Here is a 43,818-nt window from a genome sequence, read left to right on the forward strand (position 1 = left end):
AAATATTAAAGGAATGATTCTATATTCAATTATACCTATCCTGTAGTTTTCATAACTAAAATATCCTTTATCAAAGAGTAATATATCTAATAGATGTATTATTCTAGATTGTTTTATATTTTCCTGTACTTTTGTATACTTTTGTGTTATGTGGTACTTCGTTATGGATTAAAATAAGAGTAGGAGTTAATGAGTTTTTCCATGACTATTGTAACTTTATAATCAATGTAATGACCTTTGGATGAAGAATATGACTATTTTAGATTCATTTTTGAGAGATATTTTTTGGTATAATGTTTTCTCATAATTATTATAATGAAATTAAATCAAAGAAGCATATAATATTTATTCAGTAAAAACATGATTTATAAAAAAATAAAATATTTAAAATAATAGTATAATAATGTTAAATACTGTATATTTTTAATCTATTTTCAAAACAAAACAATAAATATTTAAAAACATATGATAAACATACTATTATAAACTAAAAATATGTTTTAAAAATAATTACTAGAGGAGGTTGTAAAGGAAATGTTAGATTTATTATATGAAAAAACCATAACAAAAAAAAAGCATGTGAAGCATTTTTTCAAGGATATTAAAAGTAACATAGATTATAAGCAAGTAGAAAAATCATTTACAAAATATGAATTTAGTAAAGAAAAACAAGATAAAATTCTAGCTGCTGTAGATGGTAGTTTTAATAAGAAAAAATACATGGCCTGTTTTGTGTATGCAATTAGTAGTCAGACCATAATTTCAAAACCTGGAGAAAAAATTATCAAAGAATCAAGTGCTGGTGATATAACTACAAAGACACATAGTAATGTAAAATCTATTGATAGTATTTTATCAATGTATATGAACATTCTTGAATTAAAAAGTACTCTTGATACACTTGAGAGATATCCTGAAATTGATTATATGCTAATGGATGGTAGTATTAGAGGAACCTTGATGCATTTTCCAACATATACTATTGATTCATACATAACTAACAAATTAAAACCTGTGGCTAAAAAGATTGAAAGTAAATTAAAAGAGGGTAATTTTCCATTAGAGGTGTATGCTGTTTCTAATAGAGATGAAATTTTATCTTATTTAAAAAAGGATATGAATAAATATAACTTAGAAATAGAATATGATGAGGATACAACACTTCGCTATATTGAAAGTTTAGAGCAATTAACATGTATTAAAGTTCTACTTGAGAATTTTAAAGAGAAATTGGTATGTGTTTCTAAAACAAGTGGTACAAATTCCCTTTATAAAAATAACATACCTGATGCTGCAGTAATAGAATATACTATTAATGAATCTGGTTATACTAATCCAGATACATCTGAACATAACAGCCTACTTAGAAAAATAAATGGTGAAATTAAGAAAATCAACTATCCCTTATATAATGATGAATTAAAATCATATAATTACACGTTGTTTTTTACTAAATTAACTAAAGAGGGTAATGTTTTAAAAATAGAGTTACCTCAACCTAACTTAGATAGAAAAAAAATAGAAGGAATTCTTGAGGATTTATATAGTGCTAGTATTAATGGATATCCCTATATTCTTAAAAAAGCCCATGATGAAGTTGTAATCAAAGAAAAAAACATGAAACATATCATAGAATACATGGATATCTTTGAAAAAACAGGACGTGACATGTTATAAGTAATAACTTTTAACTAATAGGAAGATGATGAATATGGAAAATAATGAAAAAAATAATATAATTGGATATTGTACTGGTGAAACAAGCATGATGAAGGTATCTTTTGTATCTAAAAAACCAATAACAGTTGGTGAATATGTATACTTAGAATATAACAATCAAATAATTATTGGAATGATAGAATCACTATTTAGAGGAACTAAATCATTAGATGAAGAAATTCTAAATCCAGATGCAATAGAAAAAATACTTACAATAAATGGAGATATTGATGAATACATACGTGGAAATATAACAATACTTGGTGATGAAGATAATCTTGAAATACCAAAAACACCAGCAAAACCAGGAACAGAAGTTAAAAAAGCAGGTAAAGAAATACTAAAAAAAGTATTTGAAAAGGAAAATGCTATTAGAATTGGAACACTTGTATCAGAACCAGAAGTTCCTCTAAAACTTGATGTTAATAAAATGGTATCAAGACACCTTGCAATTCTTGCAATGACTGGAGCAGGTAAATCCAATGCAACATCAATTATTATTGACAGATTACTTGAAGTAAATGGTTCCATACTTATATTTGATATGCATGGAGAATATGAAAAAACAAAGTTTACAAATGGAGAAAGTCATATTATAGAACCTCTTATCAACCCAAGGGACTTATCAATTCATGAATATAAAAAATTATCAAAAATTGGTGAAAATGCAACAAATCAAGAAAGATATCTAAGAGAAGCATATGATTTCGCTGATGAAAAGATAAAAGAGGGCGAATGTACAGATTTTATTACAACTATGAGACATGAGATAAAAAACTTAATTGAGGATGCTGAATCTGATGATAGTAACATGAAAAAATATATTGATGCAATGTATCAGGTGGATTTTAAATTAGATGATCTTAGAAAAAAATATGGAAAAATATTAGAATCTACAGATGTATGTGATATAGTATCGAATATTGAACCTGGAAAGGTAAATATCATTAATTTAAGTAGTGTGGATGAAATTGGAACAGACATCATAGTACATCATACCCTAAAAAATGTATTAAATAGACGAAAACTGGTTTTAAATGGAAAAGAAGAAAAAAAATCCAAAAGATTAGATTTTCCCCTATTTTGTATAATAGAAGAAGCACACATGCTAGTTTCACAAAAACTACCTACTAAATCAAAGAGTATTATTGGACAAATTGCAAGGGAAGGTCGTAAATTTGGTGTAGGATTATGTCTTATAAGTCAAAGTCCAAAATCATTAGATGTTGATGCTCTCTCACAAATAAATAACAGGATAATTCTAAGACTTGTGGAACCTGGAGACCAAAAGCATGTGCAAAAAAGTAGTGAAAATTTAAGTGAAGATCTACTAAAACAACTTCCTTCATTAAATATTGGGGAAGCTATTGTTTTAGGACAAATGACTAAGATTCCAACAATGGTAAAAATAGATAAATTTGAGGGTAAAACTGTTGGTGAAGACCTAGATATATTATCATTATGGAAGAAAAGTAAAGAAGAAAAAGAAGAAAAAATTAAAAGAGATTTAGCTCAAATGGATGAATTCCTTTAAAAAAATAGATGAATATGACAATTAAAATAGCACACATGGCAGATACACATTTAGGTTACAAACAATACGGCTTAAATGAACGAGAAAATGATTTTTATAAAACATTTGAAAAAATTATTGATGATATAATTAGTAAAGATGTGGATTATGTTCTACATGCAGGAGATTTATTTGAACATCCAAAACCTCCAATTAAAGCATTACTTGTTGCCCAAAAAGGATTTGAGAAGTTATTAGAAAATAATATTCCCATATTTGTTATTGCAGGAAATCATGATTCTATACAAAGAAAAAACACATCCATTCCCCAGGAATTATATAAAAATGAAAACTTCCATATTATTAATCATAAAAATTATAATTTCACATTAGATGAGGATATATTTTTAGTAGGACTTGAATACTTTAATAGAAGTTATGAGGGAGTAGAACCTTTTCTTAAAAATACATTAGATGAAGCTAAAAAACATAGAATAAAGTTATTGATGTTACATGGTTCTGTTAGTAAATATTTTGATTTTGAACCAGAATTTGAATTAAAAACTATTCCTGAAGGATATGATTACTATGCAATGGGACATCTACATGGACGTATAAATGATAAATTTAAGGGTGGAATATTATCATATCCAGGGTCTACTGAAATTAGAACTAAATCTGAGATACCGAATTACCAAAAAAATGGTAAAGGATACAATCTTGTTACAATAGGTGATGATAATAAAATAGATGTTGAATTTATTAACATACCACTTGAGAGGAAATTTATTATTAAAAGTATAGAATATCCTAAGTTAGATGAAACACTCAATAAATTAAGTGAAAAATTAGAAAGTATGGATAGTTCTAAAAAACCAGTAGTTTATTTAACTATTAAAAATGGTAACTTTGAAAGAAGTGAAGTTGCACAACAAATCTATGATAAATTAGAAGAAAAAGTTCTAACTCTCAGAATAAAATATGAACCTACCCAAGTAATAGAAAACCTACCTGAAACTATTGATAAAGAGAATATAACACCAGAAAATATTATAAAAGAAAAAATAGAAGACCAATTTAATGAAGATGTTGCATCACTAGCAGTAGAATTATATAAAAACTTATCTGAAAAAAATATTCCAGAAGCTCAAAATGTTGCTGATAAATATTATAATAAATTCTATAATAACATAGGAGAAGAACATGATAATAAATAACATAGAATTAACAAATTTTAAGTCACATAAATCCACAAAAATAGAATTTAAGAAGGGAATTTCATTAATACTCGGAGAAAATGGTGCTGGAAAATCAAGTATTCTTGAAGCAATAAGTTATGCTTTTTTCAAACAAGTAAATGGTAAACTTGAAGAAAATATTCGTAAACCTCAAAATAGAAAAGATATTGTAGATAAAATGGAGGTGTGTGTTCAATTTCAACATAATGGTCGTCTATATAAGATAGCTCGTGGAAGAAACAAGAGTAAGAGTGTTGCTAAATTAGAATTATTAGATAAAAATGGAATACATCTCCTAAGTAAAGGAGATAGAAATGTTACAAATGATATTGAAAGTATTCTAGAAATGGATTCAAAATCATTCTTAAATGCAATCTATATAAGACAAGGGGAAATAACAAACTTAATTGAAAAAACTGCTGCAGAGAGAAAGGAACTTATTACAAAACTATTGAATATTGATTCATTAGAAGTAGCATGGGATGAAATAAAAAATATTATAAATATTTATGAAACACAAAAAAATGTTAATGAAGGAAAACTTGCTAATATCAATGAAATAAGAGAAAAAAATACTGAATTACTTCAAAATATTAGTGAAAAAGAAAGACAAATCAAAGAATATGAAACTGAAATTAACACAAAAAAATCCCAGTTAATCATTATTGAGGAAGATATTAAAAAAGAGGATATTATCAAGAACAAACATGAAAAATTAACTAATGATTATCAATTTAAGAAAGAAGAATCAAATCATTTGGAAGACCTTGAAAATAAATACACATATGAACTTAATGAAATTAACAAAAACAAAGAAAAAATAAGAATATTAGAAAAAGAAATTAGTCCACTTAATAAATTAAGAGAAATAAAAGATCTTAAAACAAAAATAAATTCTTATAAGAAAGATTCATTGAATAAAGAAAATATTATTCGTGAAATAAATGAAAATAAAGGAATTATTATAGATAATAAAGAAAATTATGAGAAATATATTCAGTTAAAGAAAGAAAAAGAGGATATTTCCAAAGAATTAGAGAAATTAACAGAAAAAAAATTGAAAGAAATGGAAGTTGAAAGTGAAATAAAACACTTAACAGACCAAGTTAATATATTATATTATAAAATCAATCAAATTTCAGAGAAAGCCCGTAAACTATTTAAAAAGAATATTAATAATCCTATAGATATTCAAAAAATTACTATTAGAGAAAAAACAAAAACTGAAGAATTAATAAAAATATTAGAAAAGAAGATTCTTAAGAAAAAAAAAGAAATCAGTGTCTGTGAAACTGAACTTAATAGTACTAAAAAATCCCTCGAAGATCTTGAAAAAACTGAGGATATTTGTCCAATTTGTCAATCAGAAATTAGTCATGATAAACATGCAGAACTTTCTGATAAATATAAAAATACTATTGTGACTTATGAATTAAGAATAGAAGAACTTAGCAAAGCAAATAACAATCAGGAAATAGAACTTCAAGAATTAAAGGAATATGAACAAAATATAAATGATATTAATATTCAAAAATTAAAAGAAGAACATGCTGAATATACACAACTTTGTGATACCATACATGAGAAAAAGAAATTAAAACCTATTATTGAAGAAACAAAAGCTAAGATAGAAGAAATTAAAAATAAAGAAAATGATTGTAATCAGTCAATTGAATCTCTTGAAGAAGATTATAATAAATATAACTTTGCAAAAATTAGATTAAATCAACTGCCACAAGTAGATGAAGCTAATAAAGAAAAAGAGATTATTGATAATAAAATCAGTGAAAATACCCTGAAAATTAAGAAAATTTCACAAACAGTACGTATTGGTGATGATATTGAAAGAAAAATAAAATATCTTGAAAAAAAACAGAATGACTATAATCAATTAATTGGTACTGTTTTAAATGAAGAGAAAATAATTCAGGAAAAAGAAGAAACTACAACTAAAATACATAAAGTTAAATTGGAACTTTCAAATATTAAAAGTCAAATTAATGAATTATCATTTGACTATGAAAAATATGAAAAAATAAATAATAAATACACACTATGTCAAGAAAATATTGAAAGTATTAGTAGAAATTATATTGTCAAAAAAACAGAACTTAAAAAAGACAAACAACAACAAGAAAAATATGTTGAAGAAATAAAAAATCTTAAAGAAATAGAAAAACAACAAGTTCATATTGGAGATTATATTCAACTACTAAATGAGATTAGAAGTACATACAGTAAAGATGGAGTTCAAAAAGATCTAAGAAATATAGTACGTCCAGAAATTGAAAAAAATACCATGGATATATTTAGTGAATTTGGATTTGATTATTCAGCTATAAATCTAGATGAAGACTATAATTTAATAGTACAAACAAGACAAGAACAAATAGATTTAAATATGCTTAGTGGTGGAGAAAAAATAGTTATTGCACTGGCATTAAGACTTGGAATTGCAAAGGCCATATCTAAAAATAAGATGGAATTACTAGTTTTAGATGAACCTACAATTCATCTGGATAGTGAACGTAGAACAGAATTAATTGATATTATTCGTAAAATTAATGTTGTTCCTCAAATGATTGTTGTTAGTCATGATGAAGAAATGGAAGCATTATCTACAAATATTATAAAAATCTCAAAAAATAATGGAATATCAACATGTAACAGTTAAGAAAATATTTTTCTTAATTTAGATATTTCATATAATATCTCTTTTTAAAAATAGAATTTTAATAAAAAAAGTAATAGATTTGTTTCAAAAAAATGAAACAAATATGGTAAAAGTAATAAATACCCTTTATTTATCATTTATCCCTTACCATATTCTCATACCTTACTAAAAAAAGAAGGAGAATACGAAACAACTTACATTATGTCGTATTTTTGAAGTAATAAGAATTCATCTGTGGTTAATTTTTTACCATCTTTGAATTTTTGGAAGATTTCTTCAGCTTCTTCTTTTTCTTTTAAGTCATTATCAGCTTTATCTTCAGATTTTCTTCCTCTAGATTGAGATTTAGCTTGATCCATGAATTTGTTAACTTTTCTAATTTCAGATAATTTTGCTTTAACTTCTTCATGTTTTGCTGTTGCTGCATTTCTAGAGTTAATGAAATCTTGGTGTTTACCATCAGCTTCTTCTCTTATACCATCGATTTTGTTGAAGTATTCTATCATTTCTTCGTGAACTGCTTGTGCTTTATCAGATAATTCTACTACTTTTTGGTGGTATAATTCTGATTTTTCTTTTAGTTGTGTTGCAGTTTTTTCTTCTTCTTCATCACTTTGGATTTTCTTAAGCTGTTTGGTTAGGTCTGATACTCTTTTTACGAGTTCATTTTCTTTTCTAATATCTAATACTTTTGTTTGTATTGTTTTATCGATTTTATTGATTTCAGCTTGTATATTTGAAATTTCTTTTTTACCAGAATTCCATTCTACTTTTTTAAGTTCTTCATTACATTGGTTTCTGAGTTCTTTGTTTTCATGAACTTCTTTGTTGATTTCATCTCTGGTATTTCTTTTATCTAAAGCAATTTTTAAAGTGTCTTTGAGTTTTTGGTTAAGTTCATCTCTTTCTTTTCTGAATGCTTTAGTTTCTTCATTCATTTTATCTCTTACATTTTTAAGATCTGTAAGCTCAGATTCTAATGTTCTTTTACATTGAAGTAATTGTTGGAAGTTGAGTATTGAATAATCAATTGTTTCTTCTTCAGCTTCATCATTTTCTACTACTTCTTCTTTAGTAATTTTTTCTTCATCTGCCATTATATCAAGTACCTTCCTTAGGTCTTTTTCATTAATTTGAACATCAGCGTTTTCTTTTAAAATTGGTTTTGCATTGTATGCTATTCCTATTTTAGCATTTTTTATCATTTCAAGATCATTTGCCCCATCACCAATAGTAGCACATTCATCTAAAGTTATGCCTATTTCATCAACTAATTGTCTTAGAACATCAACTTTATTCTGTGTTATAAGAGGCCCAGATACTTCTCCAGTGAGTTTACCATCGTCAACTTCAAGTGTATTATAAAATGCATAATCTGCATTTATTAATTCTTTAACTTTTAAAGCTATGACATCAAAACTACCAGTGATTATTGCAATTTTATATCCTTGTTTTTTAAGTTCTGTAGCTGTTTCTACAGCTCCAGGATTTAAGGATATTTTATCCATAGCTTCATCAATATCAGATGTGCTTATACCTTCTAGTTTTTTTACTCTTTGCCGTATTGATGTTTCAAAAGGAATTTTTCCTTGCATTGCTTGTAGTGTTATGTCACTTATTTCTTCTTCAATACCTTTTATTTTTGCTATTTCATCTATTGTTTCTGTGTCTATTAAGACATTATCTAGATCAAATACTACCAATTTAATCAAAAGATCACCGATATTTTTAATAAAATAACCAAGAATGATTATGTCGTTCAAGAATTTTTTTATTCTCAGTTAATATATTTATTCTTTATAATAATTCTATTTTGCCCTTTTTTTCATTCTGGAATTTTATTAATGTTAAGGGAGTTTAGGAGTGGTGGTTATTATTTGGAGTATAAATAAATTATCTCATTTAATATTGGATTCATTTATAGTAAATTTACTCTTCAATTAAATATAATTCAATTAAGCGTTCTTTAGTTTTTTGAACACCCAATAATGCTTGATCTGCTGTTTTTGCTCCAGTACATACTACTTTACCTGAACCAAATAATAACAGTACAACTTTTGGATCTGAAAGTCTGTATACTAAACCAGGGAATTGTTCTGGTTCATATTCAGTATTTTCTAAATCTAATGCTACTGCTTCTAGATTTAGAACTTTACCTAAGTTTGCTGATGCAACTATATTTTGAATTTTAATTTCAAATTCTTCAGGTATTTCTGTATCCAATTCTCGAATTTTATCAACTGTCATGTGAATTGCTTTTATTGAATCTTCTATGCACTTTGCCCCAGTACATACTAATTTACCAGAACCAAATATTAAAGCTGCAGTTTTAGGGTCTTTAAGTTTAAATACCAATCCAGGGAATTGTTCTAAGTTGTATTCAACATTTTCTAAAGCTGGTGCAATTTTTGGTAATTCTAATGATTTACCTAATGTTGCTGATGCTACAATGTTTTCAACTTTTATTTCTACATCTGACATTATTTCTCCTCCATTTTATAGTGATAAAAAAAATTTAGCATTAATCTAAATAATTAAATAAAGAAAGATTAGTCTACTTTGACTTACTCCCCAACCTGTAGAAGTCTGAGATTTTCAGGTAATAAACTACTAATGTAGTTTAGATTAATTGAGCTATCTCCCAAAGTCCATGGATTTATTTTTAACAATAATCCACTTTTTCAGGCCTTGATTATTTTTTAAATCACGTTGAGTGTTACAAATGATTTATTCTAAGTAATTATTTCTTTTGTCTAATTCATTCATGACCTATTGGAAACTAGAGTATTCTTAGATTAGAAAGATAAATATGTAATTATCAACAATAACATAAATATTTATATAAAAATTATTTCTTAGAATTATAATCCATTTTTTGGGGTTTAAGAAACTATTCAACAATCACTCTTCTAAATTTTTTTATTAGTACCAATATTTAAAAAAATACTAAATAACATATTATGTATTTATATATGTTTCCTTTTAGTTTATAAATATACCTATTAAAATCTATAAAAAAAATAAAAAAGATAATATCATAAAGTAATAATTATAGTGATAGTATGATTGAAGTAGAAATGAAAGCTAAAATAAATAATAATAAAGAAGCTTTTGAAAAAATTAAAGAAATTGGTGGAGAATACTCCCATACCGAAAAACAACATGACATATATTTTAATGCTCCAAATAAGGATTATAAAGAAACTGATGAAGCTTTACGTATAAGAGAAATCCCTCGTGATGATGACTTTGAACGTATATTAACATATAAAGGACCAAAACTAGATTCAAAAAGTAAAACTAGAAAAGAAGTAGAAGTTAATATAGATGATACTGATAATATGGTTGAAATTCTTAAAAGTCTTGGATTTAAACCATCTGCAGTTGTAAATAAAATAAGAAGAATATTCAACTATGATAAATACACAATCACTATTGATAAATTAAATAGACTTGGATATTATATGGAAATTGAATATGTTGCAAATAAGGATGAAGATATTGAAGAAATTAGAAATAACATTATAAAAGTATTTGAAAAACTAGAAATAACTTCAGGCTTTGAACGTACATCATATCTAGAATTACTTGAACAAAAAGAATAAAAAATATTAATAAAAAAATAAATATAAGACTATATAACTTAGATAAATAAATAAAGTAAATGTTTTTTTTGAATACTAAAATAAATAATCTTTAGTAATAAATACCAAAATCCCAAATTATGGATATTTATAGATAAAAAGGGGGAGATTATATCACCGACAGATTTGTTAGTATATATAATAAAGAAATAGACTATAATTTACCTGATAAAATAAATATATATGATACTACACTAAGAGATGGTGAACAAACACCAGGAGTATGTTTTTCACTTGAAGAAAAACTTGAAATAGCACATAAATTAGATGAACTTGGAATACCACAAATAGAAGCAGGTTTTCCAATAGTTTCAGAAAATGAAAAACAAACAGTAAAAACAATTGCTAATGAAGGACTAGATGCTCAAATAATCTGTTTAACAAGAACTAAAAAGGAAGACATTGATGCGGCATTAGATGCTGATGTAGATGGAATAATAACATTTATGGGATTATCAGACCTACATCTAGAAGTTAAAATAAACAAACCACGAGATGTAGTAAATCAAATATGTATGGATGCAATAGATTATGGTAAGGATCATGGACTATTTGTAGCATTCTCTGCTGAAGATGCAACAAGAACAGAACTTCCAAAACTTCTTGATGTATATAAACAAGCACAAGATCATGGAGCAGACAGAATTCATATAGCAGATACAACAGGTTCAATAAATCCATATGCAACACAGTACTTAGTAAAAAATATTAAAAAAGAAATAGATACAGAAATAGCACTACACTGTCATAATGACTTTGGATTTGCAGTTGCAAATTCCATTGCAGGATTATTTGAAGGCGCAACTGCAATATCTACAACAGTAAATGGTATAGGTGAAAGAGCAGGAAATGCCTCTCTAGAAGAATTAATAATGTCATTAAAACTATTATATAATAAGGATTTAGGATTTAAAACAGAAGTAATCTATGAACTATCACAACTTGTATCAAAATATAGTAAAATTCCAATATCAGATAGTAAAGCTATAGTTGGAAACAATGTATTTAGACATGAATCAGGAATACATGTAGATGCAATAGTAAAAAATCCATTAGCATATGAACCATTCATTCCAGAAATGATTGGAACAAAAAGACAAATAGTTCTAGGAAAACATTCAGGTAAATCAGCAGTAATAGAAAAATTAGATACATTAAATATAAAAGTAGATGACACACAATTATCACAAATAGTTTCCCTAGTAAAACAAGAACGTGAAAGAGGAGAAGAAATAACAAATAATAAATTCGATGAAATACTAGAAAAAGTTAATATTAAAAGATGAGGATTAATAATGAATATAAGTGAAAAAATACTTGCAAAAGCATCAAATAAGGAAGAAGTAAGTCCTGGAGATACAATTACTGCAAATATAGATGTTGCAATGAGTCATGATGGAACAAGTCCTCCTACAATAAAAGTATTTGAAAAAATAGCTGATAAAGTATGGGATCCAGAAAAAATAGTTCTTGTATTCGATCATGTGATTCCTGCAAACACAATCGGATCTGCTGAATTTCAACAGGTAGTAAGAGAATTTGGTAAAAAACAAAAGATTCCAAACATGTATATTCAAGGAGAAGGAGTTTGTCATGAAGTACTTCCAGACTATGGTCATGTAAAACCTTCAACAGTAATAGTTGGAGCAGATTCACATACATGTACATATGGTGCTTTTGGTGCATTCTCAACAGGACTTGGAGCTACAGATCTTGCAATGGTATATGCAACTGGACAAACATGGTTTAATGTTCCAGAATCCTTAAAAATAAATGTTAATGGTACATTAAATGAAAATGTATACTCTAAAGATGTAATTCTAAAAATAATTAAGGAATTAGGTGCCTATGGTGCTACTTATAAAAGTCTTGAATTCCATGGTGATACAATTGATAATATGTCTGTAGCTAGTAGATTAACAATGACAAATATGGCAATTGAATGTGGAGCTAAAAATGGTATAATGGTACCTAATAAACAGACAAAGGAATATCTCTCACAAAGAGGAATAACTGATTATACTATTACTACTGCTAGTAAAGATGCAGAATATGAGAAAATTTATGACTTTGATGTTGATGATCTTCAACCACAAATTGCATGTCCACATAATGTAGATAATGTTGAAGATATAGATAAAGTAGCAGGTACTCATATAGATCAAGCAGTACTTGGTTCATGTACCAATGGACGTTATGAAGATTTACTTCAAGCAGCTGAAGTTATTGAAGGACATAAAATACATGAAGATGTTGAATTACTAGTATTCCCAGCATCAAGACATGTGTATGAAAAAGCAATAGAAACAGGTGTTATTCAAACATTACTTAAATCAAATGCAATTATATGTAATCCTGGATGCGGACCATGTCTTGGAGCACATATGGGTGTAATGACAGACGATATGACTTGTATTTCCACTACTAATAGAAATTTCCTTGGTAGAATGGGTAGTGCTAAGTCATATGTATATCTATCAAATCCAGCAGTTGTTGCAGCTTCAGCAATAAAAGGTGAAATTACAAATCCAAGTGAGATATAATTTCATTTTTTCCAATTCTTTTTTTTGTTATATTAATTAAAAAATAGTATTTTCCAAAAAAAAACTTATTTTATAAAAAAAATAGATGAAAGATTAGTATTGATTAATCTTTTGTTTCATGTGTTGTAACAGTTCTAAACGTACATCTTCATGTGTTAGAGCCATATCTATTGAACTTTTTAACCATTCCATAGTATTTCCTATATCATAGATTGTACCTTCAAATGTTGTTGCATAAACATCATCTTGTTCATTTATTGCATCTGTTAACTGAATTTCTCCACCAACACCAGCTTCAATAGTTCTTAATTTATCAAAAATATCTGATGTTAATATATATCTACCAGTTATACCAAGATTTGATGGAGCTTCTTCTAATTTAGGTTTTTCAACAAGACTATCTACCTTATATATATTATCACTTAAATGATGACCATCAACAATTCCATATCTTTCAATTTTACTCTCTGGTAATTCTTCAATTGCTATTGTAGAACCACCATATTTTTCATATACATCTAATAATTGTTTTGTACATGGAGTTTGAGAGTAGGTTATTGTATCTCCAAGAAGTACTGCAAATGCATCATCACCTATATGTTTTTCTGCACAAGAAATTGCATCACCTAAACCATTCTGTTTTTTCTGTCTAACATAATATATATCAGCCATGTCTGTAATTTCTTGAACTTCCTGTAAATAATCATATTTTCCCTTTTCATTTAAACTATATTCTAATTCAAATGATCTATCAAAATGGTCTTCAATTGTACGTTTCCCTTTACCTGTTATAATTAGAATATCATCAATTCCAGAATTTACTGCTTCTTCTACAACATACTGTATTGTTGGTTTATTAAATACAGGTAACATTTCTTTTGGCTGAGCTTTTGTTGCTGGTAAAAACCTTGTTCCTAAACCTGCTGCTGGTATTATTGCCTTCATTTTATTTACCTCATAATTTTACTATTGAATTTTCCCCTATTACAAAACTACGTCCTTTAGGATATGTTACTTTATCAGAAATTATCTTGGAATTTTGACCTAAAAGACTGTCAGTTATTCTTTTATCTGATTGTATTACTGATTCACCAATAATAATAGATGAATCAATTTCAGATTCTATTATTTTAGTATTGTTACCTATGGAGGTATATGGGCCAACATACCCCTTAATTTCACAATTGTTTCCAATTATTGCAGGTCCTTTAATTACAGATCCAGATTTAACTACTGTATTTTCACCTATAATTACTCTACCCTTGATTTTAACATTTTCTTCAATAGTTGCTCCACTACTAATATCTTTTTCAATTGTTTCAAGTATTAATTGATTAGCATCAAGAACATCCTCTGGTTTTCCAGTGTCTTTCCACCAACCTTCAACTACAAATGAATCTACATCAAAGCCATCATCAATAAGTCTTTGAATAGCATCAGTTATTTCTAATTCATTTCTCCATGAAGGTTCAATTTTATTAATTGCATCGAATATATTATTTTTAAATAGATATATTCCAACCAATGCAAGATTGTTTTTTGGATGTTTTGGTTTTTCAACTAGATGAATTATTTTACCTTCATCATTTAATTCTGCAACACCAAATTGTCTTGGATCTTCTACTTCTTGTAATAATAATCTTGATGAAAATTCAGATTCATCAAATCCTTCTACAAATTCTTCTATACCTGATTTTAATATATTATCTCCAAGATACATTACAAATGAATCTCCATCAACAAAATCTTTTGCTGTTGCTGCTGCATGTGCAAGTCCTTTTGGTTCTCCCTGCATAATATAGGTAATATTTACTCCAAATTTAGTTCCATCACCTAATGCATCTTTTATTTTATTTGGCATATTTGTACCAAGTATTATTCCAATATCTGTTATTCCTGCATCACGTAAATCTTCTATAGCATATTCTATCACAGGTTTATTTGCTATAGGAATTAATTGTTTTGGTCCTGTATGTGTTAATGGTCTTAATCTTGTTCCATGTCCACCAGATAAAATAACTCCTTTCATCTAAAATTTCTCCTAAAATAGTTAATATAAATAACTAAGTTTTATAATTATACAAGTTATATATAAAATACTTTTTTTATTTTATAGTTATTATATCTTTTTAAGAGTTAAATTCCATTTTAGTAAAAAAAATATAATACTATAACTATTAAAAAATAATTTAAATAAAATAAAATCTAATATAATATATACTTACAACTAAGACATGTTGTAAAATAAAAATATAGGAGGTAAAAAATTATATGAAAAAGATATATCTAATGATATTTTGTTTAATAACCATTTTATTATCAGTAACTGCAATATCTGCAACAAATGACACGAAGATACAAACTAATACAGAAAGTACACAAACTCCCCAAATTACAAATGAAAATCCAATCAATAGTATGGAAAATAGTAAAGCAGATAATAATAAATTTAATATTGAATCTGCCACATCACCCACAATAAAAACATCCAATACACAACAATATGAATATACAAATACTAAAAACTTAAAAACAGAAAGTAATTCAAAAAATGTTATTAATTTAACACCAACTACATTCAATCAAAGTAGTATTAACGATGCAAAAAATAATTCTGATATATACTTCTCAAAAGGAAAATATTATCTTAATTCCATGATAATAGATAAGAATATTAGAATTATTGGTGAAAATAAAACTAACACAATACTTATAGCAAATTCTACATCAAGTATTTTTACAATAAATAAAAACATAAAAATTTCATTAATAAACATAACATTACAAGATTATAATACAGACTCTAACAACACAGCAATAATAAACAATGGAATATTAGAAATAGATAATTGTAAATTTCAGAATAATACAGGTTTAAATAAATCATTAAAAGGTGGAAGTATCTATAATACTGGAACATTAACTGTTTCTAATTCCGAATTTATGAATAATTATGCTTCATGGGGTGCATCTATCTATAATAACAATGGAACAGTTGTTCTTAATAAATCAGAATTTAGTAAAGAAAGTACCCTTAATGTTGGTGGAAGTACATATAATATTCATGGAATTATGAATATATATGACTGTTTATATCTTGAAAATAATGGTGTAAGTGGTGCTGCTATATATAATGCATTTGGACTATTGAATGTTAATAATTCAAAATTCATAAAAAACAATGCTATATCATTTTATGGTGGAGCAATATATAATACAGGAATTACTAATGTAAATAATTCCCAATTCTTATATAATCATGCTACTTATGATGGTGGTGCTATAACAAATACTAATAACTTCACAGCAACCAATTGTTCCTTTGAAACAAATACTGCTGGTGGAAGTGGAGGATGTATTGAAAATATTGCATGGACAGAAAATGAAAATGGTAATTTAACACTACTTTATTGTAACTTCACAGAAAATTCTGCAGGAGTTAATGGTGGGGCTATTGTAAATCTTAATACAACACCAGTAGCTGGAAATTATGGTACTGTTACTGCAAGAAATTGTATTTTTGAAGCAAATAGTGCTGGTGAAGTTGGTGGAGCAATATGTAACAATCAATATATTAATCTTGAATATAATGTATTTGTAGACAATGATGCTTCAACATCAAATACTATTTATTCACTAGAATCTACAATAAAATCAGTGGAAAATAATTGGTGGGCATCTAATAATCCTAAATGGGATAGAATTGGAGTTACTCCTAAAACATGGGTTATTATGACATTTACAAACACCACAACATTACTTGAAAGTCTTGATACTAAACTTATTGTTACATTAAATAGTTTAAATAACAATAAAAAATTAGAAGGTACACTTCCACTAAGAAGTGTTGTGTATTTATCTGAAAATTCAACTTTCCAGGAAAACTTCCAGGAAATTAATGCTACAACAACAAATAAATGTAGTCCTGGTATGGGAAATATTAGTGCAAAGATAGATAATCAGAAAATATCACTACAACCAGTATATGCTAACATATCATATATACTAATAAACAATAATCAGACAATAAAAGTAATTTATAATTTACCCAAAACAATAGATGCTAAAAGTATTCTTAAAATCAATGGAAAGACTGCAACAGAGATTTTTAGAATAACAAATGGTAAAAAAGAAGTAATAATGGATATTCCTGGTTATTGGAATAATAAAAATTATATGCTTCGTGTTATTTTAGTAACTAGAACAGGTGAATCACTTATAAAAGATATTAATTTAACAATACCTAAAAGAGATGTAACTACCAATGTATCAATAATAAGTAATAAAACTATTAAAGTTGGAGATACAATTCAAATAGTTGCTCATGTCATGACAGGAAATAAAAATGTTACTGGTGGAAAGGTTGTATTTAAAATAAATGGTAAGACTATTAAAACTAATGTAAAAGTTAAAAATGGTGTAGCTATTATTAATTATACTATTCCCTATTCATTTAATCCTAAAAATTATAATTTAACAGTACAATACTCTGGTAGTGATAATAAAAATGTAGCAAAAACAAGTATTCCACTAGTTGTTTCTAAACAGGATGTTCATCCAGATGTTGTTAAACCTATGCAATTACTAGGTGGCACAACAATTAGTTCAATTATTGGTCTGTTAGATACACATAATAACTATGTGTCTAATGGTAAAGTTTGTTATAAAATAAATAATAAAACAATAAAAACCAATATTTCATTAACTGATGGAGTATTTACATTTGATTATACAACACCAGAAGTACCACCTGGTAAAAAAATACATGAAACTCTTACAATTATAATGGGTGAAAATAAAAAATATAATGCTATGAGAGTAGATATACCTCTTATTATATATTAATCACCCATTTTCTACTCTTTTTTAAAAAAAAATATTAAAAAAGCTATTTTTATACTCAAATATGTGACTCATACAAACTATATTACTATAGATATTTAGAAAATATAAATCAATACTTTCAAAAATTGAGGTAAGTAAATTAAAAAATAAAATAAGTAAACAGGTCTCATTTTTTAGAAGAACATTTACATAGATTTCTTATTGTCTAAGATTATACATTACTAATATAAATGTTATAATTAAATTGAGTAAAAACTTGATTTTAGATAATAAACCATGAAAACGAACTTTTAGAATAAAAAAATAATCATTTTTATGAAATAATACAAGGAAATATCAATAATATGATAAATCACATGTTATTCTTTACAAAAAATCTTAAATATACTTTGAAACTATTATAAAAAAAAGAAAAGACTAGGAATACTTAATTAAAAGTATTCTAGTGTGAAATTTTAGTTTTTGATATGTATGAAGGTTTTGATAAACCTCTTAGTAGGGTACTCCATTTAGGAGTAGATCCACCCCAATAATTTCCATTAATGCTATTGTGTGAATTGGATGTTGCAGTAATTGCATTTCCAATATTTGATGCTTTATTGGATATTAAATTTGTTTTAGTTACTGTTAATTTATTTAAGTTTGCAATAGCTCCTCCACCAACTATTTTACCAGTTGCTTTATTTGATAAAAAGTCAGAATCTTTAACAGTTACATTTGCAGATATATATAATGCTCCACCAATAGATACATTCTTAGATGTTGCTGTGTTTGAAGCTAATTCACATTTATCTAGTGTTAAATTACCACTTTCATAGTAGATTGCTCCACCTGATGCTGATGATTGTGTTGCTTCAACATAGTTTTCTGATATTTTTGTATTTTGAACAGTTGCATATGTATGATATGCTTCTATTGCTCCACCTAATGCTGATTTAGATTTAGCACTATTTGATTTCAATACACTGTTATTTAATATCATAGCAGCATATTGTGAATAGATTGCTCCTGCTCCTGCAAAGAGTGTGTCTGTTGCTTTGTTAGATTGTAATATTGTATTGTTAATATACAAACCAGTTCCTAAACTACTTATTGCTCCACCAAGTGCATAGTTACTACCACTTACATGGTTGTTAGTAAATGAAGAGGATAATATTACAATATTTCCAAATGAAGATTTAATTGCTCCACCAAGAATTGTTTTACCTGTAGCTTTATTTCCATTAAATTTACAGTTTTTAATTACCATTTCTCCATCTTTAAAGTAGATTGCTCCACCACCAGTAGAGTTAGATCCTACAGCTTGGTTATTATTAAATTCAACATTATCCATTGAAGTTGTGTTGTTTATTAAACGTACAGCTCCACCTTCTGCATTGATGTTTTTTACAGTGTTGTTAATGAATTTTACAGTAGTTAAATTCATGATACCATTTGAATAAATAGCACCAGCAGATAATAATCCAGTAGCTTTATTGTTTACAAAGTTAACTCCTTTAATAGTTAATTTTCCAATAGACGATATTGCTCCTGCACTATTTTTCTCAATACTGTAACCATTCTTAATTGTTAAGAATTTAATTGTAACGTGTGTAATTGATGATGTTAATTTAAATATTGGTTTATATGTATCTCCACCAGTTATGATAGTTTTAGAAATACTTGAACCAACAATTGTTATTGAATTATTTAATAATATTCCAGATGCTGAATATGTTCCATCTAATAGAGTTACACATCCAAAGGTACTTACATGACCTACAGCATATGCTAATGTTTTGTATGGATGTGCTTTATCACCTAGGTTGTTATCATTACCTTTTGTACTTACATATACATTTTTTAATGATGATATTGTTAAGTTTTGAACAGTAGATGTTGAGTTATAGTATTGGTTAGCAAGTAAAGTTGCTGAGTATTTTAAGCTTAAACCACTGAAATTATTTGGTGGTCTGTAGCTTAAGGAAGCTACTCCTTTTGTAACATTAGCTCTACCAATAAAAGTACCATTTACTTTATATTCTACAACTCCTTTTTCAACATAGTGATTAGTTTCATCTAAAACATTAACTTTTAAAACAACACTTTCTCCAACTTTAACATTGTATGGATTACCAACTACTCTTACAGATAATTGACTTACATTAAGAGTATTTAAGTTGTAACTTGAATAATAGGAATCACTACCTAAATATGTTGCATTTAATCTGTATACACCTTTAGGTATTAATTTTAAAGTATATGTGAAGTTAGCATCACCATTTTTAACTAATGCTTTACCAACTACTGTGTTATTTACTTTAAATTCCACATATCCACCATTAACTCTTTGTTGGTTTTTATCTCTTACAACTGCAGATAGAACTACAGAACTACCTGTTTTTGTTTCAGCAGCTCTTGTTGTTGTAATTGTTCCAATTTTATCCACATTTATTCTTCCACCACTAAAACTTGAAGCATATTTCCAGTAACCAGTATATAATGCTATAATATCGAATTTTGTAGCAACATTAGTTGTTGGTTTAAAGGAATATAATGCATAACCATTTGATACATTAACTGTTTTTAGAACTTTACCATTTAATTTAAATGTTACTTCTCCTTTCCAAACATTGTTGTTATTTTCATCAATAACAGTTGCACTTAATGAAACAGTGTCATTAATTTTAGTATTCACAACTGGAACAACTACTTTTGTTTTAAGTTGATGTAAATATAATGTAGCATTTTTCTTTGCTCCATAAACTCTTTTATTTTCTGTACTAAATACATTGATTATAAAAGATTTAGAGTTAAGTGTTGATGGTAATGTGTAGTTATATACTGCATAACCTGTAGCATTTGTATAACATCTTCCAAATGTTTCACCATTTAATTTAAATACAACAAGTGAATTGTTAATTGGTCTGTTTAATTCATCAACAGCTTGTGCTTTAAATGATACCTTAGATCCAGCTTTTGACATAACATTACTTGTATATATTCTTGAATTTAATTTTGTTATTGTTAAATATGATCTTACTGTAGCATTGGTATATTTTGCATTACCACTATATACAGCAGTTAATCTATATTTTCCAGGAACAAATGTTTTATTATAGTAAAATGTTGCTACACCATTAACTACTTTTATTTTATCAGAAATTGTGGTTCCTTTTATTTTAAAAACAACATTTCCTGTTGCATCAGATGCTAATTTTACTTTAATTGGTATTACTTTTAAGTATTTACCAGTAACATTATTTAATTGCATGTTAGGATTTTTACCTGATTCAATATCTAATTCCACTATGGTACTTACAGATTTTTTTAGATATTTTGAATCACCTGAATAAACAAAAGTTAAGTTATATGTTTTTGAATGGAATGATGTTGGAACATGATAGTTATATTTAACCATAGAACCATTGATGTTTATTTTGTTTGAAATTGTTTTACCATTTATTTTAAATACACTATTACCTGTTGCATCTGCAGGAACAATTGCTACAAATGTTGTGTTAGTTCCAGGACGTAGAGGTTGGTTATTTAATCTGATATTTGGATTGATTTTGGTTGTATTATTCTTTGTAGTAGATACTTTAGAATTATCTTCTGTTTCTACCGTGTTATTAGAAGTAGTTGTTGTACTTTTAGATTTTATTGTTTTATCTGTAGATTCTATGTTATTTTCACATTTAATGTTGTTGTTTTTAGATGTGTCAGTTTTAACTGATTTACCCTTAGAGGATACTTCTTTTAAGTCATCAGTTACTTTTTTAGTTTCAACATTAGATGATATTTGATCTTGAATATCATGATTTACACTAACAACTGTTGAATTGTCTGTATTACTTGCAGTTACACTGCTTATTGATATTAACATAAATATTACTAATAAAGAAGCTAAAAAAATATGACTTCTTCTAGTACTAATGATTTTACCTCCTTTTAAATTAATAATTTAATTGAAGAATTCAATCTATAATAAATTTAAATATAAAAAAATTAATCATTCTTCATAATAGTTATTTTAGTCAAGCAAATATATATAATATTTGAAATAAAATCTATTAAATTAGAATAATTTATAATATCAATGATATAATTAGATAAAATTAGATAGCTAATAGAAAAATTAAGTTATATTTAATTATTTTAAAAAAAATAGAATAGTATTAATAAGAAGTAATTAATAAATATATCCGTATATAATTTCGAAATAATGTATGAAAAGATTATAATTTACTTGATAAAAATTCATACAATTTTGTTTATATAAATAAAAAAAATAAGGAGGATATAACATGTTAGAACAATTTTGGCAATATGGTATATTGGCTGCTGTTTTAATATTTGGTCTCAAAATTGGACTAGCTTTAGGATTTTCAGGTATTGAAAAGAAAAAAGTTCTTTTAATATTAGTTGGTTATGGCGTAGCTTTAACTATATTTTCATATGTATTAACACCATATACACAACAAGTATATACCTTTGTATACCAATACACATCGGGAATTTTCGCTTGTATTGCAATTGTAATTCTTATTACTGGATTTAAAACAATATATGATTGGAAAGTAACTGGAAAAGATGTTGGTTCAGGTACTTGTATGGCTGTAGTTGCACCATGTCCTTGCTGTTTTGGAGCTATTTTAGCTTCCATCATGTTAGTAGCACCAATAGCTGGAGTTTCATCAATAACATTAGGTGTATTCTCTTCAGTAGCATTAGTGCTTGTTATGGGAATAACTTATTTCTTATCTATGCAAATTGTAAAAAGAATGAAACAACCATACCCTATAGTTTTAGGTAATTTCATGATATTTATAGGATTATACTTTGTTTTATGTCTTATTATATTACCAAACATGGCTTATATAACAACAGGAACATCAATTGAAATACAATCAATAGAAAATGTATCTTTAATGATTGTCAGTGTTTTATGTTTACTTATTGCAGGTGGAATATTTGCTAGAAACAAAAGTTATTTCTTAGAAAAATAAAACAAGAGACAAAGTAGGAGGAAAAGAAATGTCAACAGCCATTCCTGGTGGAGAAATGTTATCAGGAGCATTAAATGTTATTGCACAAAGTTTATTACTTCCAGTAATGATTTTACTTGTAATATTTGTTATATTTGCTATTATAGAATTAGGAGCAATTATTGCAGAATATACTGGGCGTAAGAAAATCACTGCAAAGGATAAAAGTATAATAATAAAAAATATTGCTTCTTGTAAAACACAAGATGAAATCTGTCAAGTACTCAATGACAGTAAATTAAAAAAATATGATAAAGAAATATTAACATCAATAGCAAAACTTGATAAAGAATTATATGATAAACAAACACGTGAAGTTTTAGCTAGAAATCTTCTTGAAGATCAAGAATTTAAAGTTGAAAAATCTCTAGAAAAAGCTGATATTGTAGCAAAAGTAGGATCTGGTTGTGGATTATTAGGTACAATTATTCCAATGGGCCCAGGACTAGCTGCACTAGGAAATGGAGATATGGTTACCTTAACTTCAAATCTAACAGTTGCTTTTAACACAACAACAGCTGGACTAGCTGCAGGTAGTTTATGTTTTGTAATATCAAAAATACGCAGTAGATGGTATGAAGAAGATTTAGCCATGCTATATGATTTATCAGAAACTATTCTTGAGGTGATGTAATGACACTAAAAAGAAGAAGACTATCTAAAAGGAATCATGATATTGATCCTATGTCTTCTGCAGTTAATATGACTGATGTAATGTTAGTTTTAGCTGTGGGCTTTCTAATATTTGCAGTTATGGCAACAGGTGCTCAGAATATTATAAATAGTGACATGTCTCCCCAAGAAAAACAGTCAGCAATGCAAGCTGCACAACAAACAACAGAACTTGATGAAGAAACCACACCATTAGATACCAAACCTGAAGAGATTCAAAGTAGTGGTTCTGGATACCAGGAAAGAGGTAAAGTATACCAAGACCCAAGTACTGGAAAACTAGTTCTGGTTAAATCATCATGAAAAGAAAATACTATTTTTTGGATATGAATAGGACTTTCCTATTCAATATTTTTATATTATAAATAGATGATGAAATATTAAGTGTATATGTTATTTTTAAGAATAAATTTATTTTATAGAGGATTGATTAAAATGAAAGAGAGTAAATTAAGAACTTCAAAGAAAATTAATAGAAATTCTAATTATTTTACTAAAGAAAAACAAATAATAAGTATCATACTAAAATTGTTGATAATATTTGTTTTAATTACAATTACAATAAATCTTATTAATTATATAAATATTTTACTAAACTAGAAAAATACTGTAATTTGTATAATAACATATATATTAAATAGTTACTTTTTCAAAAAATAATAAAACTTAGTTTAATAATGAACAATGACTTAAATAATCTCCAAAAACTTAAAATAAATATACTTATTTTATAATATTTTTATTAATTATTTAAAGTAAATGATACTTTAATACAAAGTATCATACAACCTTCAAGATATTTTTCAAATATTGACTTATCCTTATATAAACCACCAAAATAAACAATAAAATTAGAAAAATAGGTTTTTTTAACAAACACCTGACATAAACTAAAGAAAATAAAAAATAGTTTTAAAAAATATACAACACTCATAATAAATAGAATTTATTCTTATTTTTTTAAAAATAACAAAGTAAAACAATAAAATAAAGTAAAATTTATATTAAATTTATAAAAGTTAAATAGTTTAGTGAATAAATATATCAATTATCATGAATTATCTTGATATGAAAAAATTATCTTAAATTAAGATATTTGTGAAAAGTAACAATAAAGGTGAAAAAATGAAGACCATAAATAAATTTCTATTGGCAACAATAGTTTTATTAATGGTTGGCTTAGGTTGTGCAGCTGCTGCAGATAGTTCAAGTAATTCAACTATAGCAACTGTACATGAAACTTCAAGCCTAAGTGGTGATATCCAAAGTAGTTCAATAGAACCTACTTTAACAAAGGATATTCAAACAACTAATAAAGATAATATAAAAGAAAAAACTTCAGATAGTAGTACCAAAAGTATTCAAACAAAGGATACGCAAAAGAAAACTACATCTAACAGTTTTTCAAAAGATGTAACAAATAAAAATACACAAGTATCTAAAAATGTAGAAAAAGATACTAAAATCATAGAAACAACGAAAAAAGAATCTAATACACAACCAACAAAAACAGTGAAAAAAGCAACAGTTACAACAATAACTCCCGATGACTATGATTTATATTTCAGATATAATCCTAAAACTAATAAAACAGAATCTACAACACTTGTATCTGCAGGAGATGTGTTAGATTTACAGGGAACATTTAAAAATGTTAACTTCACAATAGATAAATCTAAAATAACAATAACAAGTATTGGTAAAACTGCAAAGTTATACAACTGTACAGTAAATGTTTTAGGACTTCAAAGTGCAGGTTCATCTGTACATAACCTAACAATTACTAATAACAACTATTATGGTAGTGGAATCTACTTAAATGTTACAAAAAATATTCTTGTAGCTAACAACACCATACATGTATGGGGACCATTTGCATTTGCTCTACCATGTGATAGAGTAAATAATAGTTTAGTTATTGATAATTATCTTGAAACATCATGCCGTGAAGATACAAATCGTACACACACAGCAACACCATGGGGATTATCCTACTATAACAACATAGTAAACAACACCGTAGTAAGTGACCAAGCAAATGGTATTTACTTCAGTTTATGGGGATCAGGATTATTCCAAGGAGGATACTGTGATTACAACAATGTAACAGGTAATGATGTTACAGGAGGAGATACTTCCTGGAGTTACACCATACAAATTATGGGTACAGGTAACATCATATCCTACAACAATGTTAGAGGTGGATATAGAGGAATATCTACACAAGACTTTACAAACAACACCATTATATTCAATGAAGTAAATGGTACAGCACAAGGTATTTTTGCTTGTGAAGGAGCTATAGTAGCTAACAACACTGTACATGTAAATGGTACAACTACTGGTGTTGAAGTTGGTGGAGATGGAGCAATTATTGAAAATAACACTATAACATCCAATTCTGGATCAGCTCTTGTAATTAGTGCAAGTAATATTAATATTAAGAACAATTACTTATGGTCCACATTAGGTTATGGTATATACTCAAAAGGTAAATACATTAACCTCAACATTTCAGACAACACCATTATCAGTGGAAAAATAGGAATTCTCTTTAGAAAACAATCCTCAAGTAAAAAAATAAACTATGTAAACGTGACTAAAAATGTAATTAAATCAGATGGCGAATATGCTATTGACTTTAGTGAAGCTGGAGCAAGAAATGAAGTAGATGTACACATACTCGTTTCAGAATCAAATGTATTGACTTCAAAAGCAGGAACTGGTCTTGAAAAAGCATATCTTCCACCTTCAGTAGGAGGAGGAGACGACCTACCTGACTCTAATAAAACATACACAGTAACAGATAGTACTTATTACACATACTTCACAGATGAACAATCAATAAACACGAAAAAAGTACTTAAAAATGATACTATTATATTAAAAGGTGAATTTAAAAATAAAAACTTCACATTTACACAAAAAACCCATGTTATTGGAGATAATTGTATAATACGTAATGGTACAATAACATTCACAGGTGATGCTTCTGCATCTACATTAAAAAATGTTAAAATCATAAACTATGATAAAAATAGTTTAAATAGACATGGAGTTGAGGTTATTGATGTAAACAACGTTGTAATAAACAATGTAAATATTAATAACTATGATCCATGGGAAAGCTTTGGTATATTCATATGTTCATCAAATGGTAATACACTTACAAACAATGTAATTTACACCTCTGGTGACTATGTAAATTATGGAATATTTGTTTATGCATCAGACTTAAATAATTTAAGTAAAAACCGCGTAACACTAAATCAAAGTAGTAAACCTATAGAGTATGCTGATGAAATAATGTTCAATGATAGAATAGGACTTATTAAAGAAGTACTTCATAACTATGGAATAATTCTTATGTATTCATCATACAACACAGTAGATCAAAACATTGTAAATGGTACATCACAATTTAAAACATACCAATTCCCAGTAGAAGAATGTAAAAACAGTATTGTGGGAATTGATGTATACTATGATAGTAATTACAATACAATTACAAGAAACAACGTTACAATAAACAGTTATGGACCATATGAATATGGAATGGGAGTATTAGGAGCACCATGGGGAACAGCAATCTCTACATTAAATGCTACAAATAACACATTTGCACATAACAATGTACGTGTAAATGGTGGATACTTTGCTACAGGTTTCATTGCTGGTCTTAACAGTATAAACACAACCATATATAACAATACATTTGATGTACATGCCCTACATAACAGTACACAAAAAGGTGATTATACATATGGTTTAACACTTGAAAGTTGTACTAATACCACATTTATAAATAACACAATAAATGCTTCAGCTGCATCATTATACACTGTAGAATTATTTGGTACTAAAAAAAATATTATAACAAATAATTACTTCTATGGAGAAGCAACAAATCCATATGGAATTGCAGGATATCAATCTAGTGATAATACAATAACAAACAACACCATAATTATGAGACAATTTAATTATGGACCAACCAGTTCTGCTCTACATGCTGATGTTATACCATATGGTAAAGAAGGTATAATGTTAATGAAAGACAGTTACAGAAACAAAATAATGTACAATACAATCAATACCAATGCTACAGAATATGCAGTAAAACTAACAGAACAAGCAATTAACACAACTGTCAAAGAAAATTCAATAATATCTTCAAAATATCATGGAGATGATGCTGTATCTAATGGACATAAAACAAATATTGTATCAAATAACTTCAAATACTTCACAAATATAACAGCATATCCATCAACAGGTACAGTTGGATATCCTATTACAATTAAAGCAAAAGTAACTTCAACTACAAGTGATGTTTCAAATTTAACAGTAACATTTAGAATTGGATTAACACAACTTGGTAGTGCTAAAGTTAACAATGGAATTGCACAAATTACTGTAAATTCAACTAGTTTCCTTAAACCTACTATATATACCTTGATTGCAACTGTTGGTGGAACTAACTTCCAAAATGCAACTTCCACATCCCAATTATCCTTAAACAAAACAATGTCATCAAGTACAGTTACTGTTTCAAAAGTTAATGGATTAATAGGATCTAAGGTAAATATGGATGTAGATGTAACTGATTCCAATGGTGCTAAGTTAGAAGGAAATGTTACATTTAAACTTGAAAATACTGTATTATCCACTATGAAACTCACTCTTGGAAGAGCAACATACACCTACACCATACCTGCAAATGCAAAAAGTGGTGTATATACAATTACAGTATTATATAGTGGAGATGAAAACCATAATGCCGGTGTTGGAACTAATACTTTAGGTATTCAAACAAAAACAATTGCAACAGTAAGTAGTGTTAATGGTAAAATTGGAAATCCAACAAAATTCACTGCAAAATTAACATCAAATGGTGTTCCATTAACTAATGGAAAAGTAACATTCCTTGTAGATAACGTTGTTGCTGGTACAAGTAATATAAACAAAGGTGTAGCTACATATAACTATGTTGTACCTACAAACTTCACTGCTAAAAATTATACTATAACAGTAAAATACGATGGAAATGATACATTAACATCTGCTAGTGCAAGTAATAAATTAGTTGTAACCAAATCAATAAGTAAAATAACATATACTCCAGTAGCAGTTGTTGTTAGTGATGATGTTGTTTTAACAGTGAAAGTAACTAATAGAACTAATGGACTTGTTGCAAAAAGTGGAAGAGTAAGTATTAAACTTAATAATAATTACTTAAAATATAGTAATGGTTCCATAATATATGGAAATGTAAATAAAGAAGGTAATGCTATATTTACATTCACAGCACCAGCACAGTACAGTGGTTTAAATAATATTACATTCTACTATGAAGGTAATGATCAATTCCTTGCAAGTTCACAAAAATATACCAATGGATTTATTGTAAGAAATCCTTCAAAAATCACAGTAAGAGAATCTGCAGGTAAAATAGGTAATACTGCAACACTTAAAGCAATAGTAACAGATGATAGAAACATGGGTATAGCAAAAGGACAAGTAACCTTTAAAATAAATAATCAAGTTATAAAAACAGTGAATATTGACAAAGGAATTGCAACAATAAAATACAACATACCTACAACATTTAAAGCAGGAACTTATAAGATATCTGCTGTTTATAACTTCAATAAAATATCCATACAAAATACAAGTAAACTTACTGTACAAAAAGTGATAAGTAAAATATCATACACCCCTACAACTCAAGTTGTTGGTGATAAAGCTATTTTAAAAATCAAAGTAACAAATAGAACTAATGGATTCACTGCTAAAAATGGAAACATATCCATTATGATTAACAAGGAAACATTAAGAAATAGTGATAACAGTGTAAAAATTGCAAAAGTAGGTGCAGATGGTTATGCTACATATGTATTTACTATTCCTAAGAAATTTATTGGAGTAAATAACATTACAATTAAATATTCTGGTGATGATCAATTCCTTGCAAGTCAAACAACTATTAAAAACGGTTTTATTGTAAGAAATCCTTCAAAAGTTGTTGTAAGAAACGCTGTTGGTAAAGTAGGTTCTACTGTAACATTAAATGCTACAGTAATAGATGATAAAAAAATAGTTATACTTAAAGGACAAGTAACTTTCAAAGTAAACAATCAAATTGTAAAAACAGTTAATATAACAAATGGAACAGCAACCACACCATACACTATTCCAAAAACTTTTAATAGAGGAAACTATACAATAAATGCAGTTTACACACTTAACAGTATAAAATTAGAAAATAATGGAACTCTCACCGTTAAAACATGAACTATGCAAATAATAGGAAATTATTATATGAAATTATTATGATAATTTTCTTATTTTCTATTTTTTATTTTTTTTTTAATGATACTAATTCGTTATTAAAAATATTTTTCAAAATCATATTATAATAAAATATATTATTCATAAAAATTATAATAAATATTATATAATCAGGTATTTTTAATTAAAATTAAATTATTTTGTTTATTTTTAAGTACTCGATTATATTTTAATAAAAAGGAGATTATACAATGTATAATAAAAGAATTTGCATTCTTTTAGTAACTACATTTATCATATTACTTGCAGGATTCACTGCTATTTCTGCAGCAGATGTAAATGATACTTCTGTAGATACTAGCTCCCTATCCTCTACTACACAAGTAGACAAAAGCCCTGTTTTAACTACTGTGGCTGATAATGATAATAATATCAAAACAGATAGGGATGATGCAATAAAAACTCAACTAAAAACTACTAAAAAAGTAGATACAGAATCTTATGTTACTACTATAGACTCTACAAAAACAAAAAATACAAACAAAACTATTAAAACAGAAAACCCAACAATAACAGTAACAGATGGAAATTATGGAAAATACTTTGATGATGATGGAACACGTAACATCAACCCCAATACCACAGTAATTTTAAATGGTGCATTCTACAATAAAACATTCATAATTGATCAGGAATTTATCACTTTAACAGGAAACAATGCAACATTACACAATGGACATATATATGTTACAGATATGGCAAGTAATTCCACAATTTCTAACCTAGTTATTAATAGTACTGGTATGGAAAATGTTATTAACAACGAAGCATGGGATATTACAATAAAAAACAATAAAATTACACTTACAAATAGTGAAGGTATTACAGAAGGTATTACAAATAATGGAGATAATGTACTTATTGTAAATAACACTGTTGATGTATATGGTCCAGCTAAGGATATAGACTGGACTGGTGGACCCAGAGAAGGATTAGCTCTAACCTTTGCAATATTCAATGATGGTGGAAATAATGTTATAATTGAAAATAACACTGCAAGAAGTGGAAGATCAAAAGATGGTGAAGATAACCCCTTTGGAACCATTGATGGTATTGAATTAAAAAGTGGAAATAATGTAACAGTATCAAACAACTACATAGAAGTAAGTGGAGCAAGATTTGTATATGGACTTAATGCTTTATCTGAAGTTTATAATGTAGTTCTATCAAATAATACTATTAATGTTACAAGTGAAAGATATATTGCTGGTATACAAATAGGTAACTCTGCAAGAAATTGTAGTATTTTAGATAATAAAATCTATGGTGTATGTTACAATACAACAATATTCACACAAGATAATGAAGCACTTGCATTTGGTATTATCACAACAAGTATGGGTGGAAGTGAATCTAGAAATATGACTGTAGCAGGAAATATAATGAATTTAAATGCTACAATTGTATATGGTATGGAAATTTATACAACATATGATACTATCATTGATAAAAACTTAGTTAATGCTATAGGAAATTATAGTATGGGTATGAGTTTAGCTCATTCTCCAAATTCAATAGTAACTAACAATGTATTTAATACTACAGGAAATAGTAATATTCCTATTAATCCTATTGTAGAAGAAATTGCACCTGCAAATACAGGTATCCAAATACAACAAAATTCTACAAATGCATACATAGCAAACAATATTGTTATAACTACAGATGCTGGTAACAATGCCAAAGCAGTGAATATTGAAACTACAAACAATGTAGCAATTATTAATAACACATTATTTGCTAATGGTAAAACTGGTGATGATGCTGTAAATGCATCTAGTAACCTAATAAATATTACAGTAAATGATAATCATGGACCTATTACCAAATATGATGCAATGGTTATATTAAATATTCCAAAAACAATTTCTACAGGAAGTACTTTAAATTTAAATTTCACTGTAAAAGATAAAGAAACTGAAAAATTAATTAATGGTAAAGCTATAGTTAAAATCAATGGTGTAACATTAAAAGATGATGATGGTGAAATAATCAAACTCAATGTTGTAAATGGTATTGCTAATTTATCATATATATTAAAAGGTTATAGTGCTAAAGAAGCAAAAGTAACTATAGTCTTTGCTAACAGCACATATAATAGAGCTGAAAGTACTGGTATGTTAAATATTACTAAAACCAATGTTAAACTCGAAAGCAAAGATATGACAGTTTATACTGGTGAAACAATAACAATTAACCAAACATTATTTGATTCAAATAATAATCCAATTTATGGAAATACAACTGTAGCAGTAAAAATTAATGGTGTAACTGTTAAAAATACTAAAATTGTTAATGGAAATTTATTAGTTAATATTACTGTTCCTTCAATTAAAGCAGGAAAAAATGTTTTAACAATTATTCTTGGAGAAAATAATAGATATAATTCTGTTTCAGTAAATAGTACACTTACTGTTCTCAAACAAGATCCTGTAATTAAAATTGAAAAAATAACTGCAAAACCTGGAGAATATGTAACATTAAAAGCAACAATTGTTTCAAATGTTACTAAAACACCAGTTACTTCTGGTAATTATGTATTTAAAATTAATGGTATGACTGTTAATAATACTGATGAATATACCTTTGAACAAGTAACTGTTCAAAATATTACAAATGGAATTGCAACACTTAGTACATATATGGATATTTCAGCTAATGATGGAGTCTATAATGTAACTGTTGTATATTCAGGTAATAATCATATTAACTCAGGAAGAAGTACTGAAAGTTGTTTAATAATAAAAGCTTAATATACTTTTTTCTTTTTTATTTTTTTTAAAAAAAAATAAATAAAACCTTAAACTTATTTTATAATCCTCAAAATACCATAGAACTTTTTTTTAAATTTAAAAAAAACCAAAATTATATAAAGAATATAATACTAATTACTATTAGTGTATTCTTATTCAATATTTTTGAACTAAATTAATGATTTTTTTAAGAATTGTTGAATACACTAACAAAAAAAAGAGAGTAATATGTGATGAAAATTAAGACCTTTTCATTATGTATGATATTCTTAGTTCTCTTAGTATGTACAACAGTGCCAGCAAGTGAATCTACAGATATACCAGTACATCAGAGTTCAATTTCAACATATGAAATTCATGAATTAACAAGTAACATGTCAACAAGTAACATATCAACAAGTAACATATCCAGTTCATCCAGTATTAAAACAGTAAAAGAGAGTTCACAACAAACAAGTGTAAAGATAACAACAAATAAAAAATCAGATACAAATCAAGTAACTACTAGTAATAATGTGGCAAAAAAAACTACTTCTTCAAAAGCAAGTACTACCCAAAGTAGTACAAAAGCAAGTAGTAAAGCAAAAGCAAGTACTACTAAAAATAATTCAGTACAAGAAGTTAGTTTAAACACTACACAACCATCAATAAAAGAGGCAGAAACAATAAAGCAGTTATCTGCAACAAAAAATATGTCCTCACTAAAACAATTAACATCATTAAAGCAAGCTCAAAACAAGTATAACTTAGAAGGTAAAGTAACTTGTGTTTACAATAAATCTTCTGATAGTTATGTTGGTGATGAAGAGGATGCTTTAGGTGTTGGAGGTGCTGTGATAACAGTAACTAATAAAAGTAAAGTTATTGCAAAGGTTACATCAGACTCTAATGGAAACTATGTTATAAAAAACTTAGCTCCAGGACTTTATACAGTTAAATTTAAGTATGGAACCTATGCAGTAGGTGAAGAGGATATACGTATAATTAACACCACAGAACGGTTTAATTATGTGTTTATACCTGATCTTGCTATTATCACATACTCTGGAAGTACTAATGATGGTCAAAGAAATAAATTTGACGCATTAAGAAAACTTAGTGATAGATTTTATTTCCTAGAAAGCTATAATCTAAATAGTTCATACGATGTATCTCATCAATGGATGTTAGATTATGCAAACTTTATTCTAGTAGATATGTATAGTAAAGGACAGGGATTTGGAGTAGATATAGATGCTATTAAAAATTCACCTGCTTCACAACACAACAGAGTTGCATATACTTTTGGTATATTTGATCAAATGTTATTACAAGAACTAGGTTGGGGATTCCTTGGAGTTAATCCTGTTGAATCCATAGAAAATACCTATGTTGGATCATATTGGCAAGCTGAAGCTATAAAAGATGCTACAGTAGTTAATACCAATATGAAAAACTTGTATCATTATATATTATATTTACTTGGAGAAAGTGACTACAACCCAACTAGAACAGATAGTGGAACACCTGTTTTAGCTGGACCACAATGGGGTGTTTATTACCCAGGATATAAAATGTCTGTTCCTACTCCAAGCAATAAATTGATAAATAAATGGATACAACAAGCACCAGGTTATAACAATGATGGAGCTGGAAGTCTAAATTGGATGACAGAATATTATAATCCATGGATTCTAGAAAATCAGAAACCTGTGAATGTATTCAGAAAATTTGAGAATTGGTACAATAAACATGTAAATATTAAAGGATCATTTGTTGTTATAATAAGTTATTATCAGACAACAACAGAAGTTGAAGCTTTAATTAAAGAATTTGAAAGACAAGGAAGAGCAGCATTTTGTTTATATCAATATGCTACCACACATCCTACTATGACCGAACTATTAGAAACAGCAGTTACTGATAGAAAAGGTTTCTCAAGAGGAATTGTTGCTGGAAGTTCTTTATATTCATGGTCAACTTCATATACTCAAATGGGAACAAATGCAACTATAAATGCATATAAAAACATGAATATTACAATTTTGAATGCTTTAAGTGGAATAAGTGAATACAGTTATCATAGTCAATATGGTCCTCAAAATGAATGGACATATAAGGTAACAATATCCCAATTTGAAGGAATAATAGGTGCCCTACCTATTTCATACATTTCAAATACAACTAAATCAACTGTTATGATTGACAGTGGTGTTAAAAAACACGTTGAATTAGTTAATGGTTGGGCTAAACTTAAAGAAACTCAAAATTCCAAGAAGAAAATAGCTATTGTACTATATGACTATCCACCAGGTAAAGCTAATATTGGTGCATCTTATTTAGATGTATTTACCAGTACACATGATTTACTTGAACAATTAGCCGATGCTGGTTATGATATTGGAATGAAGAAAAGTGAAATTCCTACAACAGAGGAGTTAACCACAATGATTTTCAATATTGGTAACAAAGGTAATTGGGCTTCAGGATATCTTAAATCATATGTAAAAGATAACTATGATGAACTTGTCAAAAATCATCAGCTAATCAGTAAATCTGAATTCCAATTAATGTTCAATCAATTACCTACAAATTTACAACAACAACTTGTAAACTCATGGGGTAAAGGATTAGGTAATGGATCTATGATCTATAATAACAGTTACCTAGTAATTCCTGGATTGTACTTTGGAAATGTGTTTATTACTGTTCAACCTGCAAGAGGTTGGGAATCAGTAACAGACTATCATAGTCCTGATTTAGCACCACCACAACAATATGTGGCATTTTACAAGTATCTTACTAGTTATTATCTGGGAAAAGAAAATAACAGTGTGGATGCAATGATAAGTATGGGAACACACGGAACACTTGAATGGTTACCTGGACGTACTTTAGGACTCCAAGAATCAGATTGGCCATTCCAATTAATCAAAACACCGATTATTTACCCATATATTGTATCTAACCCTGGGGAAGGTATGACTGCTAAAGAAAGAAGTTTTGCACAGGTAATTACACACATGACACCTGTAACTACTGCATCAACACTTTATGGTGAATATTCTAAATTAAGTGAAGCTATATCAGATTACACAGCTAATAAAAAATTAGGTGATGCAAGCAATATGGCTTACTATAAAGAATTAATATTAAACCTTACAAGTGTAAATAGTTCATTTTCAGCACCAACATTTACAAAGATGAGCCAATACATTGATGAATATAACTATGCAGTTTCAGTAAATGATACTGCATTAATAAATGAAAAAAGAGCAGCTATACTTAGCTTATCTGCATCATTAAATAAACCAATGGAAAACTACTTCAATCATACATCTGCAAAAAATATGACTTTTGATGAGTATATAAAAAGAATGTATGAATATGTAAATAGTGATGAAGCTTTCGATGCATGGCTAGAAACAATACATGCTGTTATTGAAGGATTAAGTTCTGATACAATAACATATGGTGTTCATAAAATTGGTTATGTATGGAACAGTACTGAAATGATCGATGGAATAAGTGTTATTGGTGCTTCAAGAACCAATATCATGCAAAACATCATGAATCTTTACTTTAATATCAATGGAAGTTATTATGAAAAAGTACAAGACCGTGACTTCAAACCTTATCAAACAGCAATTGAAGCAACACTTAACAACATTGTAACAAGCTTAGTATTAGATACCACACTTGAAAATGTTGAAAAAATAGCTAAAGAAAAAAATCAAGATAAAAACAGTAGTTTCTATCAAGATCTTTATGATATTATGAATCTTATTAATAGTGTAAGAGACAATCATGAATGGGAAGCTATTATGACAGCTCTTGGTGGCGGATACGTTGCTCCTGGTCTTTCAGGAGAACCTGCAGCAAGTGATGTTCTACCAACAGGACGTTCAATGTATAACAGTGATACAACTAAAATGCCATCTAAAGCTGCATGGTCATCAGCAGTAAACTCTATTAATCAAATATTAGTTAAATATATGAAAGATCTTGGAGAAGATACCTATCCAGAATTAGTTGCAGAAGTTATATGGGGTACAGAAGTACTTCGTACAGAAGGTATAAGTCTTGCACAATACCTATACTTACTTGGAGTAAAACCTACATGGGATAGAACAGGTAAAGTAAATGGTACTGAAGTTATACCTCTTGATGAACTTACAATAACTATTGATGGAACAGTATATCAACGTCCAAGAATAGATGTTTTTGCTACAATTGTATCAAACAACCCATACTGGCTAAGTTTATTAACAAGTGCAGTAGATCAGGTAAATGCTTTAAATGAAAGTTTTGAAGATAACTATGTTAAAAAACATTATGCTAAATTCCCAAGTACATTCAGATTATTTGGACTTAATGGAAACAAATTAGAAGGTACCGGAGTTTCAGATAGAATAAATAACATTGGTAATTTAACCCAGTCATCAAAAAGTGTGCAGGAAGAAATAGCTAGTGTATATGAATCTAGACTTAACAATGCATGGACTGTTGATGCTAATGGTAATATTGTTGTTAAAACAAATCAGACAGAATTATTTGTATGGTTATTATCCAACGTAAATCTAATAATCCAAGATTTAGATAGTACATGGAGATATCTTGATTCAGATGATTATACTGATTGGTTTGGTGGTCTTCTAAATTCAGCAAACATACATGGTGCAACACCAAGTACAATGCTTCTTGATATACGTAACAGAAACAATATAGTTTCAAATACATTATCCCAAGAAGTAAGTAAAGAAATAAGAACTACCTTAATAAATCCAAAATGGTTACAAGGTATGACATCTTCTGTTGGTGGATGGAACCAAATGGCTGCTAACTGGGAAAACCTACATAAAACAATATTCACAACACAAGGTTATCTTGAAGATGAAAATGGTAAAGCTATTTTACAAACTAACAAAGGAAACAACACAGGTGCAGTTAGTAATGAATTATATACTCAAGCAGTGAAAAATCTTGTAACTAGTGAATATTTAGTTGTAGATGCTGATTATAAGTCTTATGCTATGCAATCCATGATTGGTTGGTCCTTAACATTATTAAAAGATGGTTATTGGAAAACAACCGATAAAAAATTAGTATACGATCTTGTAAAAACATATACACGTATTGTAGTAAAATACGGTGTTGCATGTTGTCACCACACATGTGGTAACATAGAATTTAATAAATGGATTATTAAAACTGGAACTGCAATGGGTATTGATATGGCAGGTTATGCTAATGAAATGAATGCTGCAACAGAACAAGGACTTACTACTGGTCAAGGTAGTGGCAGTGGTGATGGAACTGGTTCTGGAAGTAGTGGTGGAACATCTAGTGATGGTGGAGATGGAGGAACTGCAATAGGTTCCGATTCTTTCAAAGATGGAGCAGATACTGGAAGTGTAGGTGGAATTGGATCATACACTGGAACAGGATCTTCTCAGTCAACAACTGGTAATGCTAATGGTGAACTTGCAGGAGTAGCTTCTAACGACAATGGTGCAAATTCTGGTAATGGAACAAACAATAACAACAATGGAAACAACACTGGAAATCAAGACACTAATGGTACAAATACAGGTTCTAATTCCACTTCCAACAATAATGGTAATGCTGATGGTAATTCCAACAGTACTGGAAGCGGTGATAGTACAGGTAATGCAGATTCAGGTAATGCTGATGGTGCATCTACTGGAAATAGTACTCAAAAAAATAGTGGAAGTTCTGATGTTGGTACATCAAGTACTGGTGCATCCTCTGCAGGATCAGCAGCAGCAAGTAGTTCCTCAGCAGCTGTTGCTGCAACTGCAACTGCAACTGCTTACGAAGTAAGTGAGAAAAGTGGAGGAAAAGCTGCTTCAAATAAATCAGCTGTTTCATTCGGTTATCTTGTAGCTATTGTTTTAATAGCACTTCTTTTCTTTGTTGGATTCAAAAGAAAAGATATTCGTGGAGATTAATAAATATCATACATGATACTTTAATAAATAATAAAATAAAAATCCCCCCTTTTTTTCTTTTATTTTTTTATAAATAATTAGTTCTTTAAAAATAGAATTAAATCTTTTTTTTTAAAAAAATTAACTTTTAATTTAAATAAACTTACACATCATGAAAGTAAGTTTTACTAAAAGAATCTATAAAAATAACAAGCATGTCTTTAAAATAATAGACTATGGTGAATATAATAAAAATACACTAACTAACCATCTACATTAACTCTTATTAAAATAATAAAAAAGTAAAAAAAAAGAAATAATTAGAATTTATTCTAATTGATATTTTTCTTTGTTACGTTGGAATATTTCTTTAAACCATGTGTATGCAATTACTAATAATATTAATGTACATATCCCACGTGATGCATCATAGAATATACTTGCTGTATATGTACTTATTATAGAAGGTACTGAAATTGGTACAAAATAAAACCATGAAATGTTTGTAATCCAACCATATATGAATCCCCATAATAAACCAAAAACTGCTCTAAATGGAAGACTTTCCATTTTATTAGCAAATAAACCAGAAGTATATCCCAGTAGACCAAATCCAATCATTTGATATGGAGTCCATGTTCCAATACCTGCACCAGAAATTAGTCCAAATACTATTATAGATAAGGCTCCTACCAAGAATCCACTTTCTTTTCCAAAGACCACTCCAGCCATTATAACAATAAAGAAAACTAGATCTATATGTAATATTGAACCTATAAAGTTTGCAACTACTGCTATAGCAATTAATACTGCTAACATAACAATATATTCTACAGAAGGTTTTGATTTTTCAAACATTCTGAATATTACACCTATAAATCCAACTGCCACCAATAATGAAATTATTAATGTTAATATATTCATAAGCTCCATTGTTCTTTCACATCCTTAATTGAAATTGCTTTTGGTAAATAGTTTTTAACCATTCTATTTACAAAAGTTGTATAAAAGTTATTACTTGAAAATATTTGTGTCGGTGTTGTATCTAATTGTAACGAACCATCAAAGATCATTACACATCTTTCAACACTGTCTGCTACAAAAGATAAATCATGTGTAGTCATAATTATCGTTGTCCCTTCCTTATTAACTTGTTTTAGAAGTTCACCTAATTTATGATTAGATATTGGATCTAAACCTTTAGTAGGTTCATCCAATATTAATATATCAGGATTATCAAGTAATGCTTTAATAAAAGCTATTTTTTGTTGTTCCCCTCCACTACAGTCATAGGGATGGTTATTAAGAATTTTTCTAATATCAAAATAATCAACAAGTTCCATAGCATAATCAGATAATTCAATAGTTTTATTTATTGATTTATCTATTTCATTCTCTTTTTTTGATTTGTTAAATGGATTGAAGTTAAAATCTGTTTCAATTTTTGATTCACGAATATTAGATAATTCTTTTAGCACAGTATCTTCTGTAAATTGAACCATAGGATTTTGATGAACATAACTGATTTTAGTGTTCTTAGCATACTTTATTTTACCTTTCACTGGTTTTATTAGACCTGCAAGAAGTTTTAGAAATGTACTTTTTCCACTTCCATTACCACCAATAATTGTAATATATTCTCCTTTATTAACATTAAATCCAATTCCTTTAAGAATTACATTTTCTTTTTCATATCCAAACCATAAATCCTTTACTAATACTAATTCATCAGTATTTTCTACTTTAGTTCTAGATAATGCTTGAAGAGGAATGTCTTTAATAATATCATCCATATTATTTAGTAATTGAATTCCTTCCCTAACACTAAGTGCAACTTCCACATCTTTAATTGAATCAAATTTGTCCTTAAGAAGTAAATTTACCCTTGTAACCTCTGGCATGTAGTACTTAAATACTTCATCATCTTTAATATCATCACAAATATTTCTTGAATCATTGATGTATTTTAAATTTCCATTCTGTAGATAAATTACTTTATTAGCAAATGGAAAAATATTATCCATTTTATGTTCAGTCACTATAATTGTAATTGAAAATTCTTCATTTAATCTTCTAAGCATTGCTAAAAAATCATATGATGCTATTGGATCTAGTTGACTTGTAGGTTCATCTAGTAGTAGGAGTTTTGGTTTTAAAACCAACAATGAACATAGATTTACTAATTGTTTCTGTCCACCTGATAGATTATTAACATTTTCATGTAATAATTTATCTATTCCAAAGAATGTGGACATTTCTGCAATTCTATTTCTTATTTCATCAGTAGGTAATCCAATATTTTCAAGGGGAAATGCAATTTCCTGAATAACAGTATCTGTTACAATTTGTGCATCTGGATTTTGAAACATGAGACCTATATCACAAGCTGATTTTTCATCATCTAACTCTTCAACTAAAATATCATCAAAGAATATTTGACCATAAGTATCCCCTGCCGGTTTTAATTCTTTTTTAATATTGTTTAACAGAGTTGTTTTTCCAGAACCTGATGGACCACACAGTAATACAAACTCACCCTCATTTATCTTAAAATTAATATCTTTTAAGACCTTTTCTTCATTATATTTGAAACTAAAATCTTTAACCTCTAAGAGTGCCATAGTATTCTCTCCCAAATTTCAATAATTATAAATGGTAATAACAGTACAACATATGCAAAGTAATATATGTTAAATGGTGTTTGACTAAATGTAAATGTGAATTTTGGATAAATCATGATTGATCCAACACCATTATATAATCCATACACAGATATTGTTGCTGTTACTAATATAAGTACTGTAAGAAGTACGTCAATTTTATTAAAGTCATATCTAAGATAACTTGTTCTTTTTGTTATATTATATCCTCTAGATTTCATTGATGATGCAGATTGCATAGCTTCTTCTAATGACCATGAAACTACCAATCCTAAATTTTGAATTAATTCTGATGTTTTTTCTGTAAATTTCAAGTCTTCATTTCTATTTTTTAATTTTGACAGTTCAAGAAGTTCGTTACTTCTTTTTTGTATCAATGGAACAAATCGCAGAGACATTATTATTATCATAGATAAGTTAGGATACTTTTTTGAAAATACATAAAGCATATCCTGATATGATACATAAGTGTTGTATGCTATAAATGTTAATGTAACTAAAAAGAAAGTTACAGCCATAATTACACCATATACTAATGCTTCAAAGGTTACATAATATGATCCAAAGATATAAATATGTGTATCTCCAACATGTGTAAAAATAGTGTTTAATAAGGTAATAAAAAGTATTACTGGTAAAAATACCTTAGTAGTACTTTTAATTTCACTTATTGATCCTTGTAATGCAATTAAAGTTAGTATTAATATCCCATAGGTTATTACATAATATGGATTATTAAATAAAAATGCAAATATTATCAGAATCAGAAAATACACTATAAAAATTGCTGGATGAATTCGTGTAATCTTCATTTTCTTTCTATCCAAAAAATTTTAAATTTAATATTTAAAAGTGTTAAATCTATTTTATTTAATTAAAAATAAATTTCACTATGCTTTTATTATGTTTACCTTAATAAATATAATTTACTTAAACAAATATCAATTAAGTTATTATTTAATAAATAACATAAAAAAAGTTTTTTAAATTTAAATATATGCACAAATAATAAATTAATTAACTTTTAATAGAATTATTCAATAAATTTTTAAAAAAAATAAGATAAGAATAAAAAAAATTATTAAACTAGTACATAAAAATGACTAAACAAAAAAAAAGATAAAAAAATAGAATTATATGGATTTATATAATCTGTTGGCATTATTTTTATACCAGTTAACAGTTTCTTCCATTGCATCTTCAAATGTCCATTTAGGTTCCCATCCTAATTTTTTAGTTTTAGATGCATCAAGAGAATATCTTCTATCATGACCTAATCTATCATCAACATGTGTAATTAGACTTTCTGGTTTATTTAATTTTTCAAGTATTAGTTTGGTTATTTCAAGATTATTTCTTTCATTACCTCCACCAATATTATATACTTCACCAATTTTACCTTTATGTAGTACAGTATCTACACCAGCACAGTTATCTTCCACATATATCCAGTCACGTACATTTTTTCCATCCCCATATACTGGTAATGATTCATTATGTATAGCTTTAAGAATAAATAATGGTATTAATTTTTCAGGGAATTGTCTTGGTCCAAAATTATTACTACTTCTTGTTATCATAACTGGTATATCATATGTTTTATAATATGCATTAACTAGTAAATCTCCACCAGCTTTACTAGCAGAATATGGGCTTGAAGGATCGATATTATCTGTTTCTTTAAAAGAACCATCTAAAATACTACCATAAACTTCATCTGTTGAAATTTGAATATATTTTTCCACATCATATTTTCTAACTAATTCTAGAAGATTTTGTGTTCCTAAAACATCAGATTTAACAAATGATGCAGGATCTGTAATTGATTTATCAACATGTGTTTCTGCTGCAAAATTAACAACATAATCAGCATCCTTCATAGCTTCAGATGCTTCTTTTTCACTTGCAATATCTCCTTTAATGAATTTTAAATCCACTCCTTCAATATTTGTCATATCTCCAGCATAAGTCAATTTATCTAAAACAGTTATTTCATAGTCATCATATTTATTTGCTATGTAATGAACAAAGTTTGAACCTATAAATCCTGCTCCACCAGTTATCATTATCTTCAAAGTACTCACCCTTCTAATATTTATTAAATATATAAATTTTAATCATTATAATATTATAAATATATATAGTTTTGTTTATTAATAATTATCTCACTGTCAGAAGTTCAGTGAATATATACTTTCATTATCCCAAAATGTTAGTGTTAGTTTTACTCGTGTTTCTACTCTTTTAAA

23 protein-coding genes are annotated in these 43,818 nt (G+C 27.6%); 14 read left to right on the forward strand and 9 right to left on the reverse strand.

Annotated features, from left to right (window positions below):
- Positions 1 to 534: 534 nt before the first annotated feature.
- Genes BZ132_RS05220 through BZ132_RS05235 form a run of 4 tightly spaced genes read left to right on the forward strand, consistent with a single transcriptional unit; the run spans position 535 to position 7,144 of the window.
- A complete protein-coding gene (locus tag BZ132_RS05220) occupies positions 535 to 1,677 on the forward strand; it encodes a DNA double-strand break repair nuclease NurA (protein WP_286940617.1) in 1,143 nt (380 codons plus the stop codon).
- Between the two features lie 34 nt (positions 1,678 to 1,711).
- Positions 1,712 to 3,253: an ATP-binding protein gene (locus BZ132_RS05225; RefSeq protein ID WP_048059746.1), complete on the forward strand. Its 1,542-nt coding sequence runs from the start codon at positions 1,712 to 1,714 to the stop codon at positions 3,251 to 3,253.
- Positions 3,254 to 3,267: 14 nt separating this feature from the next.
- The gene (locus BZ132_RS05230) at positions 3,268 to 4,449 is read left to right on the forward strand and encodes a DNA repair exonuclease (RefSeq protein WP_011406676.1); all 1,182 of its coding nucleotides are present in this window, start codon (positions 3,268 to 3,270) and stop codon (positions 4,447 to 4,449) included.
- The gene (locus tag BZ132_RS05235) at positions 4,436 to 7,144 is read left to right on the forward strand and encodes an AAA family ATPase (RefSeq protein ID WP_286940618.1); all 2,709 of its coding nucleotides are present in this window, start codon (positions 4,436 to 4,438) and stop codon (positions 7,142 to 7,144) included. The genes BZ132_RS05230 and BZ132_RS05235 overlap by 14 nt, the downstream gene beginning before the upstream one ends.
- Positions 7,145 to 7,338: 194 nt before the next feature.
- Here BZ132_RS05235 and serB read toward each other — a convergent pair whose 3' ends face one another.
- Together serB and BZ132_RS05245 are read right to left on the reverse strand one after the other, a co-directional pair.
- The gene (gene serB / locus BZ132_RS05240; RefSeq protein WP_286940619.1) at positions 7,339 to 8,856 is read right to left on the reverse strand and encodes a phosphoserine phosphatase SerB; all 1,518 of its coding nucleotides are present in this window, start codon (positions 8,854 to 8,856) and stop codon (positions 7,339 to 7,341) included.
- A gap of 217 nt (positions 8,857 to 9,073) precedes the next feature.
- Entirely contained in the window at positions 9,074 to 9,625 is a 552-nt protein-coding gene (locus BZ132_RS05245) for a TATA-box-binding protein (protein WP_011406679.1), read from the reverse strand.
- 581 nt (positions 9,626 to 10,206) lie between these two features.
- Between BZ132_RS05245 and cyaB the strand changes: the two genes are divergently transcribed.
- The 3 genes from cyaB to hacA all read left to right on the forward strand — a co-directional run bounded on the left by cyaB (position 10,207) and on the right by hacA (position 13,331).
- Positions 10,207 to 10,749 carry a class IV adenylate cyclase gene (gene cyaB, locus BZ132_RS05250; RefSeq protein ID WP_011406680.1) on the forward strand — a complete coding sequence of 181 codons (543 nt, stop codon included), beginning with the start codon at positions 10,207 to 10,209 and terminating at the stop codon, positions 10,747 to 10,749.
- Between the two features lie 152 nt (positions 10,750 to 10,901).
- Positions 10,902 to 12,074: a homocitrate synthase family protein gene (locus tag BZ132_RS05255; RefSeq protein ID WP_048059748.1), complete on the forward strand. Its 1,173-nt coding sequence runs from the start codon at positions 10,902 to 10,904 to the stop codon at positions 12,072 to 12,074.
- A gap of 9 nt (positions 12,075 to 12,083) precedes the next feature.
- Positions 12,084 to 13,331: a homoaconitase large subunit gene (gene hacA, locus BZ132_RS05260; protein WP_011406682.1), complete on the forward strand. Its 1,248-nt coding sequence runs from the start codon at positions 12,084 to 12,086 to the stop codon at positions 13,329 to 13,331.
- A gap of 93 nt (positions 13,332 to 13,424) precedes the next feature.
- Here the strand turns inward: hacA and galU are convergent, their stop codons facing one another.
- Together galU and BZ132_RS05270 are read right to left on the reverse strand one after the other, a co-directional pair.
- Complete coding sequence (gene galU / locus BZ132_RS05265; protein ID WP_112149655.1) at positions 13,425 to 14,276, reverse strand: UTP--glucose-1-phosphate uridylyltransferase GalU; 852 nt, start codon at positions 14,274 to 14,276, stop codon at positions 13,425 to 13,427.
- A 10-nt stretch (positions 14,277 to 14,286) separates the two neighbouring features.
- A complete protein-coding gene (locus BZ132_RS05270; protein WP_011406684.1) occupies positions 14,287 to 15,360 on the reverse strand; it encodes a glucose-1-phosphate thymidylyltransferase in 1,074 nt (357 codons plus the stop codon).
- A gap of 242 nt (positions 15,361 to 15,602) precedes the next feature.
- Here BZ132_RS05270 and BZ132_RS05275 point away from each other — a divergent pair, with 242 nt between their 5' ends.
- Positions 15,603 to 18,176: an Ig-like domain repeat protein gene (locus BZ132_RS05275; protein ID WP_286940620.1), complete on the forward strand. Its 2,574-nt coding sequence runs from the start codon at positions 15,603 to 15,605 to the stop codon at positions 18,174 to 18,176.
- Between the two features lie 442 nt (positions 18,177 to 18,618).
- Here the strand turns inward: BZ132_RS05275 and BZ132_RS05280 are convergent, their stop codons facing one another.
- The gene (locus BZ132_RS05280; RefSeq protein ID WP_011406686.1) at positions 18,619 to 22,041 is read right to left on the reverse strand and encodes an Ig-like domain-containing protein; all 3,423 of its coding nucleotides are present in this window, start codon (positions 22,039 to 22,041) and stop codon (positions 18,619 to 18,621) included.
- 421 nt (positions 22,042 to 22,462) lie between these two features.
- On the opposite strand from BZ132_RS05280, the gene BZ132_RS05285 reads away from it, so the two are divergent.
- From BZ132_RS05285 to BZ132_RS05310, 6 genes are all read left to right on the forward strand, one after another.
- Positions 22,463 to 23,164: a DUF2162 domain-containing protein gene (locus BZ132_RS05285; RefSeq protein ID WP_011406687.1), complete on the forward strand. Its 702-nt coding sequence runs from the start codon at positions 22,463 to 22,465 to the stop codon at positions 23,162 to 23,164.
- Positions 23,165 to 23,192: 28 nt separating this feature from the next.
- Positions 23,193 to 23,837, forward strand: a complete 645-nt coding sequence (locus BZ132_RS05290) for a MotA/TolQ/ExbB proton channel family protein (RefSeq protein ID WP_011406688.1) — start codon at positions 23,193 to 23,195, stop codon at positions 23,835 to 23,837.
- Positions 23,837 to 24,178, forward strand: coding sequence for a DUF2149 domain-containing protein (locus BZ132_RS05295; protein WP_011406689.1), 342 nt, complete (start codon positions 23,837 to 23,839; stop codon positions 24,176 to 24,178). Before BZ132_RS05290 ends, BZ132_RS05295 begins: the two co-directional genes overlap by 1 nt.
- An 822-nt stretch (positions 24,179 to 25,000) precedes the next feature.
- A complete protein-coding gene (locus tag BZ132_RS05300) occupies positions 25,001 to 30,169 on the forward strand; it encodes an Ig-like domain repeat protein (RefSeq protein ID WP_286940622.1) in 5,169 nt (1,722 codons plus the stop codon).
- A 248-nt stretch (positions 30,170 to 30,417) separates the two neighbouring features.
- Positions 30,418 to 32,979, forward strand: a complete 2,562-nt coding sequence (locus tag BZ132_RS05305; RefSeq protein ID WP_286940623.1) for a hypothetical protein — start codon at positions 30,418 to 30,420, stop codon at positions 32,977 to 32,979.
- A gap of 233 nt (positions 32,980 to 33,212) precedes the next feature.
- Positions 33,213 to 38,930, forward strand: a complete 5,718-nt coding sequence (locus BZ132_RS05310) for a cobaltochelatase subunit CobN (protein WP_286940625.1) — start codon at positions 33,213 to 33,215, stop codon at positions 38,928 to 38,930.
- A 306-nt stretch (positions 38,931 to 39,236) separates the two neighbouring features.
- On the opposite strand, the gene BZ132_RS05315 is transcribed toward BZ132_RS05310, so the two are convergent.
- From BZ132_RS05315 to rfbB, 4 genes are all read right to left on the reverse strand, one after another.
- On the reverse strand, positions 39,237 to 39,842 hold the full coding sequence (locus BZ132_RS05315) for an ECF transporter S component (RefSeq protein WP_112149661.1): 606 nt from the start codon (positions 39,840 to 39,842) through the stop codon (positions 39,237 to 39,239).
- Positions 39,830 to 41,530, reverse strand: a complete 1,701-nt coding sequence (locus tag BZ132_RS05320) for an ABC transporter ATP-binding protein (RefSeq protein ID WP_286940624.1) — start codon at positions 41,528 to 41,530, stop codon at positions 39,830 to 39,832. The genes BZ132_RS05315 and BZ132_RS05320 overlap by 13 nt, the downstream gene beginning before the upstream one ends.
- Complete coding sequence (locus BZ132_RS05325; RefSeq protein WP_069776353.1) at positions 41,518 to 42,381, reverse strand: energy-coupling factor transporter transmembrane component T; 864 nt, start codon at positions 42,379 to 42,381, stop codon at positions 41,518 to 41,520. Before BZ132_RS05325 ends, BZ132_RS05320 begins: the two co-directional genes overlap by 13 nt.
- 321 nt (positions 42,382 to 42,702) lie before the next feature.
- A complete protein-coding gene (gene rfbB, locus BZ132_RS05330) occupies positions 42,703 to 43,635 on the reverse strand; it encodes a dTDP-glucose 4,6-dehydratase (RefSeq protein WP_197735082.1) in 933 nt (310 codons plus the stop codon).
- Between the last annotated feature and the right edge of the window lie 183 nt (positions 43,636 to 43,818).

Origin of the sequence: Methanosphaera sp. DEW79, assembly GCF_003266085.1 — an archaeon.
In the GTDB taxonomy this organism is placed as follows: Archaea; Methanobacteriota; Methanobacteria; order Methanobacteriales; family Methanobacteriaceae; genus Methanosphaera; species Methanosphaera stadtmanae.

Coding starts and splice junctions, on each gene's coding strand:
- BZ132_RS05220 (WP_286940617.1), top strand. CDS start 535: ATGTTAGATTTATTATATGAAAAAACCATAACAAAAAAAAAGCATGTG.
- BZ132_RS05300 (WP_286940622.1), top strand. CDS start 25,001: ATGAAGACCATAAATAAATTTCTATTGGCAACAATAGTTTTATTAATG.
- cyaB (WP_011406680.1), top strand. CDS start 10,207: ATGATTGAAGTAGAAATGAAAGCTAAAATAAATAATAATAAAGAAGCT.
- BZ132_RS05225 (WP_048059746.1), top strand. CDS start 1,712: ATGGAAAATAATGAAAAAAATAATATAATTGGATATTGTACTGGTGAA.
- BZ132_RS05235 (WP_286940618.1), top strand. CDS start 4,436: ATGATAATAAATAACATAGAATTAACAAATTTTAAGTCACATAAATCC.
- BZ132_RS05305 (WP_286940623.1), top strand. CDS start 30,418: ATGTATAATAAAAGAATTTGCATTCTTTTAGTAACTACATTTATCATA.
- BZ132_RS05280 (WP_011406686.1), bottom strand. CDS start 22,041: ATGTTAATATCAATAAGCAGTGTAACTGCAAGTAATACAGACAATTCA.
- BZ132_RS05245 (WP_011406679.1), bottom strand. CDS start 9,625: ATGTCAGATGTAGAAATAAAAGTTGAAAACATTGTAGCATCAGCAACA.
- BZ132_RS05285 (WP_011406687.1), top strand. CDS start 22,463: ATGTTAGAACAATTTTGGCAATATGGTATATTGGCTGCTGTTTTAATA.
- galU (WP_112149655.1), bottom strand. CDS start 14,276: ATGAAGGCAATAATACCAGCAGCAGGTTTAGGAACAAGGTTTTTACCA.
- BZ132_RS05275 (WP_286940620.1), top strand. CDS start 15,603: ATGAAAAAGATATATCTAATGATATTTTGTTTAATAACCATTTTATTA.
- BZ132_RS05310 (WP_286940625.1), top strand. CDS start 33,213: ATGAAAATTAAGACCTTTTCATTATGTATGATATTCTTAGTTCTCTTA.
- BZ132_RS05325 (WP_069776353.1), bottom strand. CDS start 42,381: ATGAAGATTACACGAATTCATCCAGCAATTTTTATAGTGTATTTTCTG.
- hacA (WP_011406682.1), top strand. CDS start 12,084: ATGAATATAAGTGAAAAAATACTTGCAAAAGCATCAAATAAGGAAGAA.
- BZ132_RS05270 (WP_011406684.1), bottom strand. CDS start 15,360: ATGAAAGGAGTTATTTTATCTGGTGGACATGGAACAAGATTAAGACCA.
- BZ132_RS05230 (WP_011406676.1), top strand. CDS start 3,268: ATGACAATTAAAATAGCACACATGGCAGATACACATTTAGGTTACAAA.
- BZ132_RS05295 (WP_011406689.1), top strand. CDS start 23,837: ATGACACTAAAAAGAAGAAGACTATCTAAAAGGAATCATGATATTGAT.
- BZ132_RS05290 (WP_011406688.1), top strand. CDS start 23,193: ATGTCAACAGCCATTCCTGGTGGAGAAATGTTATCAGGAGCATTAAAT.
- BZ132_RS05320 (WP_286940624.1), bottom strand. CDS start 41,530: ATGGCACTCTTAGAGGTTAAAGATTTTAGTTTCAAATATAATGAAGAA.
- rfbB (WP_197735082.1), bottom strand. CDS start 43,635: ATGATAACTGGTGGAGCAGGATTTATAGGTTCAAACTTTGTTCATTAC.
- BZ132_RS05315 (WP_112149661.1), bottom strand. CDS start 39,842: ATGGAGCTTATGAATATATTAACATTAATAATTTCATTATTGGTGGCA.